52 protein-coding genes (2 of these 52 cut by a window edge) are annotated in these 55,067 nt (G+C 72.9%); 25 read left to right on the forward strand and 27 right to left on the reverse strand.

Features of this window, described 5'->3' with window-relative positions:
* Positions 1-1,048: the 5' portion of a UbiH/UbiF/VisC/COQ6 family ubiquinone biosynthesis hydroxylase gene (locus tag QSJ97_RS00470; protein WP_285669505.1), read on the reverse strand. 173 nt of this gene lie to the left of the window's left edge; the window shows 1,048 of its 1,221 coding nt (coding positions 1-1,048); the start codon lies at positions 1,046-1,048; its stop codon lies off the left edge, out of view.
* A 99-nt stretch (positions 1,049-1,147) separates the two neighbouring features.
* Here QSJ97_RS00470 and QSJ97_RS00475 point away from each other — a divergent pair, with 99 nt between their 5' ends.
* The 3 genes from QSJ97_RS00475 (at position 1,148) to QSJ97_RS00485 (ending at position 6,775) form a co-directional block, all read left to right on the forward strand.
* Positions 1,148-2,485 carry an amidase gene (locus QSJ97_RS00475; RefSeq protein ID WP_285669506.1) on the forward strand — a complete coding sequence of 446 codons (1,338 nt, stop codon included), beginning with the start codon at positions 1,148-1,150 and terminating at the stop codon, positions 2,483-2,485.
* A gap of 136 nt (positions 2,486-2,621) precedes the next feature.
* Positions 2,622-3,821 carry an aminotransferase class I/II-fold pyridoxal phosphate-dependent enzyme gene (locus QSJ97_RS00480; RefSeq protein ID WP_285669507.1) on the forward strand — a complete coding sequence of 400 codons (1,200 nt, stop codon included), beginning with the start codon at positions 2,622-2,624 and terminating at the stop codon, positions 3,819-3,821.
* 23 nt (positions 3,822-3,844) lie between these two features.
* Entirely contained in the window at positions 3,845-6,775 is a 2,931-nt protein-coding gene (locus QSJ97_RS00485; protein ID WP_285669508.1) for a DNA translocase FtsK, read from the forward strand.
* Between the two features lie 309 nt (positions 6,776-7,084).
* Here the strand turns inward: QSJ97_RS00485 and QSJ97_RS00490 are convergent, their stop codons facing one another.
* On the reverse strand, positions 7,085-7,654 hold the full coding sequence (locus QSJ97_RS00490) for a LysM peptidoglycan-binding domain-containing protein (protein ID WP_285669509.1): 570 nt from the start codon (positions 7,652-7,654) through the stop codon (positions 7,085-7,087).
* A 258-nt stretch (positions 7,655-7,912) separates the two neighbouring features.
* Here QSJ97_RS00490 and QSJ97_RS00495 point away from each other — a divergent pair, with 258 nt between their 5' ends.
* Positions 7,913-8,542: a LolA family protein gene (locus QSJ97_RS00495; protein WP_285669510.1), complete on the forward strand. Its 630-nt coding sequence runs from the start codon at positions 7,913-7,915 to the stop codon at positions 8,540-8,542.
* Between the two features lie 1,124 nt (positions 8,543-9,666).
* Here QSJ97_RS00495 and QSJ97_RS00500 read toward each other — a convergent pair.
* Both QSJ97_RS00500 and QSJ97_RS00505 read right to left on the reverse strand, forming a co-directional pair.
* Positions 9,667-10,578: an AEC family transporter gene (locus QSJ97_RS00500; RefSeq protein ID WP_285669511.1), complete on the reverse strand. Its 912-nt coding sequence runs from the start codon at positions 10,576-10,578 to the stop codon at positions 9,667-9,669.
* A gap of 10 nt (positions 10,579-10,588) precedes the next feature.
* Positions 10,589-11,380: an exodeoxyribonuclease III gene (locus QSJ97_RS00505; RefSeq protein WP_285669512.1), complete on the reverse strand. Its 792-nt coding sequence runs from the start codon at positions 11,378-11,380 to the stop codon at positions 10,589-10,591.
* A 211-nt stretch (positions 11,381-11,591) separates the two neighbouring features.
* On the opposite strand from QSJ97_RS00505, the gene QSJ97_RS00510 reads away from it, so the two are divergent.
* Entirely contained in the window at positions 11,592-12,470 is an 879-nt protein-coding gene (locus QSJ97_RS00510; protein ID WP_285669513.1) for an exonuclease domain-containing protein, read from the forward strand.
* A 159-nt stretch (positions 12,471-12,629) separates the two neighbouring features.
* Here the strand turns inward: QSJ97_RS00510 and QSJ97_RS00515 are convergent, their stop codons facing one another.
* On the reverse strand, positions 12,630-13,316 hold the full coding sequence (locus tag QSJ97_RS00515; protein ID WP_285669514.1) for a response regulator transcription factor: 687 nt from the start codon (positions 13,314-13,316) through the stop codon (positions 12,630-12,632).
* Positions 13,317-13,568: 252 nt separating this feature from the next.
* Between QSJ97_RS00515 and ribA the strand changes: the two genes are divergently transcribed.
* The 3 genes from ribA (at position 13,569) to QSJ97_RS00530 (ending at position 16,403) form a co-directional block, all read left to right on the forward strand.
* Positions 13,569-14,672 carry a GTP cyclohydrolase II gene (ribA, locus tag QSJ97_RS00520; protein WP_285669515.1) on the forward strand — a complete coding sequence of 368 codons (1,104 nt, stop codon included), beginning with the start codon at positions 13,569-13,571 and terminating at the stop codon, positions 14,670-14,672.
* A 583-nt stretch (positions 14,673-15,255) separates the two neighbouring features.
* Entirely contained in the window at positions 15,256-15,747 is a 492-nt protein-coding gene (infC, locus tag QSJ97_RS00525) for a translation initiation factor IF-3 (RefSeq protein WP_285669516.1), read from the forward strand.
* On the forward strand, positions 15,744-16,403 hold the full coding sequence (locus QSJ97_RS00530; protein WP_285669517.1) for a DUF938 domain-containing protein: 660 nt from the start codon (positions 15,744-15,746) through the stop codon (positions 16,401-16,403). Before infC ends, QSJ97_RS00530 begins: the two co-directional genes overlap by 4 nt.
* A 139-nt stretch (positions 16,404-16,542) precedes the next feature.
* Here QSJ97_RS00530 and QSJ97_RS00535 read toward each other — a convergent pair whose 3' ends face one another.
* A complete protein-coding gene (locus tag QSJ97_RS00535) occupies positions 16,543-16,989 on the reverse strand; it encodes a DUF4399 domain-containing protein (RefSeq protein WP_285669518.1) in 447 nt (148 codons plus the stop codon).
* Positions 16,990-17,112: 123 nt separating this feature from the next.
* Here QSJ97_RS00535 and QSJ97_RS00540 point away from each other — a divergent pair, with 123 nt between their 5' ends.
* The 7 genes from QSJ97_RS00540 to QSJ97_RS00570 are packed head-to-tail and all read left to right on the forward strand — an operon-like array spanning position 17,113 to position 22,377.
* Positions 17,113-17,469 carry an SH3-like domain-containing protein gene (locus tag QSJ97_RS00540; protein ID WP_285669519.1) on the forward strand — a complete coding sequence of 119 codons (357 nt, stop codon included), beginning with the start codon at positions 17,113-17,115 and terminating at the stop codon, positions 17,467-17,469.
* Positions 17,466-17,993 carry a cupin domain-containing protein gene (locus tag QSJ97_RS00545; protein WP_285669520.1) on the forward strand — a complete coding sequence of 176 codons (528 nt, stop codon included), beginning with the start codon at positions 17,466-17,468 and terminating at the stop codon, positions 17,991-17,993. Before QSJ97_RS00540 ends, QSJ97_RS00545 begins: the two co-directional genes overlap by 4 nt.
* Positions 17,990-18,343 (forward strand): SH3-like domain-containing protein, encoded by a 354-nt coding sequence (locus QSJ97_RS00550; RefSeq protein WP_285669521.1) that lies wholly within the window; start codon positions 17,990-17,992, stop codon positions 18,341-18,343. The genes QSJ97_RS00545 and QSJ97_RS00550 overlap by 4 nt, the downstream gene beginning before the upstream one ends.
* Positions 18,333-19,001: a nitrile hydratase subunit alpha gene (gene nthA, locus QSJ97_RS00555; RefSeq protein ID WP_285669522.1), complete on the forward strand. Its 669-nt coding sequence runs from the start codon at positions 18,333-18,335 to the stop codon at positions 18,999-19,001. The genes QSJ97_RS00550 and nthA overlap by 11 nt, the downstream gene beginning before the upstream one ends.
* The gene (locus QSJ97_RS00560) at positions 18,998-19,906 is read left to right on the forward strand and encodes a DMT family transporter (RefSeq protein ID WP_285669523.1); all 909 of its coding nucleotides are present in this window, start codon (positions 18,998-19,000) and stop codon (positions 19,904-19,906) included. Before nthA ends, QSJ97_RS00560 begins: the two co-directional genes overlap by 4 nt.
* Positions 19,907-19,939: 33 nt before the next feature.
* The gene (locus QSJ97_RS00565) at positions 19,940-21,337 is read left to right on the forward strand and encodes an MATE family efflux transporter (protein ID WP_285669524.1); all 1,398 of its coding nucleotides are present in this window, start codon (positions 19,940-19,942) and stop codon (positions 21,335-21,337) included.
* Positions 21,334-22,377 carry a lysophospholipid acyltransferase family protein gene (locus QSJ97_RS00570; protein WP_285669525.1) on the forward strand — a complete coding sequence of 348 codons (1,044 nt, stop codon included), beginning with the start codon at positions 21,334-21,336 and terminating at the stop codon, positions 22,375-22,377. The genes QSJ97_RS00565 and QSJ97_RS00570 overlap by 4 nt, the downstream gene beginning before the upstream one ends.
* Positions 22,378-22,385: 8 nt before the next feature.
* On the opposite strand, the gene QSJ97_RS00575 is transcribed toward QSJ97_RS00570, so the two are convergent.
* The 4 genes from QSJ97_RS00575 to QSJ97_RS00590 form a co-directional block, all read right to left on the reverse strand.
* Entirely contained in the window at positions 22,386-23,135 is a 750-nt protein-coding gene (locus QSJ97_RS00575; protein ID WP_285669526.1) for a DUF1223 domain-containing protein, read from the reverse strand.
* A 136-nt stretch (positions 23,136-23,271) separates the two neighbouring features.
* Positions 23,272-23,544: an usg protein gene (locus QSJ97_RS00580; RefSeq protein WP_285669527.1), complete on the reverse strand. Its 273-nt coding sequence runs from the start codon at positions 23,542-23,544 to the stop codon at positions 23,272-23,274.
* A 532-nt stretch (positions 23,545-24,076) separates the two neighbouring features.
* The gene (acnA, locus tag QSJ97_RS00585; protein WP_285669528.1) at positions 24,077-26,827 is read right to left on the reverse strand and encodes an aconitate hydratase AcnA; all 2,751 of its coding nucleotides are present in this window, start codon (positions 26,825-26,827) and stop codon (positions 24,077-24,079) included.
* 190 nt (positions 26,828-27,017) lie between these two features.
* Positions 27,018-27,497 (reverse strand): VPLPA-CTERM sorting domain-containing protein, encoded by a 480-nt coding sequence (locus QSJ97_RS00590; RefSeq protein WP_285669529.1) that lies wholly within the window; start codon positions 27,495-27,497, stop codon positions 27,018-27,020.
* 242 nt (positions 27,498-27,739) lie between these two features.
* Between QSJ97_RS00590 and QSJ97_RS00595 the strand changes: the two genes are divergently transcribed.
* From QSJ97_RS00595 to QSJ97_RS00625, 7 genes are all read left to right on the forward strand, one after another.
* A complete protein-coding gene (locus QSJ97_RS00595; protein WP_285669530.1) occupies positions 27,740-28,714 on the forward strand; it encodes a polysaccharide deacetylase family protein in 975 nt (324 codons plus the stop codon).
* Entirely contained in the window at positions 28,711-29,445 is a 735-nt protein-coding gene (ccmA, locus tag QSJ97_RS00600) for a heme ABC exporter ATP-binding protein CcmA (RefSeq protein WP_285669531.1), read from the forward strand. Before QSJ97_RS00595 ends, ccmA begins: the two co-directional genes overlap by 4 nt.
* On the forward strand, positions 29,442-30,113 hold the full coding sequence (gene ccmB, locus QSJ97_RS00605) for a heme exporter protein CcmB (protein ID WP_285669533.1): 672 nt from the start codon (positions 29,442-29,444) through the stop codon (positions 30,111-30,113). Before ccmA ends, ccmB begins: the two co-directional genes overlap by 4 nt.
* A gap of 78 nt (positions 30,114-30,191) precedes the next feature.
* Positions 30,192-30,917, forward strand: a complete 726-nt coding sequence (gene ccmC, locus QSJ97_RS00610; RefSeq protein WP_285669648.1) for a heme ABC transporter permease CcmC — start codon at positions 30,192-30,194, stop codon at positions 30,915-30,917.
* Positions 30,914-31,063, forward strand: coding sequence for a heme exporter protein CcmD (gene ccmD / locus QSJ97_RS00615; RefSeq protein WP_285669534.1), 150 nt, complete (start codon positions 30,914-30,916; stop codon positions 31,061-31,063). Before ccmC ends, ccmD begins: the two co-directional genes overlap by 4 nt.
* Positions 31,060-31,680 carry a DsbE family thiol:disulfide interchange protein gene (locus tag QSJ97_RS00620; RefSeq protein ID WP_352231041.1) on the forward strand — a complete coding sequence of 207 codons (621 nt, stop codon included), beginning with the start codon at positions 31,060-31,062 and terminating at the stop codon, positions 31,678-31,680. Before ccmD ends, QSJ97_RS00620 begins: the two co-directional genes overlap by 4 nt.
* A gap of 17 nt (positions 31,681-31,697) precedes the next feature.
* Entirely contained in the window at positions 31,698-32,945 is a 1,248-nt protein-coding gene (locus QSJ97_RS00625) for an FAD-dependent oxidoreductase (protein WP_285669535.1), read from the forward strand.
* 618 nt (positions 32,946-33,563) lie between these two features.
* Here QSJ97_RS00625 and QSJ97_RS00630 read toward each other — a convergent pair.
* The 4 genes from QSJ97_RS00630 to QSJ97_RS00645 all read right to left on the reverse strand — a co-directional run bounded on the left by QSJ97_RS00630 (position 33,564) and on the right by QSJ97_RS00645 (position 37,187).
* Positions 33,564-34,217, reverse strand: coding sequence for a septation protein A (locus tag QSJ97_RS00630; protein ID WP_285669536.1), 654 nt, complete (start codon positions 34,215-34,217; stop codon positions 33,564-33,566).
* An 86-nt stretch (positions 34,218-34,303) separates the two neighbouring features.
* Positions 34,304-34,978, reverse strand: coding sequence for a hypothetical protein (locus tag QSJ97_RS00635; protein WP_285669537.1), 675 nt, complete (start codon positions 34,976-34,978; stop codon positions 34,304-34,306).
* Positions 34,975-36,159: a ParA family protein gene (locus QSJ97_RS00640; protein ID WP_285669538.1), complete on the reverse strand. Its 1,185-nt coding sequence runs from the start codon at positions 36,157-36,159 to the stop codon at positions 34,975-34,977. The genes QSJ97_RS00635 and QSJ97_RS00640 overlap by 4 nt, the downstream gene beginning before the upstream one ends.
* Positions 36,160-36,284: 125 nt before the next feature.
* Positions 36,285-37,187, reverse strand: a complete 903-nt coding sequence (locus QSJ97_RS00645; RefSeq protein ID WP_285669651.1) for a DMT family transporter — start codon at positions 37,185-37,187, stop codon at positions 36,285-36,287.
* A 180-nt stretch (positions 37,188-37,367) separates the two neighbouring features.
* Here QSJ97_RS00645 and QSJ97_RS00650 point away from each other — a divergent pair, with 180 nt between their 5' ends.
* The gene (locus QSJ97_RS00650; RefSeq protein WP_285669539.1) at positions 37,368-37,949 is read left to right on the forward strand and encodes an MgtC/SapB family protein; all 582 of its coding nucleotides are present in this window, start codon (positions 37,368-37,370) and stop codon (positions 37,947-37,949) included.
* Between the two features lie 12 nt (positions 37,950-37,961).
* Here the strand turns inward: QSJ97_RS00650 and QSJ97_RS00655 are convergent, their stop codons facing one another.
* The 10 genes from QSJ97_RS00655 to nth all read right to left on the reverse strand — a co-directional run bounded on the left by QSJ97_RS00655 (position 37,962) and on the right by nth (position 48,928).
* A complete protein-coding gene (locus tag QSJ97_RS00655) occupies positions 37,962-38,822 on the reverse strand; it encodes a hypothetical protein (protein ID WP_285669540.1) in 861 nt (286 codons plus the stop codon).
* 4 nt (positions 38,823-38,826) lie between these two features.
* The gene (ftsY, locus tag QSJ97_RS00660; RefSeq protein WP_285669541.1) at positions 38,827-39,906 is read right to left on the reverse strand and encodes a signal recognition particle-docking protein FtsY; all 1,080 of its coding nucleotides are present in this window, start codon (positions 39,904-39,906) and stop codon (positions 38,827-38,829) included.
* 74 nt (positions 39,907-39,980) lie between these two features.
* Entirely contained in the window at positions 39,981-40,625 is a 645-nt protein-coding gene (locus QSJ97_RS00665; RefSeq protein ID WP_285669542.1) for an HdeD family acid-resistance protein, read from the reverse strand.
* A 44-nt stretch (positions 40,626-40,669) separates the two neighbouring features.
* Positions 40,670-41,983 (reverse strand): tRNA (N(6)-L-threonylcarbamoyladenosine(37)-C(2))-methylthiotransferase MtaB, encoded by a 1,314-nt coding sequence (gene mtaB, locus QSJ97_RS00670; protein ID WP_285669543.1) that lies wholly within the window; start codon positions 41,981-41,983, stop codon positions 40,670-40,672.
* Positions 41,980-42,846: a diaminopimelate epimerase gene (dapF, locus tag QSJ97_RS00675; RefSeq protein WP_285669544.1), complete on the reverse strand. Its 867-nt coding sequence runs from the start codon at positions 42,844-42,846 to the stop codon at positions 41,980-41,982. Before dapF ends, mtaB begins: the two co-directional genes overlap by 4 nt.
* Before the next feature lie 143 nt (positions 42,847-42,989).
* Positions 42,990-44,069, reverse strand: coding sequence for a lipocalin-like domain-containing protein (locus tag QSJ97_RS00680; RefSeq protein ID WP_285669545.1), 1,080 nt, complete (start codon positions 44,067-44,069; stop codon positions 42,990-42,992).
* Entirely contained in the window at positions 44,069-46,546 is a 2,478-nt protein-coding gene (locus QSJ97_RS00685; RefSeq protein WP_285669546.1) for an FtsX-like permease family protein, read from the reverse strand. The genes QSJ97_RS00680 and QSJ97_RS00685 overlap by 1 nt, the downstream gene beginning before the upstream one ends.
* Positions 46,543-47,196: an ABC transporter ATP-binding protein gene (locus tag QSJ97_RS00690; RefSeq protein ID WP_285669547.1), complete on the reverse strand. Its 654-nt coding sequence runs from the start codon at positions 47,194-47,196 to the stop codon at positions 46,543-46,545. Before QSJ97_RS00690 ends, QSJ97_RS00685 begins: the two co-directional genes overlap by 4 nt.
* Before the next feature lie 71 nt (positions 47,197-47,267).
* Positions 47,268-48,266, reverse strand: a complete 999-nt coding sequence (locus tag QSJ97_RS00695; RefSeq protein ID WP_285669548.1) for an adenosine kinase — start codon at positions 48,264-48,266, stop codon at positions 47,268-47,270.
* Positions 48,263-48,928 (reverse strand): endonuclease III, encoded by a 666-nt coding sequence (gene nth, locus QSJ97_RS00700; RefSeq protein ID WP_285669549.1) that lies wholly within the window; start codon positions 48,926-48,928, stop codon positions 48,263-48,265. Before nth ends, QSJ97_RS00695 begins: the two co-directional genes overlap by 4 nt.
* 260 nt (positions 48,929-49,188) lie before the next feature.
* Between nth and QSJ97_RS00705 the strand changes: the two genes are divergently transcribed.
* Together QSJ97_RS00705 and QSJ97_RS00710 are read left to right on the forward strand one after the other, a co-directional pair.
* Positions 49,189-50,832, forward strand: a complete 1,644-nt coding sequence (locus QSJ97_RS00705; protein WP_285669550.1) for a BCCT family transporter — start codon at positions 49,189-49,191, stop codon at positions 50,830-50,832.
* 129 nt (positions 50,833-50,961) lie between these two features.
* Complete coding sequence (locus QSJ97_RS00710) at positions 50,962-51,867, forward strand: bifunctional helix-turn-helix domain-containing protein/methylated-DNA--[protein]-cysteine S-methyltransferase (protein WP_285669551.1); 906 nt, start codon at positions 50,962-50,964, stop codon at positions 51,865-51,867.
* Positions 51,868-51,888: 21 nt separating this feature from the next.
* On the opposite strand, the gene QSJ97_RS00715 is transcribed toward QSJ97_RS00710, so the two are convergent.
* From QSJ97_RS00715 to QSJ97_RS00725, 3 genes are all read right to left on the reverse strand, one after another.
* Positions 51,889-53,118 carry a DUF4214 domain-containing protein gene (locus QSJ97_RS00715; protein WP_285669552.1) on the reverse strand — a complete coding sequence of 410 codons (1,230 nt, stop codon included), beginning with the start codon at positions 53,116-53,118 and terminating at the stop codon, positions 51,889-51,891.
* A 58-nt stretch (positions 53,119-53,176) separates the two neighbouring features.
* The gene (locus QSJ97_RS00720) at positions 53,177-54,130 is read right to left on the reverse strand and encodes a DUF4214 domain-containing protein (protein ID WP_285669553.1); all 954 of its coding nucleotides are present in this window, start codon (positions 54,128-54,130) and stop codon (positions 53,177-53,179) included.
* A 162-nt stretch (positions 54,131-54,292) separates the two neighbouring features.
* On the reverse strand, positions 54,293-55,067 hold the 3' portion of the coding sequence (locus tag QSJ97_RS00725) for a DUF4214 domain-containing protein (protein ID WP_285669554.1). The gene runs 335 nt beyond the window's last position; the window shows 775 of its 1,110 coding nt (coding positions 336-1,110); its start codon lies off the right edge, out of view — the gene reads right to left on this strand; its stop codon occupies positions 54,293-54,295.

The raw sequence follows: 55,067 nt of genomic DNA on the forward strand, positions 1-55,067 counted from the left end.
CGAGCGCCAGGCAGCCGGCGTCGAAGCGCCGCCAGGCCTCGTAGCGCCGCAGCACGTCGATGGCGCCGATATCCTCGCCGCGCCGCGCCGCCTCGACCAGCACCTCGGCCAGCGCCGCGACGTCGCGCAGCCCCATGTTCATCCCCTGCCCGGCGATCGGGTGCACGCCATGCGCCGCATCGCCGACCAGCGCCAGCCGCGGCGCGGCATAGCGCTCGGCCAGGGTGAGATCGAGCGGATAGGCCCAGCGCCGCCCGATCAGCGCGAGCCGGCCGAGCCGCGGCCCGATCCGCCGGCGAAGCTCCGCCAGATAGGCGTCCTCCCCGAGCCGCATCAGCGCCGCCGCCCGGCCCGCCTCCTCCGACCAGACGATGGCCGAGCGCCGCCCGGTGAGCGGCAGCACCGCGAAGGGCCCGCCGGGGAAGAAGCTCTGATGCGCCAGCCCGCCATGCTCGGCCTCGTGCGCCACCGCCGCCACCAGCCCGGTCTGCGCATAGCTCCAGCCGATGCGCCCGATCCCGGCCGCCGCGGCGAGCGCGGAGCGCCGCCCGTCCGCCGCCACGGCGAGCCGCGCGGTGATCGCACGCCCGTCCTCGAGCGCGATCCGCGCCGCGCCGGGGGCATAGTCCACCGAAGCCACCGCGGCGGGTGCCAGATGCGTCGCCCCGGCCTCCGGCGCCGCCAGCGCCTCGAGCAGCGCGAGGCGCAGGTGATGGTCCTCGACGATCCAGCCCACCGGCCGCTCGACCAGCCCGCGCGGGTCGAAATGCAGCAGCGCCGGCGAGCCCGCGCCCTCGCCCACCTCGATGTCGCGGATCTCCTGCGCCTGCGGTGCCAGCCGCGCCCAGAGCCCGGCCACGGCGAGCAGCCGCGACGAGCCGAGCGCCACCGCATAGGCGCGCCCGTCGAAATCCGGCGCGGCGCGGGTTTCCGCCGCCACCCGGTCGAGCAGCGCGACCGAGAGCCCGGCCCGCGCCAGCACCAGTGCGAGCGCCGAGCCGACGAGGCCGCCGCCGACGATCGCGATGTCGAAATCCCTGTCCGTCATGGGCTTTACTATCCGGGCGCGCTGCCCGAATGTCCAACCTCCCGGGGTGCGACCAAAGCGGGCGCGGGCGGGCCCCAACCACACGATGCGGAGGACAGGATGACGGACTGGAGAGGCGAGACCGCCGCGGCGCAGGGACGCGCCATCGCCGAGGGGCGGCTCGACCCGCGCGATCTGACCGAGAGCTATCTCGAGGCGATCGCCGCCGATCCCGAGCATCCTCTGATCTATGCCCGGCTCACCCCTGACCGCGCCCGCGACGAGGCCGCCGCCGCCGCCGCCCGCGTCGGCGAGGGCCGCCCCGCCGGCCCGCTCGACGGCGTGCCGGTGAGCTGGAAGGACAATATCGACACCGCCCATGTGGCGACCGAGGCCGGCACCCGGCTGCTGGCCGGCCGCGCGCCCGGGCGCGATGCCGAGGTGCTCACCCACGCCACCGCGGCCGGGCTGGTCTGCCTCGGCAAGACGCATCTCTCCGAGCTCGCCTTCTCCGGCCTCGGCGTCAACCCGATGACCGCGACGCCGCCGAATGCGCTGGCGCCCGAGCGCGCGCCGGGGGGCTCCTCCTCCGGCGCCGCGGTCTCCACGGTGCGGCGGCTGGCGAGCGCCGGGATCGGCTCGGACACCGGCGGCTCGGTGCGCATCCCGGCCGCCTGGAACGGGCTGGTCGGGCTGAAGACCACGGCGGGGCTGCTCTCCGGCGAGGGCGTGGTGCCGCTCGCCGCCAGCCTCGACACGGTGGGCCCGCTGGCGCGCACGGTGGAGGATGCCGGGCTGCTGCTCGCCGCGCTCTCGGGGGCGCCCTTCGCGCCGCTGCCGGAGCCGGCGCGGCCGGCCGGCCTGCAGGTCGCCGAGACCGTGGTGCTCGAGGGCTGCGACCCGGAGCCGCTGGCGGCCTTCGAGGCGGCGATCGAGCGGCTGGCGCAGGCCGGCATCGCGCCGCTGCGCGGCCCCTGCCCGGAATTCGCCGAGACCTTCGAGGTGGCCGGCCGGCTCAGCCCGATCGTCACCGCCGAGGCCTGGACGACCTGGGCCGAGACCATCGAGGCGGCGCCCGGCGTGATGTATCCGCCGATCGAGGCGCGCTTCCGCTCCGGCAAGGCGGTGGACCCGGCGAAGGATGCCGAGGCGCGGGCCGAGTTCGCCCGCATCGGCCGCGCGCTCGCCGCGCGCATCGCCAGCGCCGGGCCGATCGCGATGCCGAGCGTCGCCTGCCTGCCGCCGGAGGTCGCCCGCCTCGAGGCCGACGAGGCGTACTACACCGAGCGCAACCTGCTGGCGCTGCGCAACACCCGCATCGCCAACCTGCTCGGGCTCTCGGCGATCACCCTGCCGCTGCCGGAGACGCATTGCGGGCTGATGCTGTTCGAGGGGCCGCACCAGGAGCGCCGGCTGGTCGCCTGGGCGCGGGCGCTGGAGCCGCTGCTCGCCGCCTGACATAGGGGCAGAATCGGCGGCGGATCGGAGACCGGCGGGCTCGATTCGTTCGCACTTCTGGACTGTGCGGTCCCACTCGGCTATTGTCCGCCCACGCGGCGCGACAGACGTCGGACAGGTTCGAAAGCGGGCAGAGATGCAGTTTCCAGCGCGTTTCGAGAGCCTGCCGGAATATGCCTTTCCGAGGCTCCGGCGGCTTCTCGGCGACACGCCGCCTGGCGGCGATCCCATTGCGATGTCGATCGGGGAGCCGCAGCACCCGGTGCCGGATTTCGTCGGCCCGATCATGCTGGAGCACAGCGCCTCGCTCTCGCGATACCCGCCCAACGAGGGGCTGCCGGAGCTGCGCGGCGCGATCTCCGACTGGCTCGCCCGGCGCTATGGCGTGGCCGAGGCCTACCGCGACCCGGAGCACTCGATCCTGCCGCTCAACGGCACCCGCGAGGGGCTCTTCGCCGCCTGCATCGCGCTCTCGCCCGAGGCCAAGAACGGCCAGCGCCCGGCGGTGCTGATGCCGAACCCGTTCTACCAGTGCTATGCCGTGGCGGCGATCACCGCGGGCGCCGAGCCGGTCTATGTCCCGGCCACGGCCGCCACCGGGCACCTGCCGGATTTCGCCGCGCTGCCGGAAGACCTGCTGGCGCGGACCACGGTGGTCTACATATGCGCGCCGGCCAATCCGCAGGGCGCCTGCGCCGATGCCGGCTACTGGCGGCGGCTGTTCGCGCTGGCCGAGCGCCACGATTTCCGCATCTTCGCCGACGAGTGCTACTCGGAGATCTGGCGCGAGCGCCCGCCCGTCGGCGCGCTCGAGGTGCTGAGCGCCGATCGCGGCGACCCGGAGCGGCTGGTGGTGTTCCACTCGCTCTCCAAGCGGTCGAACCTCGCGGGGCTGCGCTCGGGCTTCGCCTGCACCGGGCCGGAGAACCGCGCGCGGATGCTGCAGCTGCGCGCCTATGCCGGGGCGCCGCTGCCGATCCCGGCGCAGCATGCCGCCGCCGCCACCTGGGCCGACGAGGCGCATGTCGGGGCCAACCGCGCGCTCTATCAGGAGAAGTTCGCCATCGCCGACGAGATCCTCGGCAATCTGCCGGGCTATGCGGCGCCGGAGGCGGGCTTCTTCCTCTGGCTCGAGCTCGGCGACGGCGAGGCGGCGGCGCTCCGGCTCTGGCGCGAGGCGGGGGTGCGCGCCCTGCCCGGCGCCTATCTCTCGCGGCCCGTTTCCGAGCGGCTGGGCGGCGGCGATCCGGGCGCGGCCTATCTGAGACTTGCGCTGGTGGCGCCGGCGGCGGATGTGCGCCGCGGGCTCGAGGCGGTCGCCCGGGTCTTGACCTGACGCGCCGAAGGGAGACAGGGAACATGGCGCTATTCGCAGGTGGCTTCGGTGGCGAGGGGGGAACCGCGCAGATGGCCGAGACCGGGACCCAACTGGCGGTGCGCCGCAGGCTGGCCGAGCTCTGGGGGCTCGCCTTCCTGACGCTGGGGCTGCTGCTCGGGCTGGCGCTGGCGAGCTACGACGCCGCCGATCCGAGCCAGTTCAGCGCCCCCGGCGCGGCGCCGGTCAACTGGCTCGGGCGCCCCGGCGCGGTGCTGGCCGATCCGCTGACGCGGGTGCTCGGCCGCAGCGCCTGGTTCCTGGTGATCTTCCCGGTGGTCTGGGGGCTGCGGCTCGTGCTGCACCGCGGCGACGAGCGGATCTGGGCGCGGCTGCTGCTGCTGCCGATCGCGGTGATCCTCGGCGCGCTCTTCGCCTCCACCCACACCCCGCCGGAGAGCTGGCCGCTGACGGTCGGCCTCGGCGGGCATCTCGGCGACAATGGCGCGCTGGCGCTGCTGCGGGTGCTGCCGCTGGCCGAGGATGCCGGCGTGCGCGCGCTCTCGGCGGTGCTGGGAGCGGCGGCGCTGGCGAGCTGGGCGGCGGCGCTCGGCATGACGCTCGCCGAGGCGCGGGCGCTCGGCGGCTGGATGCTGGGCTCGCTCGGCATGGTGGCGCGCCAGGGCATGGGCGCGGCCGCGACCGCCGGTGCCAGGCAGGTGCGCATGCGCCGGGCGCGGGAGGCGGCGCCGAAGATCGCCCCCCGGGCGCCTGTGCCGGACGCGCCGGAGACGGCGGAGGCGGCCGAGCCCCCGGCCCGGCCCGCCGGCCTCGGCGCCCGGATCGCCGGCATCGGCCTCGGCAGGACCCGCCGCCCGGAACCGGCGGCGGCGGACGACGCCCCCGCCGGCGCAGCCGATCGCCGCGAGCCGGCCATCGCCGGCCCCGGCTCGCCCCGGCGCAGCCGCATCGTCCCCGCCGCCGTGGAGGCCGCTCCGGCCGAGGCGAGCGCTGCCGACAGCGCCCTCGGCGCCGCGATCCGCAAGCTCAGCCGCTCGGCCGAGGCACTCAGCCAGGCCGACCGGGACGCCGCGCGCGAGGCCGATGCGCTCGGGCTCGACCGCGAGGCGGCGATGCGCGCGCTGATGCCGGAGGCCGCCGGCGCACCCCGCGCCATGCCGGCCGCCGGCGACGAGCGCCCGCCGGCGCCCGCCGACCCGCATGACGAGGCGTTCGGCGACGGGCGCGAGGCGGCCGGCGCCGCTGCCGGGCCCGAGATCCCGCGGGGGCCCCGCATCGCCCCCGCCGCCCCGCCCGCCCCGGCCCCCGCCGCGCCGGAGGACACGCTGATCGGCAGCACCTCGCGCCTGCTGAACCGCGCCACCGACGACGACGAGGACGACGACGACGAGACGCTCCGCCCCGCCGCCCCCGGCGAGGCCCCGGCCGACCCGGCGCCCGCGCCCTATGACGCGCCGCCGCTCGACCTGCTGCAGGAGCCCTATCCCGCCGGCAGCAACGAGCCGCTCTCCGAGCTCGCGCTCGAGGAGAATGCCCGCCAGCTCGAGACGGTGCTCGCCGATTACGGCGTGCGCGGCGAGATCGTCGCGGTGAAGCCCGGCCCGGTGGTCACGCTCTACGAGCTCGAGCCGGCGCCGGGGCTGAAGGCGGCCCGGGTGATCGGCCTCGCCGACGACATCGCGCGCTCGATGTCGGCGCTCTCGGCCCGCGTCTCCACCGTGCCCGGCCGCTCGGTGATCGGCATCGAGCTGCCCAACGTGAAGCGCGAGACGGTCTATCTGCGCGAGGTTCTGGAAGCCGAGGAATACGCCGAATCGCGCCATGCCCTGGCGCTCGCCCTCGGCAAGTCGATCGAGGGCACGCCCTGCATCGCCAACCTCGCCAAGATGCCCCACCTGCTGATCGCCGGCACCACCGGCTCGGGCAAGTCGGTGGCGATCAACACCATGATCCTCAGCCTGCTCTATCGCCTGAGCCCCGAGCAGTGCCGCCTGATCATGATCGACCCGAAGATGCTCGAGCTCTCGGTCTATGACCGCATCCCGCATCTGCTCGCCCCTGTCGTGACCGACCCCAAGAAGGCGCTGGTGGCGCTGAAATGGGTGGTCGGCGAGATGGAGGAGCGCTACCGCAAGATGTCGAAGATGGGGGTGCGCAACCTCGAGGGCTACAACGCCCGGGTGCGCGAGGCGCTGGCCCGCGGCGAGAACTTCTCGCGCACCGTGCAGACCGGCTTCGACGAGGACACCGGCGAGCCGGTCTTCGAGACCGAGACCATCGTGCCCGAGGCGATGCCGCTGATCGTGGTGATCGTCGACGAGATGGCGGACCTGATGATGGTCGCCGGCAAGGAGATCGAGGCCTGCATCCAGCGCCTCGCGCAGATGGCCCGCGCCTCCGGCATCCATCTCATCATGGCGACGCAGCGCCCCTCGGTGGATGTCATCACCGGCACCATCAAGGCCAACTTCCCGACGCGGATCTCCTTCCAGGTGACCTCGAAGATCGACAGCCGGACGATCCTCGGCGAGCAGGGCGCGGAGCAGCTGCTCGGCCAGGGCGACATGCTCTACATGGCGCCGGGCGGCCGGGTGCGCCGCGTGCACGGGCCCTTCGTCTCGGACGACGAGGTCGAGGAGGTGGTCAACCACCTGAAGTCGCTCGGCGCGCCGGACTATGTCTACGCGGTGATCGACGGCGGCGACGAGGAGACCCAGGCCATGGTCGAGGAGAAGCTCGGCCTCGCCAGCTCGGGGGACAGCGAGGACGAGCTCTACGACAAGGCGGTGGCGATCGTCGCGCGCGACCGGAAATGCTCGACGAGCTACATCCAGAGAAAGCTCCAGATCGGCTACAACAAGGCGGCGCGCCTGGTGGAGCAGATGGAGGACCAGGGCGTGGTCTCCCCGGCCAATGCCGTCGGCAAGCGCGAGATCCTGATCGAGGAACGCTGAGCGCCGGCCGCCGCGCGGATGCTCCGGCGCGCGCCCGAAGCGCCGCGTCGGGCCGAGCGGCCCGTGGCACGGCCAGCGCCCGCGGCGCGGTGCCAGCCTCTCGCCGGTGGCACCGGGGCGGGAAGGCAGACGTCCGGCGAGCGGTCCGGGCGGGGAGACGGTGCCGCCGGCGGTTCGCCCGCAGCCGCGCCGCGGGCCGGACATCGCCACCGGCGCCGAGGCCGGACGCGGCGCCCCCTCAGGCCGCCGGACAGGCGCAGGCGGGGCAGCCGGCGCCGCCCCGTCCCGACATTTCGGTGCAGGCCCGGATCAGTAGCCGTAGCCCTGATACTCGTTGTAGTTCACCACATGGCCGCCGTGGTAGCCGCCATACGACGAGCCGCCGCCCTGGTGGCCATAGGTGCCGCCGGAATGCGACCCACCCGAATACGAGCCGCCCGAATAGGACCCGCCCGAATACGAGCCGTGGCCGTAGCCACCGCGGGCGCCGTAGCCGGCATGGCTCCTGTAGGTGATCTTGTAGCCGCGGGCGCTGTAGCCGTAGCTGCCGCCCCTGTAGCTGTTGTACTGGTAGCCGTAGCCCTTCTTGTATTTCGGCGGCTGCTGGTAGCCGTAGCCGCCGCCCGAGCCATAGCCGCTCTGCGGGATGTTCAGCACCCAGCCGGCGACGATGTGGTGCGGGTTGCGGATGTAGGGATTGGCCTGCATCAGCGCGTAGACCGAGGTGCCGCAGCGGGCGGCGATGCCGGCGAGGGTGTCGCCATAGCCGACACGGTAGCTCGCGCCGCAGCCGCCCGCGGAGGCGGTGGTGGCGGCGCCGGCGAGGGTCAGGCCGATGGCGAGGGCGGCAGCGGCGGTCGCGAGACGGGAAATACGCATGATGTTCTCCTGGTCGTTCCGAGTTCACTGGTCGGTGATCCGGTCATCGAGACCGTCCAGTCCGGCGATGGCGGGGGCAGGAGGAAAATTCACGTCACCGCCGGGATGCGCCGCCAGATACGTGGAAACCGCGGTGCCGGGCCGGGCGCCGGAAGCGCCGGGGGCTTTTCTCGCCGCGCCAGCCGTGCGAAGCGGACCGGGACCAGAATAGCCGAGCCCTGCGCCTGACGCACGGGAAACCTGGAAAGGACGGAGCATATGTGGCAACAGAGCCTGAAGCGGACGCTCGGTGCGGCGCTTCTCCTCGCCGCGGGCCTCACCGCGACCCTCGGTGCGCCGGCGGGCGCCCAGGGCGTCGACCAGCGCGATCTCCTGCGCATCTCCAACTATCTCAACGGGCTGACCACGCTGGCCGGCGACTTCGTGCAGATCGACGCCGAGGGCGGGCTCTCGCGCGGCACCTTCACGATGCGCCGGCCCGGGCGGCTGCGCTTCGACTACCGCCCGCCGAACCCGGCGCTGATCGTCGCCGACGGCACCTGGGTCGGGGTCTGCGACCGCGAGCTGGAGAGCTTCGAGCGCTATCCGCTGGAGGAGACCCCGCTCGACCTGCTGCTGCGCGACCGGGTGGACTTCCGGACCGAGGGCGCGGTGCAGGCGATCACCCGCGGCGAGGGCCAGCTCAGGGTGCGCGCGATCGATCCGGACGCGCCGGACCAGGGCTCGATCACCATGATCTTCACCGAGGTGCCGCTGGCGCTGACGCAGTGGGTGGTGGTCGATGCGCAGGGGCTGACGACCACGGTGGCGCTCTCCGACACCCGCTCCAACGTCTCGGTCAACCCCGAGCTCTTCGTCATCGAGGAGGGCGACTGCACCGGCTTCTGAACCGCCCCCTCCGGCCGGATCGGTGGCGCCGGGGGGCGGACGGGAGCGAGACCAAGGCGCCGGTCGCATGACATGCGGCGGCACCGTCCCGGCCCCCGCTCCCCCGCGCCGACATGCCCGCGCGATCGGCGGCGGGGTGGCGTGATCGGGCGCGGCGGGTGGAGGCCGGTTGCCGTCGGGCTGGCCGGTGCCTTCCCTCCCGCCACGACCGGGCGCGCCCGCGGAAACGCTGAAACGCCCCTGCGGATGCAGGCGCGGCGGTGCCGGCAGTGTCGTGGCGGCTTCCGGCCGCGCCGTGCTGGCGCGTTCGTGCAGGCGCTGCCGCGGCGCGGCGGGCGGCGCCGGCACCCCGGACGAGGCGGGCAGCGCACTCGCCCCGATGTGGCGTGGCAGCGCCAGGTCACGCTCCCGGCATCCGGCGACCCTCGCCGCGACCGCGGGTCTCACCCGGGCCGGCAGGGCCGCTTCGGCCAGCGCCATGGCAGCACTGCCGGCACCGGTGACCGGCTCGCGCAGCGCATCCGGACGGGCGGCCGCGGCAGCGGCACGATCCGCAACGTCCTCGATTCGGGCGGTGCGGCCCCCTGCCGGGCCGGCGACCTGCACGGCGTGATCGACCGATCTCCTGCGCGATGCGGGGAAGGCGATCCCGTCCGGCTCGGGCGGCTGCGTTCGTTCCTGCCGGGGCGCCGCCCCGAACAGGCCGCCGCTCCAGGCCGGGTTCAGCGTGCCGGTCCCCGCCGGCCGGCGACGCAGCCGCGCAGGGGCAGTGCCCGGCGAGTTTCCCGCTTCGCTTCCGGGGCGCCCGCAGCCGGTTTGATCGCCTCGGGTGACTGTTTGCCATCCCGAATCGCCATCGCGCCGACCGGATGGTGGCCGGCGCGCGGGGCCGACGCCGCCCCCTAGCCCGCCGGCCTCGCCCCTAGGCCACCAGCGCGGTGCACCGCCACGAGCCGCCTCCGTGGGCCTGCCTTGCGTGACCCCCCGCCCCCGGGCGACATCCCGCGCCCTGGTCCGTGCCGCGAGCGATGACATGGCGCTGCCCGGAACTGCGAGCCGTCTCGCCGGCAGCGGCGGCGATCTCGCTGCCGTCACCCTTCCGCCCGCACCTGCGCCGACGGGCCTCAGGCCAGCAGCGCGAGGGTCGGCAGGGTGAGCAGGCTGGTCCAGACGATCACCTGCGCGATGGCATCGGTGCGCACGCCGTAGAGCAGCGCGAGGCTGAATGCCATCGCCCCCGCCGGCCCGGCGGCGCCGAGCAGCGTCAGCTCCTGCCCCGGCGCCGCGCCGGCGAAGAGCGCCAGCCCGACCGCCACCGCCGCGGGGAAGGCCACCAGCTTGACGCCGGCGAAGACCGCCACCGTCCGGTCGGCGCGGAACGGCGTCTGCGACAGCACCACGCCGAGCGCGAACAGCGCCACCGGCGCCGCCGCCGCGCCGTTGAAGTCGAGGAAGGTCTTCACCGGCCCGGGCAGCGCGACCCCGGCCAGCGCCACCGCGAAGCCGGCGAGGATCGCCTGCAGCAGCGGCGTCCCCGCCAGCCGCGCCGCCACCATCCCCAGCGAGACCTGGCCGAGCGAGAGCACCTGCAGCGCCACGATCGCGGCGGCGAAGGTGACGGTGGCGTCGAGGGTCACGATGGCGGTCACCGGCAGCGCGCCGGCATCGCCGTGCAGCAGCCGCGCGATCGGCAGCACGTAGAACGCGTTGTTGGCGAAGATGCCGCCGAAGGCGAGCAGCAGCGCCTCCGGCGCCGGGCGGGCGAGCCAGACCCGCGCGAGCCAGAACCCGGCGGCGAAGACCAGCGCTTCCGCCCCGGCATAGACCGCCAGCGGCACGACGGAGAAGCTGCGCACCGGCGCCGTCGCGATCAGCCCGAAGATCATGATCGGCAGCAGCACCGACATCGCGAAGCGGTTGATCAGCCGCGCCTCCTCGACGCTGATCCGCCCGGACCGCCCCATGGCGAAGCCGAAGGCCAGGATCGCGAAGACCGGCAGGATCGGGTCGACGAGGACGGCGAGGACGGAGCCCAAGGCCGGCGCCTCAGCCGAGCTCGAAGGCGGCGATCACCGGCACGTGGTCCGAGGGTTTCTCGACGCCGCGCCAGGGCTTCAGCACGCGCGAGGAGCCCGGCACCGCCGCCGCCCCGCCGCGCGCCCAGATATGGTCGAGCCGGCGGCCGCGATCGGCCAGCGCCCAGTCCTTCGCGCGGTAGGACCACCAGGAATAGAGCTTCTCCTCCGGGGAGATGTCGGCGCGGGTCACGTCGCCCCAGCCGCCGGCGGCGCGGGCGGCCTCGAAGGCCTCGACCTCGACGGGGGTGTGGCTGACCACCTTGAGCATCTGCCTGTGCGACCAGACATCGTGCTCGAGCGGCGCGATGTTGAGATCGCCCACCGCGATCGCCGGGCCGTCGAGGCCGCGGCCCCAGTCCGCCATCTCGGCGACGAAATCGAGCTTGTGGGCGAATTTCGGGTTGGTGTCGCGGTTCGCCTCGTCGCCGCCGGCGGGCACGTAGAAATTGTGCAGCGCCACGCCGCCGGGCAGCCGCGCCGCGACGTGCCGGGCATCGCCCTTGCCGCAGAAATCCTCGTGCCCGAGCGGCTCGAGCGGGATCCGGGAGATGATCGCGACGCCGTTGTAGCCCTTCTCCCCGCGCGCGGCCATGTGGCTGTAGCCCAGCTCGGCGAAGCGCTCGGCGGGGATCTTGTCCACCGGCGACTTGGTCTCCTGCAGGCAGAGCACGTCGGGCGCCTCCTGCTCGAGGAAGGCCGCCACCAGCTCGACGCGGAGCCGGACCGAGTTGATGTTCCACGTGGCGATGGTGGCGCGCATGGGCTCTCCCCCTGTTCTGTCGGGCCTGGTCTGCCGGGATGCCGGCCCGGGGGCCGGAGAGGGGGCAAAGTGACCGCCCGCGCGCGCCGGGGCAAGAGCGGATGCGCGCCGCCCGTTGGCCGCGCGCCAAATCCGGTTGCGCAAGAATATTTGGAACGCTTAGTGTACCCAGAGTAATTCAGGAACACATTGCGCGCCTCGAGAGTACTTCATGCGTGATCTAAATTTTACCGCCATTGATGTCGAAACCGCGAACTCTGATCCCGGAAGCATCTGTCAGATCGGCCTCGCTGTCGTAAGGCAGGGAAAACTTGCCAATACCTTTGTATCGCTGGTCGATCCGGGAACAGATTTCAATCCCAGGAACACGATGATTCACAAGATCACGGTGGATCATGTTGCTGGAGAACCAAGATTTGCCGAGGTTTTCCCGAGAGCCCTCGAGATATTCGGAGAGCATGCGATTGCGTCTCACACGCTATTTGACAGGAACGCACTCGGCATCGCTTGTGAACAGGCCGATCTCAAGATGGTGGAGGCAGATTGGGTCGACACTGCCGCTGTCGCACGCGCCAGATGGCCCCAGCGTTTTGGCCGGAGTGGCTATGGCCTCAAGGCAGTGGCAAAGGCGTTTGGCATAGAGTTCCGCCACCACGATGCCGGGGAGGACGCGCGCGTATGTGCCGAGATCCTGATAAGGGCATGCAAGGAGACGGGACTGACGCTGGAGGACTGGTTCTCCCGGCCGAAACCGCCGCGAAAGCGCCCCGAGTTCGCTGGAAAGAAGGTCAGGAGAGACGGTGATCCCGCCGGCCCCCTCTTCGGGATGGCTGTGGTCTTTACCGGCGATCTCTCGGTGCCCCGCGAAGAGGCGGCCGATATCGCCCATGGTCTGGGGCTCTGCGTGAAGGGCAGCGTCTCGCGAAAGGTCTCGTTGCTCGTTGTGGGTTCGTCGGGAGGGAGACGCCCCGAGTGGCCGGAGAAATCCTCGAAACAGCTGCGCGCCGAAACGCTCATCTCCGAAGGTCACGACATGATCGTGATGTCGGAAACCGATTTCTTCCGCTTGGTTCGCGAATATTCAGCCTGACGGAAAAAAGGGGGGGGGTGCGGACGGGGTGAGGGGGAACCCGTCCGCAGGGAGGCAAGCGATCGGGGGGGGATCATTGCCTCCTTGACAAACAATATGGTTCCGGTTCCGGGGGCCTTCAAGGGAGATGCAATCACATTCCGGGCCGCCCCCGCCGGCTCAGAGACCGAGCCGGTAGCCGCCGGTTTCGGTCACCAGGATGCGCGCATTCGCCGGTTCCGGCTCGATCTTCTGGCGCAGGCGATAGATATGCGTCTCCAGCGTGTGGGTCGTCACCTCGGCATTGTAGCCCCAGACCTCGCGCAGCAGCGTGTCGCGCTCCACCATCCGGCCGCCGGCGCGGTAGAGGAACTTGAGGATGTTGGTCTCCTTCTCGGTCAGGCGGATCTTCTTCTCCGCCTCGTCGACCAGCAGCTTCTGGCTCGGGTGGAAGGCGTAGGGGCCGATCTGGAACACCGCGTCCTCCGACTGCTCGTGCTGGCGCAGCTGCGCCCGGATCCGCGCCAGCAGCACCGGGAACTTGAACGGCTTGGCCATGTAGTCGTTGGCGCCGCTGTCGAGCCCGAGGATGGTGTCGCTGTCGGAGGTATGGCCGGTGAGCATGATCACCGGGCATTTCACGCCCTGCCGGCGCATCAGGCGGCAGACCTCGCGGCCGTCCATGTCCGGCAGGCCGACATCGAGGATCACGAGATCGTGCATCTCGCCCCTGGCGCGGTCGAGCCCCGCCTGGCCGGTCTCGGCCTCGAAGACGTCGAATTCCTCCATGAGCATGAGTTGCTCGGCAAGCGCCTCGCGCAGATCGGCGTCGTCGTCCACCAGGAGTATCTTTCGCGTGACCGGCATTCGGGTCCTCCCTTGCTGTCGCGGGTCGTCTTTCGTTGCTCCGGCGTGGCCGGGGCGGCGCCCGGAGCACTGCCACGAGATGGGCGCGCGCCGCCTGACGTGAAGGCAATGTGTCAGCCGCTCACCGGCTCGTGTAGCGGGCGGCGTCTCGCCGCGGCCAGATGTAATATTGTAACATTGGCGCCGGCCGCGGCGGGCGTCTATATGGCAGGAGAAGCGGGACAGGGACCGGCAGCGGTCGAGGAGGCGGTGATGGCGCTGGGCCTGAGCGTCGAGGAAATCGTGAGCCGCGCGCGCGCGGATCTGCGGATCGGGGCGCCGATCGCGCTGACCGGGGCGTCCGGCGGCGCGCTGGTGCTGGCGGCCGAGACCGTGACCGACCGGCGGCTGGCCGAGCTGCGCGCGCTGGCGCCCGATGCGCTCGACCTCGCGATCTCGCATCGCCGCGCCGAGACGCTGCGCGCGCGCGCCTATGACGGGGCGCTGGCGCGGGTGGCGCTCGGCCCGCTCGACGACGCCCGGTTCATCCGCGCCACCGCCGATCCGAGCCTCGACCTCGCCACCCCGCTGAAGGGCCCCTACCGCACCCGGCGCGAGGGCACCGCGGAGCTGCATGCGCTGGCGCTGCTGCTCGCCAAGCAGGCGCGGATCCTGCCGGCGGCGGTGGTCGCCACATGGTCCGACCCGGCGCGCCCGGCGGCGATCGCGGCCGAGGCGGGGCTGACCCGGCTCTCCGAGCTGGTCGTGCACCGGGCGGCGGATGCCGCCATCGCCATGCGGCCGGTCTCCGCCGCAAGGGTGCCGACGCGCTTTGCCGAGGCCGGGCGCTGCCACGTGTTCCGCCCGGACGACGGCGCCGAGGAGCACTATGCCATCGAGGTCGGCACGCCGAAGCGCTCCGGGCCGGTGCTGGCGCGGCTGCATTCGGCCTGCTTCACCGGCGACGTGATGGGCTCGCTGAAATGCGACTGCGGCCCGCAGCTGCACGCGGCGATGGAGCAGATCGCGGCGGAGGGCGCCGGGGTGCTGCTCTACATGAACCAGGAGGGCCGTGGCATCGGGCTCGCCAACAAGATGCGCGCCTACCAGTTGCAGGACGAGGGCTTCGACACGGTGGAGGCGAATCACCGCCTCGGCTTCGAGGACGACGAGCGCGACTTCCGCCTCGGCGCCGAGATCCTGAAGGCGATGGGCTTCTCCGGCGTGCGGCTGATGACCAACAACCCCGCCAAGGTGGCGATGATGGAGGCCAGCGGCGTGCATGTGGCCGAGCGGGTGCCGCTGAAGGTCGGCGAGGGCGAGCACAACCGCGCCTATCTGGCGACCAAGGCGGCGAAATCCGGCCATCTGCTCTGAGCGGGCGGCCCGCTCTCCGGCACGGCGGCGGCGGCCCGGGCGCCGTGCCGGCCGCGAGGCCCGCGCGCTGCCGCCCGGTCCCGCCGCGGCCCGCTCGCGCGGCGGCAAGGGCCGGAGCCGCCGTGTCAGCCGCGCAGCCGCACCGAACGCCGAGCGGTGCCGACATCAGCCCCGGCCGCGCGGTGCCAGGCGGGTCGTGGCAGCGCAGCATGCCGGCGCCGCCTCCCCAGCTCCGGGCGCCGTGCCGGCTGTCGCGGACGGCCGGCGCGGCTGTCGGGCGCGGCGGGCGCGCGCCGCCATCCGCAGCGCGGCGCCGCGCCCCGCGGAGCATGCCGGAGACCGCCTCGCCGCGACCGCGCCGCGGGGCCGGGGCGACCGGCGCGGCACGATCCCGCGCCGAAGCCGCCGCTTGGCACCTTTCCGCCGCGCCATGTTTTCGCTATATTGGGGTTGCTGATCGGATCGGGGGGCGCCCTGATACCGATCATTTTGCATATTGCCGCGCAAGCGGTGCCACAGAAGGAGGTTACCCATAGCCAGACGTCCGCACAATGCCCCGCCGACGCGCGATACCGGTCCTCGTGTGAACCGGGCGGTTCGCGCGCAGCAGATCCGCCTGATCGACGAGAACGGCGACAATGTCGGGGTCGTGACCCCGCTCGAGGCCATGGACATGGCAGCGGAGGCCGGGCTTGATCTCGTGGAGATCTCGCCGAACGCCAACCCGCCCGTCTGCAAGATCATGGATTTCGGCAAGTTCAAGTACGAAACGCAAAAGAAGGCTGCCGAGGCCAAGAAGAAACAGAAGGTCACCGAGATCAAGGAGGTCAAGTTCCGGCCCAACATCGACACGCACGACTATGACGTGAAGATGCGCTCGGTGTCCAAGTTCCTCGGCGAGGGCGACAAGGTGAAGGTGACGCTGCGGTTCCGCGGGCGCGAGATGGCGCACCAGGAACTCGGGCGGACGCTGCTGCAGCGGGTCGCCGGCGACATCGAGGAGATGGGCAAGGTCGAATCGGTGCCCAAGATGGAGGGCCGGCAGATGACCATGGTCATCGCCCCCGCCAAATGACCGCATCGCCGCCCGTCGGGCCGCCCCGCTCCAATCCGCGGAGCGTCGAGGCGGGCGAGGGGCGGCTCTCCGCCCCGGCGGCGGAGCGCAACATGGCCCCGGTCCGCGCCGCGCTGGCCCCGCTGCTGGCGGGGCTTTCGGGTACCGTGCTCGAGGTCGGCTCCGGCACCGGCCAGCACGCGGCCGACTGGGCCGCCGCCTTCCCCGGGCTCGACTGGCAGCCCTCCGATCCCGATCCGCTGCATCTGGCGAGCATCGCGGCCTGGCGCGCGGGCGCCGGGCTGGCCAATCTGCGCGCGCCGCTGGCCCTCGACGTCACCGCCGGCTGGCCGGAGACCGGGCCGCTCGCCGGCGTGATCTGCCTCAACGTGATCCATATCGCGCCCTGGCCGGTGGCCGAGGCGCTGGTCGCCGGCGCCGGTGCCCGGGTGGTGCCCGGCGGGCGGCTGATCCTCTACGGCCCGTTCCGCGAGGCCGGCCGGCACACCGCCCCCTCGAACGAGAGCTTCGACGCCTCGCTGCGCGCCCGCGACCCGCGCTGGGGCGTGCGCGACCTCGAGGCGGTGGCGGCGCTCGCCGCGGCGGCGGGCTTCGGAGCGCCGGACATCACCCGGATGCCGGCCAACAACCTGATCGCCGCGTTCCGCCGCGGCTGAGCCCGCGCCCCGGCCCGGCCGCGCACGAGACGCGCCGCCGCCCTGCTCCGGGCCGTCCCGACGCCGGAGCGGCGCGGGGTGGGCGGGCGGGAACGCGCCGCTGCGGCGTCGGGACGGCCCGGAGCCCGGAACCCGGAGCCTATTCCACCGTCACCGTGATCCGCTCCGACATCACCGGCGGGTCGTGCGGGATATGGCTCCAGTCGCCGAGCACGAGCTGCAGCGTGTGGCTGCCCGGCGGCAGTTCCAGCGTCACCTCGGTTTGCCCGCCGCCGAAATGGCGGTGATTCTCGTCCGACGGGATCGGCTCGTCGAGCTCCTCGCCCTCGATCGCCTCGTCGATGATGAGGTGGTGGTGCCCGGTATGCTCCTTCTCGGTGCCGGCGGGGGCCACGCCCATGCCGGAGAGCCCGAAGCGGATGGTGACCGGGTTCTGCACGGTATCGCCATCGGCGAGGCCGATGAAATAGAGCGACGCGCCCTCGGGAGCAGGCGTCTCGCCGGCCGCGGCGGGCCCGGAGGCGAACGGGACGGCCAGCGCGGCGGCGGCGAGAACGGCGGCGGTGATGCGGGAAAGTCTCAGCATGATCGGAACCTCCCTGTTGGCGCCTTCTGGCGCGGCTCCGCAACGAACATAGCGGCTATGCGCCCGCGTTCAAACGGGCTTTGGCCGCTTGCGGGGCGGCGGCCGCGCCGCTAGCGTCGGGTCATGTCACATGACCACGACGAGACCGGCCGGCGCTGGCACGACATGGGCGGCGCGGCGGCCGCAGGCCCGGCACCCGGGCCGGAGCACGACTACGCGCTCTGGGAGAAGCGGGTCGATGCGCTGATGGTGCTCGCCTCGGCGAAGGGCCATTTCACGGTGGACGGGCTGCGCCGGGCGCTCGAGGACATGGGTCCCGACGCCTTCGAGCGCCTGAGCTACTACGAGCGCTGGATCGCGGCGATCACGCAGAACCTCGTGGAGGCCGGCGTCTTCACCGTCGAGGAGCTGAACGCCCGCATGGCCGAGGTCGCGGCGCGCGGCGAGACCTATGGCGCGGCACAGGGAGACGGCGCATGAGCGCCCCGGCGACGCAGCGCCATGTCTGGCCGGCCGCGGAGCTGGAGACCCGCGGCTTCCGCTTCGGCCACCCGCTCGACGCGGAGGCGGAGGCGGAGATCGTCAGCCTCGCCCGCCTGACCGGGCTTGCCCGCACCGGGGTCAACCTGGTGCGCGTGGCGCCCGGGCGCCGGGCCTTCCCGACCCATCGCCACCACCGCGAGGAGGAATGGGTCTACGTGCTCTCCGGCACCGCGGAGATCCGCATCGGCGCGGCGCTGCACCGGCTCGGACCGGGCGGCTTCGCGGCCTTTCCCGCCGGCGGCGAGGCGCATTCGGTGCGCAACCCGGGCGATGCCGAGCCGCTGCTCTGCCTGATGGGCGGCGAGACCACCGAGACGGAGGCGGTCGACTTCCCGGACCAGGGCAAGCGGGTGATCCGCAGCGCCGGCGGCGCGCGCATCATGCCGCTCGAGGACGCGCCCTTCGACTTCTTCTCGCGCACCCCGCTGCCGGCAGGCGCCGCCGGGGAGGCGGGAGAATGACGCTGCCCGAGGTCACGCCGCCGGGTTTCCCGCCGCCCTATCCGGCGGGTGCGGCGCGCTTTGCCCCCGGCGCCGCGGTCCGCGTGCGGCCGGGCGACGCGCCGGGGCATCTGCGCACGCCCTGGTATCTGCGCGGGCGCGCCGGCCGCATCGAGCGGATCTGCGGCGCCTTCGCCAACCCCGAGGAACTGGCCTATCACCGCGACGGGCAGCCGCCGCGGGTGCTCTACCGGGTGCGCTTCACCATGGCCGAGCTCTGGGGGCCGGGCGCCGAGCAGCCCGCCGACACCCTCGATGCCGAGATCTTCGAACACTGGCTCGAGCCCATGGAGACCGGCGATGCCGCATGACCACCACGATCATGACCACGGGCACGGGCACGGGCCGCTGAGCCCCTCGGGCCATCCCTATCGCAGGGACGACGACGTGCCGCTGACCTACTGGCAGCGCATGGAGATCGCGGTGCGCGAGCTGCTGATCGAGAAGGGCGTCGCGACGGCAGAGGAGATCGCCGCGCAGATCGAGCGGATGGATGCCCGCAGCCCGGCCCTCGGCGCCCGCGTGGTGGCCCGCGCCTGGGCCGATCCCGGCTTCCGCGCCCGGCTGCTGGCCGACGGCTCCGCCGCCTGCCGCGAGATGGGCATCGAGGTGGATGCGCTGAAGCTGGTGGTGGTCGAGAACACCGCCGAGGCCCACAACATGGTGGTCTGCACGCTCTGCTCCTGCTACCCGCGCAACCTGCTCGGCCTGCCGCCGGACTGGTACAAGTCGCGCGCCTACCGCGCGCGCACGGTGAAGGAGCCGCGGGCGGTGCTGGCCGAGTTCGGCGTCACCCTGCCCGAGGGCATGGCGGTGCGCGTGCATGATTCGACCGCCGACATGCGCTATCTCGTGCTGCCGGCCCGCCCCGCCGGCACCGAGGGGCTCGACGAGGCGGCGCTGGCGGCGCTCGTCACCCGCGACGCGATGATCGGCACCGGCCTGCCCAAGACCCCGGACGCCCCATGATCGCACGGCTGCGCGCCGGGGCGGACGCCCTGGCCCCCGAGACCCGCGGCGCGCTCGGCATCGTCACCGCGATGTTCCTGTTCATCTGCATGGACACCATGGCGAAGTACCTGTCCGGGCACATGCCGCCGATGCAGGTGGTCTGGGCGCGCTATACCGGGCAGACGCTGCTGCTGGTGGCGATCTTCCTGCCGCGGCTCGGCCAGGTTCTGCGCACCTCCAACATCCGGATCCAGCTGCTGCGCTCGGTGCTGCTCTTCGCCGCCACCTCGCTGTTCTTCACCGGGCTCAGCGTGCTGCCGCTGGCGGAGGCCAACGCGCTGATGGAGATGGCGCCGCTGCTGATCACCATCCTCGCGGCGCTGGTGCTGCGCGAGCAGGTCGGGCCGCGGCGCTGGGCCGGCGTGGTGGTCGGGCTGATCGGCGCGCTGATCATCCTGCGCCCGGGGCTCGGGGTGTTCCAGCCGGCGTCGCTCCTGGTGGTGATGGCGGCCTGCTGCCTCGCCGGCTTCCAGGTGGCGACGCGGGCGATGTCGGGCAGCGACAGCATCTGGACGACGATGCTCTACACCACCCTGATCGGCAGCATCGCGGCGAGCCTGGCCATGCCGTTCGTCTGGGAGACCCCGGAGACCCGCTTCCTGCCCTTCCTGCTGGTGATCGGCTGCATCGGCTTCGTCGGCCATCTCTGCCTGGTCTGGGCGCTGTCGCAGGCGCCGGCCTCGCTGCTGGCGCCGTTCAGCTACACGCAGATGGTCTGGGCGATCGCGCTCGGCTGGATCGTGTTCGGCGAGTTCCCGGACACCGCGACGCTGGTCGGCGCCGGCGTGATCATTTGCGCCGGGCTCTATGTCTGGCATAGGGAGAGGATCCGCAAGGTGCCCAGCGCGCGCCCCGCCCGCTGAGCCCTCCCCCGCAGCCTGCCGCCGAGCCCTTCCATGCCACCGCCCACGACCCCCCGGGATGTCAGCGCCGAGACCCCCTTCGCCGCCCGCCTGGCCTGGCATCTGGGCGACCTGATGCGGCTGGCCTGGCCGGTGATGCTGTCGCGCGCCGGGATCCTGGTGATGGCCTTCGCCGACATCGCCATGCTCGGGCGCTATGCCCCCGGCGCGGTCGGCATCGCCAATCTCGGGCTCGCGGTGTTCATCCCGATGCTGGTGATGGCGATCGGGCTCTGCACCGGGCTGGTGGCGGTGGTGGCGCGGGCGCATGGCGCCGGCGACATGCGCGAGGCCGGCCATGCCTGGTGCCGCGCGATGGTCTGGGGCGGGGTGATCTCGCTGCTGGCGGCCTGGGTGGTCTGGCACAGCGAGACGATCCTGTCCGCCTTCGGGCAGGAGCCGCGGCTGGCGGCGGAGGGCGGCGCGGTGGCGCGCGCGCTGGCGCCGGGGCTCTGCGCGCAGGTCGTCTTCGCGATCTCGGCCTTCTATCTCGAGGGCACGCGGCGGCCGCATTTCGCGCTCGGCGTGATGGTCGGGGCGAACCTGATCAACGCCTTCCTCAACTGGGTGCTGATCTGGGGCCATCTCGGCATGCCGGAGCTCGGCCCGGTGGGCGCGGCCTGGGCCTCCACCGCGGCGCGCGTCGCCGCCGCCGGCGCGATGGTCGGCTTCATCCTGCTGCAGCGCCACGCCCATGCCCGCGGCGTGCGCGGGCCGTGGGACACCGTCTGGGGCCCGGGCGGCTGGCGCGCCGGCGCGACGATGCGCAAGCTCGGGCTCTCCGCCGGCATCGGCAACGGGCTCGAGACCATGGGCTTCGCGGCGATGACCTTCCTCGCCGGGCAGATCTCGCTCGCCGCGCTCGACGCCTATTCGATCTCGCACAACCTGGTCTCGATGCTGTTCATGGTCGGGCTCGGGCTCAGCATCGCCACCGGGGTGCGGGTCGGCCACGAGGTCGGCCGCGGGCGCCTGGCGGAGGCGGCCTTCGCCGGCTGGGCCGGCTTCGGCGCCACCGTGGCGGTGATGGGCACGCTCGGCCTCGCGGTCTGGTTCTGGCGGCACGAGATCGCCCCGGTCTATACCGACGATCCGGCCCTGCAGGCGCGCGCGGCGGGGCTGTTCGTGTTCTCCGCCCTGGTCTTCGTGCCGGATGCCTGCCAGGTGGTGCTCGGCCAGGCGGTGCGGGCGCTCGGCGATGCCTGGGTGGCGATCGCGGTCTACGGGCTCGCCTTCGTGGTGGTGCTGATGCCGCTCGGCTGGGCGATGGTTGAGATCTTCGGCACCGACGAGCGCGGCCTCGTGCAGGCGATCATCCTGAGCTGCCTGGTGGCCACGGTGCTGCTGGCGGCGCGGTTCCGCGCGCTCACCAGGGGCTGGCGGCGGACATGAGCGGCAACGGCAAGCAGGGCGGCAAGCACAGCAGCAAGCGGGGCGGCAACGGCAACGGCAATGGCGGGCCGACGCGGCGCGGCCCCGGCGGCCGGCGCCCGCGGCGCGCCTCGCAGACGGCGGCGGGGGAGACCGGGCGGGTCGCCTATGTGCATGCCCGCGACCGCTTCTCGGTGCGTGCCGGGGAGTGGGTGCTGTTCTCCCTGGCGCTGGGGCTGCGCTGGGTCACCTGGCCGATCGGCACCTGGACGCTGTCCAACCTGCTCGCCCCGCTCGGCGGCTGGGTGGCGCTGCTGGTGCCGGGCTTCCGGCGCCGCGCCGAGGACAACCTCGCCCATGTCTGGCCGGAGCGCAGCGCCGCCGAGCGCCGCGCGATCCTGCGCGATGCCGGGCGCAGCTTCATGCGCCTGATGCTGGAATACGGGCGGCTCGACCGGCTGGTCGGCACCGCCGAGATCGAGGTCGAGGGGATCGCGCATCTGCGCGAGACGCTGGCATCCGGGCGCGGCGCGGTGCTGGTGACCGCGCATTACGGCAACTGGGAGGCGGTGCGCATCGCCGCCCGCCGCGCCGGGCACGACTGCGGCATCATCTACCGCGCCTTCAACAACCGCTATCTCGACCGGTTCACCATGGGGCTGATCCCGCTCGCCGGGGAGCCGGTGCTGCAGAAGGGCCCGGCCGGGCTGCGCGAGCTGATCGCGCATCTGAAGCGCGGCGGCGCGGTGATGATCCTCGTCGACCAGCGCAATTCCGGGGCGCCCTTCATCGACTTCCTCGGCCAGCCGGCGGAGACCATGACCACGGCCGCCGAGCTGGCGCGGCGCACCGGCGCGGCGCTGATCCCGGCGGTGGGGCGGCGCGAGGTGGCGGCGCGGCGCTTCCGGGCGGTGTTCGAGCCGCCGGTGGCGGCGGCCCGCCCGCAGGACGCGATGGCCGAGGTCAACCGCCGCATCGGCGCCTGGGTCGAGGCCGAGCCGGGGCAGTGGTTCTGGTTCCACCGGCGCTGGCGCTCGACCCGGCGCTCGCGGCGCGACTGAGACCCGGCTCAGCTCTCGTATTTCGCGACGCAGAGGATCGCCCCCGGCCCCGCGCGCTGCAGCCAGACCGCGACGCCCTGCCCCGCCGGCGGCATCGGCACCGTCACCTCCTCGGCGCTGGCGCCGTCCCAGTCGAGCAGGGCGCGCAGCTCGCGGACGATGTTGTGATAGGTGATCCGCTTGCCGCCGTTCTCGCCCCGGCCGATATCGACCTCGCGCGAGCGGTCGTAGACCGCGAGCCAGAGCCGCGCCGGGCCGGCATTGCCGCCGCCCGGGGCGGGTTCGAGCCGGGCGGTGAGCCCGCCCCCGGCCCGGCCCGGCTCGAGCGCCAGCTCGGCCGGCATCGCCGCCGCCTGCGCTGCCTGCGCCGCCTCGATCAGCCCGGCGACCTCCGCCTCGTGGCTGCCCACGGCATGGCTGCGGCCCTGCACGATCACCTGCGGCGTGTAGACCATGCGCGCCCTGAGCGCCGTGCGATAGGCAAACTGGCGCTCGGTGTGGTCGGGCCGGGCGAAGGTGTCGCGCCAGCCGAGATAGTCCCAGTAGTCGACATGGAAGGCGAGCGCGACGAGATCCTCGCGCGCCGCCATCCGGCCGAGCGCGGCATCGGCCGGTGGGCAGGAATTGCAGCCCTGGCTGGTATAGAGCTCGACCATCACGGGCGGGCGCTCGCCGGCAGCAGCGGGGGCGGCAACGGCGGCGGCACCGAGAAGGGCGGCGACGAGGAGCGCCGCGATGCGGGAGGGCAACTGGATCATGGCGCCGAGAGTGCCGTGCCTCGGCCCGCGGCACAACTCAAAGCCCCGTGACGTGGAAAGCCCCGCGACGTGGCCGGCACAGCCGTGCACGGAACGGTGTCCGTTGCGCGGATGTGCCGGCGGGGGGTGCTCCGGTCTAGTTGAGCCTCAGTTCATGGCCGCCATAGCGGAATTCCTGCGGCCGCACGAGGGAGGAATGGCAGAGCGTCACGGTGTGGATCGGCCCTTCCAGCTCGCGGTCCCAGAATGCGAGGAATGCCTTCAGGCGCGGAAATTTCGGGGCGAGATCGTAGTCCTGCCAGACATAGGTCTGGAGCAGCTCGCGTGCATCCGGCATGCGGTAGAGGATCTCGGCGGTGGCCAGCGAGTAGCCCCGCAGCTTCAGCTCAAGCTCTGTCGGTCCTTTCATGGTCTCGATTGCCTCAGTGGTCGTCCTTCGCGCCCCGGCCGCGGCGTGCGTTGCGGCACGGCCCCGCGGGAAGCGGTCCGATGAGTGTGACAGAAATCCGTCAAGGATGTGTAGACTGGAAAATTCGTCGCATATGAGTACACTTCGCGCCGCAGCATCCGCCGGCCACGGTGTGGCGGGGGCGCGGCGGGGGCCTGGCTGGCGCGGCCGGCCGCTGCCGCAGGAAAGTTCGGGCGGGAGGTTCGGAGCGGCCCTGCGCCGCGAACCTCCGCAACGGCGCGGGCCCGGCGGAACTTCCCGGCGGCAGGTTCGGACCGAACCTCCGGGCGCGGGGTTCGGGCGGAACAAGGGTTCCGAGCGGCCGGAAACCGCCCGCCAGACCTGCGCCGCCAGGCCGGCGCTTCGCGCCGCGACCGGCGGCGGGCGCTGCCTCCGGCGACCGGGGCGCAGCGGTTTCAGGAAGGAGACAGGGCCCACAAACGCGAACGGCCCCGCAATGCGGGGCCGCTGCGTTTCGGTGGCGGGCCTGCGATCAGGCGGCGCGGGCGAGGTTGCGCAGCACGTAGTGCAGCACGCCGCCGTTCTCGACATAGGTCTTCTCGACCTCGGTATCGATCCGGCAGAGCAGCTCGATCTCCTTCGAGGTGCCGTCGGCATAGCCGATCGTGCAGCGCACCTTCTGGCGCGGGGTGAGATCGCCCGAGAGGCCCTCGACGCTGATCGTCTCGTCGCCGGTGAGGCCGAGCGAGGCGCGCGTCTCGCCGCCGGTGAACTCGAGCGGGATCACCCCCATGCCCACCAGGTTGGAGCGGTGGATGCGCTCGAAGCTCTCGGCGATCACCGCGCGGATGCCGAGCAGCGCGGTGCCCTTGGCGGCCCAGTCGCGCGAGGAGCCGGTGCCGTATTCGCGGCCCGCCACCACCACCAGCGGCACGCCCTGCGCCTTGTAGGCCATGGCGGCGTCGTAGATCGCCATCTCCGAGCCGTCCGGCCCCTTGGTGTAGCCGCCCTCGACGCCGTCGAGCATCTCGTTGCGGATGCGGATGTTGGCGAAGGTGCCGCGCATCATCACCTGGTGGTTGCCGCGGCGCGAGCCGTAGGAGTTGAACTCCCGCGCCGGCACCTGGTGCTCCACGAGGTAGCGCCCGGCCGGGGTGCTGTCCTTGAACGAGCCGGCCGGCGAGATGTGGTCGGTGGTCACCGAATCGCCGAGGATCGCGAGGATGCGGGCGCCGGTCACGTCGTCGATGGTGCCGGGCTCGTGGCCCATGCCCTCGAAATAGGGCGGGTTCTGCACATAGGTGCTGGTGCCCGGCCAGTCATAGGTGAGGCTCTCGGTGGTCTCGATCGCCGCCCAGCGCTCGTCGCCCTTGAAGACATCGGCATACTTCGAGCGGAAGGCCTCGCGGGTCACGGTCTGCTCGACCAGCTCGGCGACCTCTTTGGCGGTCGGCCAGATGTCCTTCAGGTAGACGTCGTTGCCGTCCTTGTCCTTGGCGATCGGCTCGCGCGTGAGATCGACGCTCATGTCGCCGGCGATGGCATAGGCGACGCAGAGCGGCGGCGAGGCGAGGTAGTTCGCCCGCACGTCGGGGTTCACCCGGCCCTCGAAGTTGCGGTTGCCCGAGAGCACCGAGCAGGCCACCAGGTCGCCGGTGTTCACCGCCTTGGAGATCTCCTCCGGCAGCGGGCCCGAGTTGCCGATGCAGGTGGTGCAGCCATAGCCCACCAGGTTGAAGCCGAGGGCGTCGAGATCGTCCTGCAGCCCGGCCTTCTCGAGATAGTCCGAGACCACCTGCGAGCCCGGCGCCAGCGAGGTCTTGACCCAGGGCTTGCGCTTCAGGCCGAGGGCGTTGGCCTTCTTGGCGACGAGGCCGGCGGCCATCATCACATAGGGGTTCGAGGTGTTGGTGCAGGAGGTGATCGCGGCGATCACCACCGAGCCGTCGCGGACCTCGTAATCCGCGCCCTCGACCAGGGCCGACTTGCGCGGGTCCACGGCGCCGCCCGGCGCCGGGCCCTCGGCCGCCATGTCCTGCGCGTCGCGCGAGATGTCGATGCCGCGATAGTCCGCCACCACGTTGCGGAACTTGGCCGCCGCCTCGGAGAGCCGCACCCGGTCCTGTGGCCGCTTCGGCCCGGCCAGCGAGGGCTCGACCTCGCCCATGTCGAGGCTCAGCGTATCGGTGTAGATCGGCGCGTAATCGGCCCCGCGCCAGAAGCCGTTGGCCTTGGCATAGGCCTCGACGAGGGCGATCCGGTCCTCCTCGCGGCCGGAGACGCGCAGATAGCGCAGCGTCTCGTCATCGACCGGGAAGAAGCCGCAGGTCGCGCCGTATTCCGGCGCCATGTTGCCGATCGTCGCGCGGTCGGCCAGCGGCAGGTGGTCGAGCCCCGAGCCGTAGAACTCGACGAACTTGCCGACCACGCCCTTGGCGCGCAGCATCTGGGTGACGGTGAGCACGAGATCGGTCGCGGTCACGCCTTCCTTCAGCGCGCCGGTCAGCTCGAAGCCGATCACCTCGGGGATCAGCATCGAGACCGGCTGGCCGAGCATCGCCGCCTCGGCCTCGATGCCGCCGACGCCCCAGCCCAGCACGCCCATGCCGTTGACCATGGTGGTGTGGCTGTCGGTGCCGACGAGGGTGTCGGGATAGGCCACCTGCTTGCCGTCCTGGTCCTTGTCGGTCCAGACCGTCTGGGAAAGGTATTCGAGGTTGACCTGGTGGCAGATGCCGGTGCCCGGCGGCACCACGCGGAAGTTCTCGAAGGCCTTCTGGCCCCATTTCAGGAACTCGTAGCGCTCCTGGTTGCGCTGGTACTCGCGCTCGACATTGAGCTGGAAGGCGCGCGGGTTGCCGAACTCGTCGACCATCACCGAGTGGTCGATCACCAGGTCGACCGGGTTCAGCGGGTTGATCTTCTCCGGGTCGCCGCCGAGGGCGATGATCGCGTCGCGCATCGCGGCGAGGTCGACCACCGCCGGCACGCCGGTGAAGTCCTGCAGCAGCACGCGGGCCGGGCGATAGGCGATCTCGCGGGTGTTCCTGCCGCCGGCCCTGCCCCACTCGCCGAAGGCGCGGATGTCGTCCTGCGTGACCGTGAGCCCGTCCTCGAAGCGCAGCATGTTCTCCAGCAGCACCTTCAGCACCGCCGGCAGGCGGGAGAATTCGCCGAGCCCGGCCTCCTCGGCCGCGGCGATCGAGTAGTAGGCGACGGTGGCGCCACCGGCGGAGAGCTCACGGCGGGTCTGGCTGCTGTCGTGTCCGACGGTTATGGTCATGGCGGCGTCTCCTGAGTAGCGTGGGGTTGCGCGAAGGCTAGGCCAAATCTCTCCATGCCACGAGCGCACGAAGCGTCGCGGAAAGATTTTCTAAAGGGGTATTAAGTTTTTCTTCCCGCGCCGTGCAAGGGACGCGTGGTCGCATGGGATGGGGCCGGGCGGGGGCCCCGTGCGGGAGCCTGCGCGGCGCTCAGACCCGCGGTGCGGTGCGACGGAGGAACGCCAGCGCGCCGAGGCCGGTCAGCAGGAGCAGGGCGGGGGCCGGCAGCGGCACATCCGCGTCTCCGGCACCGGAATAGGTGAGCGTGAAATTACCCGAAGCGGATCCGAAGCCATGCACGAGGATCCAGTATTCCTTGCCGGCCGCCGATGAAAAATCGACGCTGGACTGCAGCCCGCAGTGATCATCGTTGCCACCCTCCGCGGTCAGGCCGGAGAGACTCCCCATATAGTCGGAATAGACGCTGATCTTCGAATCGTAGGTCGTGCCCGTGCAGGTATCCAGCGTGATGACATCGCCGGTGCCAAACAGGCCGTACCAGACGCCGGGGGCTGTGACCGAGGTCCCGGAGAGCGGCGCACCGCTGTCGACTGTCGCGCCGCTCGTGGTGCCAGCGATCGAGCCGGGGCCGGGGCCGACGAAGATCGCGTCAACGATCAGATCGTTCACTGGCATGGCCCATGCGCCGGTCGACAGACCGAGCCCCACAGCCGCCGCCACAAGCATCCTTCGAGACATCGCAACGCCATCCAGACCTGAACACAACTCCCGCGGAGAGTATCAGGGCTCAACCGATCCGCAAACCGAACTTTCCTCCCCGCGCGAAATCGGCGATCCCGGCGCTGCCTGCCGGGTTGCGCTCGCATGTGGTTGCGCTATGGCAGGGCGATGTGTGGCAAGCGGGAGCGCCCATGGCTGACCAGACCGCCCGCGGGGGTTTCGTCCTCAGCCTCGATTTCGAGCTGATGTGGGGCGTGCGCGACAGCCGCAGCCTCGCGGATTACGGCCCCAACCTGCTCGGCGCGCGGGCCGCCATCCCGCGGCTCCTGGAGCGCTTTGCCGCCAGCGGCATCCGCTGCACCTGGGCCACCGTCGGCATGCTGTTCTTCGCGCGCCGCGACGACCTGATGGACGCCCTGCCCACGCTGCGCCCCGGCTATGCCGATCCGCGGCTCTCGCCCTATGGCGATCTCGACCGGGTCGGCGCCAGCGAGGCGGCGGACCCCTATCACTTCGGCCTGTCGCTGATCCGCGAGATCGCCGCCGCGCCGGGGCAGGAGATCGCGACGCACAGCTTCTCGCATTTCTACTGCCTCGAGCCCGGGGCGACGCGCGCGGCCTTCGCGGCGGATCTCGCGGCGGCGCGGGCGGCGGCGGCGGCCGAGGGCATCCGGCTGCGCAGCATCGTGTTCCCGCGCAACCAGGTCTGCGCCGAGGGGCTGGCGGCCTGCCGCGAGGCCGGCATCGGGATCTTCCGCGGCAACGAGGATCACCGCTTCTACCGCGCCGAGGCGGCCAGCACCGAGAGCCTCGCCAAGCGCGCCGGGCGGCTGGCGGATTCCTACGTGAACATCAGCGGGCGGCACGGGCACCGGCCGCGGCGGGTGGCCGGGCTGGTCGACATCCCTGCGAGCCGCTTCCTGCGGCCCTGGTCGCGGCGCCTCGCGCCGCTGGAGGGGCTGCGCATGGGGCGCATCCTCGGCGCCATGCGGGCGGCGGCGACGGCCGGCGAGATCTTCCACCTCTGGTTCCACCCGCATAATTTCGGCGCCAATGCGGAGGCCAATTTCGCGGTGCTCGACCGCATCCTCGCCGAGGCGGTCCGGCTCCGCGCGGCGCATGGCTGGCCGGCGCTGACCATGGCCGAAGCGGCGGAGGCGGCGTGAGCGCGCCGCGGGGCGAAGGCGGGGGCGAAGGCCGGAACGCGGGCGGGGGCCGGGGCGAAGGCTGGGGCGATGCGCTCGCGGTCGAGGGGCTCGGCTGCGACCGCGCCGGGCGGCGGGTGCTCTCCGGGCTCTCGTTCCGGCTGGCGCCCGGCGAGGCGCTGGCGCTGAAGGGGCCGAACGGGGTCGGCAAGTCGACCCTGCTGCGGCTGCTCGCGGGCTTCCTGCCGATGGCCGAGGGCACCGCCATGCACGGGCCGGTCTCGCTGGCGGCGGACCGCGCCGCGTTCCAGGAGCGCATCGCCTTCGCCGGCCATCTCGACGCGGTGAAGCCGGCGCTGACGGTGGCGGACAATCTCGGGCTCTGGGCCGGGCTGCACGGCACCGGGGCGGCGCGCGCGGCGGCGGCGCTCGCCCGCTTCGGGCTCGAGCGGATCGCCGGACGCCCGGCGGCGGAGTGCTCGGCCGGGCAGCGCCGGCGCCTCGGGCTGGCCCGGCTGCTGGTGATCGACCGGCCGCTCTGGCTGCTCGACGAGCCCACCGTCTCGCTCGACACCGCCTCGGCCCGGCTGGTGGCGGAGCTGATCGGCGCGCATATCGCCCGCGGCGGCGCGGCGCTGGTGGCGACCCATATCGAGCTCGGCCTGCCCGGGCTCGGCACGCTGACCCTGGCGCCGCCGGCGGAGGCCGCCCCGGCGCGCTCGGCCGACCCCTTCCTGGAGGGCCGCTGGTGAGCCGTCCCGCCCTCTCGGCGCTGCTGGCGCGCGACATCCGGCTGGCGCTCCGCCTCGGCGGCGGCGGCGCCATCGCGGTCGCCTTCTTCGTGCTGGCGGTGGTGCTGATCCCGCTCGGCGTCGGCCGCGAGCCGCAGACGCTGGCGCGGATCGCGGCCGGGGTGATCTGGATCTCGGCGCTGCTGGCGGTGCTGCTGAGCCTCGACCGGCTGTTCCAGGCCGACCACGAGGACGGCACGCTGGAGCAGCTGATGCTGGCGCCCGTGGCGCTCGAGCAGGTGGTGCTGGCCAAGGCGCTGGCGCACTGGCTGACCACCGGCCTGCCGATGACGGTGGTGGCGCCGCTGCTCGGGCTGATGCTGCAGCTTCCCGCCGCCGCGCTGCCGGCGCTGACCGCGGCGCTGGCGCTCGGCACCCCGGCGCTCTCGCTGCTCGGCGCGGTCGGCGCGGCGGTGACGGTGGGGGTGCGCCGCGGCGGGCTGCTGCTCTCGATCCTGGTGCTGCCGCTCTACATCCCGACGCTGATCTTCGGGGCCCGCGCGGCGGAGAACGCGGTGCTGGCGCTCGACCCCTGGCCGGCGCTCGGGCTGACCGCGGCGCTCACCCTCTTCGCCGCCGCCTTCGCGCCCTTCGCCGCCGCCTTCGCGCTGCGCATCAACGCAAGGTGATCGCGCCGGCCAAGGGGCCGCACCCCGCCGGCCGCGGGAATGCTTGCCTCGCGCGCGGGGCTGGCCTATCTGCCCGACATGTCGATCTGGCGCTATGCGAACCCGGCGGAGTTCATGCGGCTCACGAGCCATCTGCTCGCGCCCCTCTGGGTGGCGGCGGGGGCGCTGATGGCCGTCGCCCTCGGCTGGGGGCTGTTCGCCACGCCCGACGACTACCAGCAGGGCTCGACGGTCAAGATCCTGTTCATCCACGTGCCGGCGGCGATGCTCGCGATCAACACCTATGCGGTGATGGCGCTGGCCTCGGTGATCGGGCTGATCCGGCGGCACCATGTCTCCTTCCTGGTGGCCAAGGCGGCGGCGCCGGTCGGCGCGGCCTTCACCGCGGTGGCGCTGATCACCGGGGCGGTCTGGGGCCAGCCGATGTGGGGCACCTGGTGGGTCTGGGATGCGCGGCTCACCGCGGTGCTGGTGATGTTCTTCTTCTATCTCGGCTACATCGCGCTCTGGGAGACGGTGGAGGACACCGAGAAGGCCTATGACCTCTCGGCGGTGGTCTGCCTCGTCGGCGTGGTCTTCGCCTTCCTGTCGCGCTATGCGGTGAACTTCTGGGCGACGCTGCACCAGGGCGCCTCGCTGTCGCTGGCCGAGGGGCAGCGCATGGACGACGCCTTCCGCCTGCCGCTCTATCTCTCGATGGCCGCCTTCTACGCGCTGTTCGCCGCGCTGCTGGTGATGCGCGCGCGCACCGAGATCCGCCGGCGGCGGGCCCGGGCGCTGCGCCTCGAGGCGGTGCCGGCATGAGCGGCGCCGACCCCTATGCGCTCTATGTGCTCGCCGCCTATGGCGCGAGCGCGGCAATCCTCGGCTGGCTGATCTGGTCGAGCTGGCGGGCCAATGCGCGGGCGCGCGCCGAGCTCGAAACCGCGGAGAAGGACCGGCACCGATGAGCGAGACCGAGACCACACGGGCGGCCGGCCCGGCGACGACCGGCAGCGAGGCGCCCGGCGGGGCGGCCAAGGGCGGCTTCCGCCCCTGGATGCTGGTGCCGCTGCTCGGCGCCTTCGCGGTGCTCTCCACCTTCCTGCTCGGTCTCGGGCGCGAGGATGCCGACGTGCTGCCCTCGGCGCTGATCGACAAGCCGGCACCGGAGTTCGACCTGCCCGGCCTCGATGGCGGCCCGGGGCTGGCCAGGGCCGATCTCGTCGGCGGCGGGGTCAAGCTGGTGAACATCTGGGCGAGCTGGTGCGTGCCCTGCCGCGCCGAGCATCCCTGGATCGAGGCGCTCGCCGCGGAGGGTCACACCGTCCACGGCATCAACTACAAGGACCAGCCGGAGAACGCCGCCGGCTTCCTCGCCGAGCTCGGCAATCCCTATACCCGGATCGGCGTCGACGAGAGCGGCCGCGTCGGCATCGACTGGGGCGTCTACGGCGTGCCCGAGACCTATGTGGTGGATGCCGGGGGCAACATCGTCTACCGCCATGTCGGCCCGATCCAGGCCGGCGATGTCAGCAAGCGGATCCTGCCGGCGATCGAGGCCGCGGCCGCCGCCGGCGCCGACTAGGCCGCGGGCGCCGGGTCATGGCGCGCGGCCCGGACCGGCGGCTCAGGATCGGCATCGCGGGGGCCGGCATCGCCGGCCTCTCGGCCGGCGCCTTCCTCGCCCGCGCCGGCCATCACGTCACCCTCTACGACCGGTTCGACGCCCCGGCCCCGGTGGGCTCCGGGCTCATGGTGCAGCCCGTCGGCATGGCGGTGCTCGACGCCCTCGGCGCCGGCGCCGCGCTGCGCGACCACGCCGCACGGGTGACACGGCTGCTCGGGCGGCGCACCGGCGACGGGCGCATGGTGCTCGATGTCCGCTATGCCTCGCTGCGCCGGGGCCTCGCCGGCCATGCCTGCCAGCGCGCGGCGCTGTTCGCGGTGCTGCTCGCGGCGGCCGAGGCGGCGGGGGTGCGGCTCGCACCCGGCCACGAGATCACCGGGGCGGAGCCCGGCCCCGAGCCGGTGCTGCTGGCCGGGGCGGAGCGGCTCGGGCCGTTCGACCTGGTGCTCGACTGCCTCGGCGCCAACTCGCCGCTCTGCCCGCGGCCCGGGCGGCTGCTGCCCTTCGGCGCGCTCTGGTGCCTGGTGCCGGCGGCGGGCTCGGTGCTGCCGCCCGACCGGCTGGAGCAGCGCTACCACGCCGCGCGGCGCATGGCCGGGGTGCTCCCGGTGGGCACGCGGCCGGGCGACCCGGAGCCGCGGATCACGCTGTTCTGGAGCCTCCGGGCCGCCGATCACGCCGCCTGGTGCGCCGCCCCGCTGGCGGCCTGGCGCGACGCCTTCCGCGCCGATTTCCCCGAGGCCGCGCCGCTGCTCGAGGCGGTCGAGAGCCATGCCGACATCACCTTCGCGCGCTATCGCCACCGCACGCTCGGGCGCCCGGTGAGCGGGCGCATCGCCCATCTCGGCGACAGCCACCACGCGGCGAGCCCGCAGCTCGGCCAGGGCGCCAACATGGCGCTGCTCGACGCGGCAGCGCTGGCAGCGGCGGTGGCGGGCACCGCCGGCCCCGACGCGGCGCTGGCGGCCTATGCCCGCTGGCGGCGGCTCCATGTCGGGCTCTACACCGCGGCAAGCTGGGCCTTCACCCCGGCCTACCAGTCCGAGAGCCGGGTGCTGCCCTGGCTGCGCGACCGGCTGCTGGCGCCGCTCTCGCAGGTCTGGCCGATGCCGACGGTGCTGGCAGCGCTGGTGGCCGGCGAGATCGGCGGCCCGCGGCGGGGCATCGGCCCGCTGCTCGCCGCGGCGCCGGGCGAGACCGCCGCCCCCCTGCCCCCCGCCTGAAACCACCGGCGCGCCGGCCTTGCCCGCCGGGGCCGGGCCGATGCGCCGGCTCGATGCGGAGGCGTGATGCGTTCGGGGCGTTCGGGACGGCGGGGCCGGCGCCGGCAGGGTGCCGTCCCGCCAGCCGCCGGCATCCGGTCATTCCGGCGGGGGCAGCACGCTCAGCGATTCGCCACCGCTCCAGGCCGCGGCCTCGTGGCAGACCCGTGCCCCAGCGCACCTACTGTCATCGCGGGCGATCAGCAGGATCGGCCGGCCGTCCCGCCGGTGCGCCGCCGGCCCTCGGCCTGCCGGGTGCGGGCAGGTCTCCCAACCACGCATGCAGCCCGCAGCCGCTCTCGGCAGACCAGCATCCCGGCGCACCTGCCGACGGAGACCACCTCGGCGACCCATTCGTCGCCTCGCCCACCGGCGCCGCCGGGAGCCCTGTGCCGGTGAGATTGCGCTCGATGACCGCTGCCGCCGCAGAGACGCCGGCGCCCCCCGTTCGCGGCAGCCGCGCCCGGCCTCGGCCAGCGGCGGCGGCACCCACAGGCGGTTGGGCCAGAGCGGCGCCGGCGGGGCAGCACATGGCGGGCCGGCGAATCGGCGCGGCATCGGCGGCCGCATCCGAAACGATCAGGCCCGGTCGGTGCCCTCCTCCTCGATCATGTGCCGCTTCAGCAGCGGGAACTGCAGCGCCATGAAGAGGATCGTGAGCGGCAGGTTGCCGAAGGTCTTGAAGCTCACCCAGAAGGCGTCGGACTGCGTGCGCCAGATCACCTCGTTGAGCACCGCGAGGAGCACGAAGAACCCGGCCCAGCGCCAGGTGAAGATCATCCAGCCGCGGTCGTCGAGCGGCATGGTCTCCCCGAGCAGGTATTTCAGATAGGACCGCCCCTGCAGCAGCCCGAAGCCGAGGATCAGGGCGAAGAGCCCGTTCACCACGGTCGGCTTCATCTTGATGAAGGTCTCGTCCTGCAGCACCAGCGTCAGCGTGCCGAACACCGCGACGACGATGCCGGTCACCACCGCCATCCGCGGCAGCCGGCGGGTCGCCACCCAGGACACCGTGAGCGACACCGCGATCGCCACCATGAAGGTCGCGGTGGCGACGAAGAGCGGCCCGGTCTGCCCGGCCAGCACCTTGGGCCCGGTGATCACCGCAAGCGCCTCGGCGACCCCGGGCATGGCCAGGATCTCCGCACCATAGCGGAACGACAGGAAGAAGACGGCGAGCGGCCCGATCTCGAGCGCGAGCTTGAGCCAGGGATTGATGGTCTGTGAACTCATGCAGCCGGGATACTCCGTTTGCGCGGCGCTGTCAGCCCGTCGCCATGCAACCCCTGCGGTCTTCGTGCCGCGGCCGGCGGCGGGGCTCAGCCGGCCGAGCGGCCGCTGCGCGCGGCGACCCGGGCGCGGGCCTCGCGGCGGTCGTCATGCGCCTTGCGGAGCGCCGCGAGCGCCTCGGCCCGTCCCCTGCCCGCCGGGCGGCCGAGCACCGCCGCGGCGATGGCCGCGAGATCGGCCGCCTTCAGCCCGCCGCCCCGGCCCGACGCGGCCTCGAGCGCGGCGAGCGCCGGCGGGAAGGCCGCCGGATCGCCGAGCGCCGCGGTGAGCGCGGCGACGTGATCGGCGGCGCCCTGCGCCTCGCCGGGCGCCGCCGCAGGGGCTGCCCCGCCGGCCGCGGCGGGCCTGCCCGCGGCGCCGGAACCTGCGGCGCCGGAAAAGGCCGCGGCCAGCGCCGCCGCATCTGCCGCGCCATGGCCGGCGAGCGCCTGCGCAAGCGCCTGGAGATCGGCCCGCACCGCCGGTTTCAGATGCGGCCCGAGCGCCGCCGCGAGCCCGCCGATCCCGGCGCCCAGCGCCGCCGCGCCCGCGCCTCCGCCGGCCGGCGCGGGAAGCCGGGCAAGCTCGGCGCAGGCCTCCTTCGCCGCCGCCGGGCCGCGCGCCTCCAGCCCCTCGGCCAGCGGCGCGAGCGCCGCCCAGGGCCCCGCGCTTCCGATCGCCGCGCCGAGATCGCGCAGCAGCGCCGCCAGCTCCGCCGCCGTCATCCGAGCTCCATCCTCTCGATCACATGGGCGCCGAGCGCCTCCACCGGGCCCCAGGCCTTCTCGGTCTGCGGCGTGTAGGGCTGGGTCGCATAGGCGATGTTCTCGCTCTTGAACCACACCAGATCGCGCAGGAAGCACTCCTGCGGCAGCACCTCGAGCCGGCCGCCGAGCCCGCCCTCGATCTGCGGGCGGCGCAGCCGGTCCTGCACCTCGAGATACATGTTGCGCTCGGTAAGGTTGCGGTCGCCGTTCCAGACCGAGCCGACCACCCCGAGATAGGCCAGGTGCGGGCAGATCCGGCGCCGCAGGTTCTCCACCTCGAAGGCATAGGCCACCACCGCCTCGGCCGACATCTTGTCGAAGATCGTCGGGATCAGCAGGTGGCTCGCCGCCGCCAGCGCCTGGATATGCGCCACCGTCAGCCGGGGCGGACAGTCGAGCAGCACGGCGCCGTAATGCTCGGTCACGGCCGGGTCGTGCAGCACCCGGGCCAGCGTGTAGCGGACATCGTTCCCCGGCAGCGTGCGGTCGGAGAGCAGCCATTCGACGGTGATCCGGTTCTCCGCCTGGGCGAGCTCGTAATAGGCCGGCACCACGCGCAGCCCGGCCAGCTCGGCCTCGCTCCGCCCGGCGGCGGGCAGGGTCTGGCCGATCAGCCTGGCGCCGGCCACGTCGCCGCTGATGAGCCGCGTGGCGAGGCTGTCGCGCCCCGGTGTCGGCAGCCAGCCCGCCCCGCGCACCGCCAGCGAGGAGAGCGAGCCCTGGAAATCGAGATCCACCACCAGCACCGGCTTCTCGAGCCAGCCGGCGAGATAGGCGGCAAGGTTGGCGGTGACGGTGGTCTTGCCGACGCCGCCCTTGAGATTGCCGACCGCCAGCACCCTGGCGCCGCGCACCCGGCTCTCGTAGCGCTCCGGCCGGTGCACCGGCCCGCTGATCCAGAGCCCGGTGCCCTCGACCAGCTCGCCCGAGGGCGTCGGCTGGCGGGCGACCACGGCACGGGCGATCTCGTCCGGCCGGTCCGGGCCGGTGACGCGGGCCCGCAGCCATTCGAACACCGCCTCGAACTGGCGATAGGAGACGAAGCGCATCGCGATGCCGACCACCAGCGCCAGCATGGCGAGGTTGCCCATCGCGCGGACCAGATCGGTCGCCAGCCAGTTGCCGAGCCCCTCGAGCACCTGCCTCTCCCTGCGCCTGGCCGGTCATGTCCTCCGGCGCGGAGAGGCTAACCCCTGCGGCGCGGGTTGTCAGCCTATCTCTCGGCGTGCCGCGCCCTGCGCTGCCGGGCCCGCCGGCGCGCCGGTCAGCCGGTCTCGACCAGCACCGCGCCGAGGGCGATGGCGCCCATCAGCCCGGCCCGCGCCCAGCCGATGCGCTCGCCGAGCAGCGCCCAGCCGATCACCGCGGCGAAGATCACCGAGGTCTCGCGCAGCGCCGCCGCCTCGCCCACCTTGTCGAGCCGCGTGGCCAGCATCACCCCGCCGAAGCTGACGAAACCGATCAGCCCGCCGATCATGCCGCGCAGCGCCAGCGGCCGCAGCGGCGGCGGCTCGGGCATCCGCGCATACCACCGGATCGCCAGCAGCGGGAACAGCAGCCCGTCGATCACGAAGAACCAGGCGAGGAAGGTGAAGGGGTCGGGCGCGAGGCGGATGCCGAAGGCGTCATAGGCGGTATAGGCCGAGACCGTGAGCCCGGAGGCGAAGGCGATCAGCAGCGCCGCGCGCAGCGTGCGCCGGCCGATATGCTCCATCGCCGCGATGTTGACCAGCGCCAGCCCCATGATCCCGCCGGAGAGCAGCAGCACCCCGGCCCATTGCAGCGGCCGGAAGCTCTCGTGGAAGAAGAGCCAGGCCAGCACCACCGTGCCAAGCGGCCCGGTGCCGCGCACCACGGGGTAGACCGCGGTATAGGCGCCGCGCGAATAGGCCATCGCCATCAGCCACTTGTAGAGCGCGTGGATGAAGAACACGCCGCCGAGCACGAGCCAGAGCCGGCCCTCGGGCAGCGGGAACACGAAGAGCGCGAAGGGCAGCGCCATCAGGCAATAGGAGAGGTCGATGGCGGCGCGTGCCAGCCAGGGATCGTGCCGGCCCTTCTGCAGCGCGCCGAAGGCGGCATGGGCGGCGGCCGAGATCAGCGCCAGAATCGTCGCGGCGGTGGCACCGGCGGGGGTGCCCTGGATGCTGAGGATGAGGTCGGTCAGGGTTCGCGCTCCGGCAGGTGGGAGACAAGGCGTAGCGCCGGCGGGGGCCGGAGCACAAGGGGGCCCGGCCGCCGCCCGATCCGGGCGCGGCGCTGGCCGCGGCGCCGGCGCGCCATATCTCGTGCGGAACCGCTCCCAAAGATGCGGGCGGCGACGGCAGCGAACCGAGAGGAGGACGGCGTGCAGATCATCGCGGCGATGGCCGAGGGCGGAATCACCATGGGCACGAGTTGGGACTGGCTCGGCAATGTCGCGGGCTCGGACCTGCGCGCGCACGGGATGATGGAGGTCGCGCTCCGGCTCTTTGCCGCCATGGCCTGCGGCGCGGCGATCGGTTTCGAGCGCGAGCGGGCGGCCCGCCCGGCCGGGCTGCGCACGCATATCCTGGTGGCGCTGGCGGCGGCGCTCTTCACCGTGCTGACCGGCGAGATCATGGTGATGCCGGGCGACGACGACCGGGTCACCGCCGATCCGCTCCGGGTGATCGAGGCGGTGACCAGCGGCGTCGCCTTTCTCGCGGCGGGCTCGATCGTGTTCAGCCGCGGCGCGGTGCGCGGCATCACCACCGGGGCGGGGATGTGGCTCGCCGGTGCCATCGGGCTGGCCTGCGGCATGGGGCTGCTGCAGATCGCGGCACTGGCCACCGCCCTTGCGCTGGTGGTGCTGGCGCTGCTGGCCCGGCTGGCGCCGGTGATCGCGCCGCAGGAAAAGGCGCCGCAGGAGCAGGCGCCGCAGGAAAAGGCACCGAAGGACGGCGACTGAGGGCGCTCGGGGCTACTCGCCCGGCGCCGGCAGCCCCAGCCGCGCGCGCAGCCAGGCCTCGGTCTTGGCGGCCACCGCCGCCACCGCGCAGCCCTGATAGGCGCCGCCATGGCCGGCACCGCAGCCGGGGACGAAGAGGCTCAGGCTCTCGGGATGCGCCTCCGCCAGGAAGGCAAGATGCTCGGGCCCGTTCCATTCGTCGGCCTCGAAGGCGACGAGGAGGGCCGGGAAGCGCTCCGGCGCCGCCAGCGCCGCCCGCACCCAGCCGTCATGCGCGCTGCCGCGGCGCAGCCGGCGGCGCAGGCCCTCGCCCCGGCCCTGCCAGGCCATGGCATAGAGCATCGCCCCGCCATAGCCCTCGGGCTCCGCCGCCAGCGCCAGCGCCGCCGCGGTTGCCCCGCCCGACTGCCCGGCGAGGAAGATCCGCTCCGGCGCCACCCCGGCGGCGCGGAGCCGGGCCGCCAGCGCCGCGATCTCCGCCGCCCGCGCCTCGAAATGGGCGCGCGGCCCCGCCGACTGGTCCGCCCCGGTGCAGAGATACCAGACCCGCACCCCCGCTATCCGCTCGAGCCGGATCACCGCCGGCGGCGGGAAATAGGCGGTGCCCATGCAGGAGGGCGCGTCCTCCATCGCCTGGGTGCCGTGGTTCCAGATCACGACGGTCGTTTCCGCCGGCCGGTCGATGCGCAGCGCGAGCAGATCGCTCCAGTACCAGGTGGAGGGCGCGACGTCGGGCCAGTCGTTCACGAAGCCCGAGCCCATCATCGAGCGCGGCGCTTCCGAGACCCGCCCGCCCGGCATCACCGCCAGCACGCCGATCGCGAGCAGCGCCGCGCCGAGGGCCAGCACCGCGAGCGCGAGGCGCCGGCCCACGGGATCAGGCCTCGCCGGCCGAGCCGGTCAGCGCCGCGGCGAACTCGCCCGGATCGAAGGGGGCAAGGTCGTCGATCCCCTCGCCCACCCCGATGGCATGGATCGGCAGGCGGTTCCGGTCGGCCAGCGCCACCAGCACGCCGCCCTTGGCGGTGCCGTCGAGCTTGGTCATCACGAGGCCGCTCACATCGGCGATCTTGCGGAAGATCTCGACCTGGGAGAGCGCGTTCTGCCCGGTGGTGGCATCGAGCACCAGCAGCGTGTTGTGCGGCGCCGTCGGGTCCTTCTTGCGCAGCACGCGGACGATCTTGGCCAGCTCCTCCATCAGGTCGGCGCGGTTCTGCAGCCGGCCCGCGGTGTCGATCATCAGGATGTCGGCCGCCTCGGCCTGCGCCCTGCCGAGCGCGTCGAAGGCGAGGCTCGCCGGGTCGGAGCCCTGCGGCGCGGTCAGCACCGGCACGCCGGCGCGCTCGCCCCAGATCTGGAGCTGCTCGACGGCGGCGGCGCGGAAGGTGTCGCCGGCCGCGATCACCACCGACTTGCCGGCGGCGCGAAACTGGCTCGCCAGCTTGCCGATGGTGGTGGTCTTGCCGGAGCCGTTGACGCCGACCACCAGCACCACCTGCGGGCGCTGTCCGCCGAGCGGCATCGGGCGCGCCACCGGCTCGAGCACCGCGGCGATCTCCGCCGCCAGCGCGGCGCGCAGCTCCTCCGAGGAGAGCCGCTGGCCGAAGCGCTCCTCGGCCAGCCGCGCGGAGATCTTCAGCGCGGTATCGACCCCCATGTCGGAGGCGATCAGCACCTCCTCGAGGCTTTCGAGCATGGCATCGTCGAGCACCCGGCGCGTGACCTGGGCGCCGCCGAAGACCCGGCCGAGCAGCCCGCGCCGCGGCGCCTCGGGGGCGGGTGCCGGAGCGGGCTCTGGTGCAGGCGCCGGAGCGGGTTTCGCGGTGGCGGGTGCTGCGGCCGGCTCGGCAGCGGCCGCCTCGGGCTCGGCGCCCTCCTCGACCAGCGCATCGAGCCCTTCGCCGAGCTTCGAGGAACTCCGTGTCAGCCGCTCGCGCAGCTTCTTGAAAAACGACATCTGCCTCTCCGACCGGTTCGCCCCTCTCTATCGCGCCGGCGGAGCCGTGAAAAGGCACCGCCGGCGGCAGGGGCTCAGGCCTCGCCGGCCTCGCCCTGCCCGGCGCGGCGCGCGGCGAGGGCGATGAAGACGAAGCCCCAGCCCTCGAAGATCAGCGAGATCGCGATCAGCACGCCGAGCAGGGTCAGCGAGCTTCCCGGCAGGCCGAGCACGATGATCGCGCCGAGCAGGACCGAGCCGACGCCGCCGGCGGTGATCCAGCCCCAGCCGCGCTCGGGCCGCAGCTTCAGCCCCATCGCGAGGCGCAGCCCGCCGTCGAACAGGAACACCACCGCCATCACCACCGTGAGCGCCATCAGCCCGGCCAGCGGGTTGAGCAGCAGCAGCGCCGCGCCCACGAGATAGGCCAGCGCCGAGATCAGGCACCAGGCGCTGGCCGACCAGCCGCCGGTGCGCAGCGCCTGGACGAGCTGGCAGACGCCGGCCACGGCGAACACCACGCCCACGGTCAGCTCGGCGGCCACCGAGGCGAGCATCGGCATCGCCGCCGCCGCGGTTCCGCCGAGGATCAGCGCGATGCCGACCGCCATGAGCCAGCCCCAGTTGCGCCGCACCGCCTCGGGCGGGTCGCGCAGGTCGATCACCGCCACGGGGGTGATGCCGGGGGGCGGATTGCCCGCTGCCGGCGTCTCGTTCGTCTCGGTATCGGTATGTGCCATTGAAACGTCCTTTTTCCGATGATCTGGAGCCGGAGGCCCGGGTCTCAGGCCTCCGGACGGGCTGCCGCAGCCGCAGCCGCAGGGAGCGGCGCCGCCCGGAGCCGCCCTCCGTCATGGCCGGTGATGCGCGCCGGCACGATCCCGCCCACCGGACGGTCCTCGGCGAAGACCACCTCGGCGAACTGCGCGGTGCGGCCGCGGCGCGCGCTCTCCATCAGCACCGCGTGCTCGCGGCCGGCCTGCGCCGCGAGATGCGCCGCCGCCGCGCGCGCGCCCGCCGCGCGCAGCCGTGCCGCCCGGGCCTTGCGCTCGGCCACCGGCACCTGCGGCATCCGCGCCGCCGGGGTGCCCTTGCGCGCCGAATAGGGAAAGACGTGCAGCCAGGTCAGCCCGCAGTCCTCGACCAGCGCGAGGGTCCGCTCGAAGGCCGCCTCGGTCTCGGTGGGAAAGCCCGCGATCAGGTCGGCGCCGAACACCACCTCGGGCCGCGCCGCGCGGATCTCGGCGCAGAAGCGGATCGCGTCGTCCCGCAGGTGCCGGCGCTTCATGCGCTTCAGGATCAGGTCGTCGCCAGCCTGCAGCGAGAGATGCAGATGCGGCATCAGCCGGGGCTCGCCGGCGATCGCCTCGACCAGCGCCGGGTCCGCCTCGATCGAATCGATCGAGGAGATGCGCAGCCGCGGCAGCTCCGGCACCAGCCTGAGGATCCGCTGCACGAGGTTGCCGAGCGGCGGCCGGCCCGGCAGGTCGTCGCCCCAGGAGGTGAGATCGACCCCGGTCAGCACCACCTCGTTGTAGCCGCGCCCGACGAGCCGGCGGATCTGCTCCACCACCACGCCGGCGGGCACCGAACGCGAGGGCCCGCGGCCATAGGGGATGATGCAGAAGGTGCAGCGGTGGTCGCAGCCGTTCTGCACCTGCACATAGGCGCGCGCGCGGGTGCCGAAGCCGTCGATCAGGTGGCCCGCGGTCTCGCGCACCGCCTGGATGTCGGCGACCGCGACCCGCTCGGCCGCACCCCCGGCCAGCCGCGCCCAGGAGGCCGGCGCCATCTTCTCGGCATTGCCGAGCACATGGGCGACCTCGGGCATCGCGGCGAAGGTCTCGGGCTCGGTCTGCGCCGCGCAGCCGGTGACGATGACCGGCCGGCCCGGGTTTTCCCGGGCGAGCTTGCGGATCTGCTGGCGCGCCTGGCGCACCGCCTCGGCCGTCACCGCGCAGGTGTTCACCACCACCGCATCGGTCAGCCCGGCGGCCGCGGCCATCTCGGCCATCGCCTCCGACTCGTAGGCGTTGAGCCGGCAGCCGAAGGTGGCGAATTCCGGCACGCCGGGGGCGCTCTCCGGGAGCGCGCTCACGGCGCGGCCTCCGCCGCCGCGGCCGCCGCCAGCCAGGCCGCGGAGAGCCGGCCCTCGAAGACATGCGCCACCGGGCCCGAGAGCAGGCAGTGCCCGTCCTCGCCATAGACGATCTCGAGCCGGCCGCCGGGAAGGTCCACCGCGAGCCGCCGGTCGGTCAGCCCGCGGCGGTGGCCGGCCACCGCGATGGCGCAGGCCGAGGAGCCGGAGGCCAGCGTCTCGCCGACGCCCCGTTCCCAGACCCGCGCGCGCACATGGCCGCGGTCCAGCACCTCGACGAACTGCACGTTGGTGCGCTCCGGGAACAGCGGATCGGTCTCCACCGCCGGGCCCCAGCTCTTCAGCGCCACCGCGGGAAGGCTCTCGACGAAATGCACCGCATGCGGGTTGCCCATGCTCACCGCCACCGGCGCGCCGGGCAGCGGCAGCGCCAGCGTGTCGGCATCGCGGGCGAGCGGGATCGCCCGCCAGTCGGTGGCCGCGGTGCCCATGTCCACCTCGACCGCGCCGTCGCCCCGGCGCCGCGCGGCCAGCGGCTCGCCGCGGCCCGCGACATGCAGCACCAGCTCCGGCCCCCGCCCCTCGCCGAGCAGCAGGTCGGCGACGCAGCGGGTGGCGTTGCCGCAGGCCGCGGCGCGCGAGCCGTCGGCATTCCAGAAGATCAGCCCGGCATCGGCGCCCTCCGCCTCCACCAGCACCGCGAGCTGGTCGAAGCCGACACCCCGGTGCCGGTCGCCGAGCGCACGCGCCAGCGCCGGCGTCACCGGATCGGCCCGGCCGCGCGCGTCGATCACCACGAAATCGTTGCCGGCCCCGTGCATCTTGCGAAACGCAAGGCCGGGGCCCTCGGTCATCCTGTCCATCGCCGCGATATAGCGCCAGACCGGGCCAGAAACCAGCCCGGCCGCGCGCCCTCGCCGGCGCCGGGGCAGCGCGAAGGCCGAGCCGGGGCGCGCGGGGTGGGCGGGCGGGAGCGCGCCCCGGCTCGGCCGCCCCTGCCGCCCGCTCACTCGCCGGTCATCTCGAGATAGCCCTCGCCGGCATGGCTGCCCTCGACGAAGACCGGCCCCTCCCAGTAGGCGGTGCTGAGCCCGTTCCAGGCGCGCGGGTTGAGCGGCCGCGTCTCCACCGCCAGCCCGCGTGCGGGGATCTCGATGCGCCAGCGCACCGTCATCTCGCGCCCCTCGGCGACCTCGGCGCGGGCGAGCGGGGCGAGCCGCACCGCCCCGGGCGCCAGCCGCGTGCTGGTGCCGTCCGGCGCGATCCAGTTGCCGGTGACATAGTCGCCGCGGGCGCTGTCGCGCAGCCGGTACACCATCAGCTTCTCGCCGCCGGAGAGATGCAGCGAGAACCAGTCCCAGCCGCTCTGGCTCCCGGCGAGCGGGCGGCTCGACCATTCCCGGTCCATCCAGGCGCGGCCGGTGACCTGCCGGCGCGTGCCCGCGACCTCGACCCAGCCTTCCACGGCGAAGAAGGGCTGGCTGGCGTAGTGGCTCGCCTGGCCGACCGCGGATTTCACCGAGTAGCCCGCCTCGCCCTGCAGCACCATCGGCCCCTCGGCGGCGAGCGTCACGTCATAGGCGAAACCCTCGCCCCGCGCCGCCAGCCGCAGCGGCGAGAACGCCCCGGCGCCGCCCGCGCCGGCATGGGCGAAGACCCAGTCGTCGATCCAGGCGGCGAAGGGGTCGGTGGCAACGCCGGCCTGGCCGATGCCGCCGCGGGCGAGGCGCTCGGCGGCGCGGTGCGCCTCGGCCGTGGTCACCGCAGCATGGCCCATCCAGATCTGCGGCGTCGCCCAGCCCGCATCCGCCGCGCCGCCGGGCCGGGTGGCGAAGCGGAAGAGGGTCCATTGCAGGCCGAGCGGGGCGCCCTCCGCGTCCCGCAGGTTGGCGGTGACATACCACCACTCGATGCGGAAGCCGGGATGGGCGCCATGGTCCTCCGGGAAGCGGAGCGCCGTCTCCGGCAGCACCTCGGCGAAACCCGCCCCGCCCGAGCGCATCCGGTCGAAGGCGCGCTCGGCCTCCTGCGCCGCCGCCGGGAGCGCCAGCAAGAGGCCGAGAACAAGGGCCAGCACGCCCGCCATCACCGCTCCTCCGCGAAGATCTTGGCGAGCCGCGCCGCCGGCAGCCGGGCCAGCCGCAGCATCGGCAGCGCCGCCGCCGCCAGCGCCGTCACCGCGGTCAGCCCGATCAGCCAGAGCCACTGGCCGGGGAAGAGATGCAGCGGCAGACGCCAGCCGAAGGCCTCGACATTGATTACCGCCACCAGCAGCCAGGCGAGGCCGAGCCCGAGCGGGATCGCCAGCACCGCCGTCAGCAGCGCCAGCGCCAGCGTCTTGCCGAGCTCCAGCGCCGCCAGCCGCCGCCGCGGCACCCCCGCCGCCCAGACCGGCGCGAGGCTTGCCAGCCTGAGATCGGAGAGCGTCAGCAGGCTCGCGAACAGCGCCACCCCGGCCACTCCGAGGGTGAAGAGGTTGAGCATCGCCGTCACCGCGAAGGTGCGCTCGAAGACCCGCAGCGAGAAGCGGCGCACGCCGGCATTGTCGACAAGCTCGTCCGGGCCGAGGCCGAACGCCGCCTCGATCGCCGCCATCACCGGGCCGGTGTCGGTGCCGGGCACGAGCCGGACGCCGTAGCCGTCGAAGCGGGCGCCGGGCCAGCGCGCCTCCATCGCCGCGAGCCCGACCGTCGCCTCGCCGCGCGGGTTGCCATAATCGGCATAGATCCCGACCACCGCCACCGGCCACGCCCCCCCGGGCGCGGGCAGCACCACGGCGTCGCCGAGGCCGAGTCCCATGCGCCGCGAGAGCTGCTCGCTGACGAGGAGCCCGGTGCCCTCGGCCAGCCGGTCCCAGGCGCCGGGGGCGGCCTCGAGCAGCGGCCAGCCCTCGCGATAGGCCGGCGCGGCGGGGCGGCCCATCAGCTCGAGGCGCTCGGCGCCGAGGCGGATCTCGGTGCGGCGCAGGCCGAGCAGTTCCGCCGTCTCGGGCCGTGCCGCCAGCCAGGCGCCGAGCGGGGCTTCCTGCTCCGCCCGCGCCGGAGAGACGTAGATATCGGCGACCAGCCGGCGCTCGAGCCAGTCGACGAAGGTGGTGCGGAAGCTCTCGACCATGGTGCCGACGCCGATATTCGCCGCCAGCGCCAGCAGCAGCGCCATCAGCGCGAGGCTCAGCCCGGGGATCTGCTGGCGGCTGTCCGCCACCGCCCATTCCGCCACCGGCCCGCGCGCCAGCCGCGCCGCCCGTGCCAGCAGCCAGGCGAGCAGCGCCGGCAGCAGCAGCACCGCCGCCAGCATCATCGCCGCCATCAGCGCAAAGCCCGCGACCAGCCCGGAGCCGAAGCCCCAGACCGCGGCGCCGGCGGCCAGCGCGGCGAGCCCCAGCGCCGCCTCGAGCCGCCGGGTGCGCCGCCCGCTCGCCGCCCAGTCCTGCCGCCGGGCCGAGGCGAGCGGCGGCAGCGCATAGGCCCGGGCCAGCGTGTGCCCGGCCGCGATGGCGGCGCCGGCAAGGCTCATCGCCAGCCCCTGCACCCACCAGCCGGGCGCGAGGCTGAGCCCGCCCGAGACCGGCGCACCGAAGAGCCCGGAGAGCGTTGCCGAGACGCCGGGCATCAGCAGCCCCGCCACCAGCCATCCGCCGACCAGCCCCAGCGCGCCGGCGAGCGCTGCGCCGAGGGCCAGCTCCGCCAGCAGCAGCCCCGCAACCTCCCGCGCCGAGACCCCGCAGGCCCGGAGCGTGCGGATCAGCCCGAGGCGCTGCTCGAAGGCCAGCCCCACCGCGGCATGGGTGATCAGCAGCCCCACGGCAAAGGCCAGGAAGCCGAAGGCGGTGAGGTTGAGATGGAAGCTCCCGGTCAACCCGTCGAGCCCGCTTTCGCCCGCTGCCGGCACCAGCACCAGCCGGTCGCCCGCGATCTCCTGCCAGGGAACCGGCGAGGCCGGCGCCTCCGGGTCGATCAGCAGCGCCGTGAGCCCGGGGCCGAGCAGCGCCGCGGCGGCGCCGATGTCGGTGAGCAGCAGATCCGGCGCGAGACGGTCCGCGGCCACCGCCGGCGGCAGGGCGCGGCCGTCATCGGCGCGGCCGCGGCTGCCGGGGGCGATGCCGAGCCGATCGAGCGTTTCGGCGCTTGCCAGCATCGCCCAGGGCGGGCCGGTAAAGGCGGCGATGTCCGGCCCGTCCGCCTGCAGCGCCTCGCCGAGCGCCGAGCGCGGCAGCGTCAGCGGCTCGACGCCGACCAGCCGCAGCCGGCGTCCGCCGACCCCGAGGCTGCCCTCGATCACCGGGCTCACCGCCAAGCCGGCCCGGCGCAGCGCCGCATAGGTCGCGACATCGAGCCGGCCCTCGGCCACCGGCTCCAGCCGGTCGATGCGGTCGCCCTCGAGCACCGCCGCCGCCTCGGCATAGGCCCGCTTGGCCTCGCCGTTCAGCGCCTGCACGCCGGACCAGAGCGCGGTCGCCAGCGCCAGCCCGAGCAGCGCCGCCGCCGCCTGCAGCGGCCGCCGGCGCCAGTGCGAGGCCAGCGCCCCGAGCGCCGCCGCCCAGCGCGCCGCGGCCCGGCTCACGCGACGCGCCCCTCGGCCAGCGTCAGCCGCCGCCCGAGCCGCGCGCCGAGCCGTTCGCTGTGCGTCACCATGAGGAAGGCCGCGCCGGTCTCGGCGACCAGCTCGAGCGCCAGGTCGAGCACCCGGTCGCCGGTCTCCGGATCGAGATTGCCGGTCGGCTCGTCGGCCAGCAGGAGCTCCGGGCGCACCGCCAGCGCCCGGCCGATCGCGACCCGCTGCTGCTGCCCGCCGGAGAGCGCCTCGGGCATCCGCTCGAGCAGCCCGGCGAGGCCGAGCCGCTCCGCCAGCATCGCCTGCCAGTCCGGGTCGTGCCGCCCGGCCAGCCGCGCCTGGAAGGCGAGATTGCCCGCCACCGTCAGGCTCGGGATCAGGTTGAACTGCTGGAAGACGAGGCCGATCCGGTCGCGCCGCAGCGCCGCGCGGGCGGCATCGGAGGCCACGGTGATCTCGGCGCCGCCGAGCCGCACATGGCCCGCATCGGCCGGCTCGAGCCCCGCGAGGATGTGCATCAGCGTGCTCTTGCCGGAGCCCGATTCGCCCATCAGCGCGAGGCTCTCCCCGGCGCCGAGCGCCAGCGACACGCCGGACAGCACCGGCACCGGCCCCTGCGGCCCGGCATAGGCCTTGGCGATCTCACGGACCTCCAGCATCAGCCTCCCTCCGCCTTGCCTGCGCGGCGATACGGGGCGGCGGGCCCGCCTGTCGGCGCCGGCTGCCGCGCTCAGAGCCCGGCCGCTGCCATCAGCTCGCGCAGATCCGCCTCCGGCCGCGCGCCGATATGCGCGATCACCTCCGCCGCCGCCTGGCAGCCCATGCGCGCGCAGTCCCGCGGGCTCCGCCCCCGCACGAGGCCGGCGAGAAAGCCCGCCGCGAAGAGATCGCCCGCGCCGGTGGTGTCGACCAGCGTCGTCGGCGCCGCGGGCACGGCGGTCCGCGCATCGCCGGCCACCACCAGCGCACCCTCGCCCGAAAGCGTGATCACCGCCATCTCCACGTCGCGCGCCGCGGCCACCGCCGCCGCGTCGAGATCCTCGGTCTCGTAGAGCGCCAGGATCTCGGCCTTGTTGGCGAAGAGCAGGTCCACATCCGCCGCGATCATCGCCCGCATGTCGTCGCGGTGCCGCGCGACGCAGAACGGGTCCGACACCGTGAAGGCGACGCGCCCGCCGCCGGACTTTGCCGCCGCGATGGCGCGGGCATAGGCCGCCTTGGCCGCCGGCAGGTCGAAGAGATAGCCCTCGAGATAGAGCCAGTCGGCCCGCGCCATCAGCGCCGCGTCGATCTCCTCCGGCTGCAGCGCCGCGGAGACGCCGAGATAGGTGCTCATCGAGCGCTCGCCGTCCGGCGTGACCAGCACCATGCAGCGCCCGGTCTCGGCGCCGTTCGCCGCCGCCTCCGGCACCAGCGGCCCCTCGTAGACCACCCCCTGGGCGCGGATGTCATGGGCGAAGATGCGCCCGAGCTGGTCGTCGCGCACCCGGCCGACATAGCCGACCTTCGCCCCCAGCGCCGCGAGCCCGGCGATGGTGTTGGCCGCCGAGCCGCCGGAGATCTCCCGGCTCGGCGGCATCGCGGCATAGAGCGCCCGCGCCGCGGCATCGTCGATCAGGGTCATCGCCCCCTTGGTCACCTCGTGGCGGGCCAGGAAGCCCTCCTCCACCCGCGCCAGCACATCGACGATCGCGTTGCCGATGCCCACCACCTCGAGCCGTTCGCTCATGCCGCCTGCTCCTCCGCTCCGGGGGTCTTCTCGTCGTATTGGCAGAGATCCCGGATCACGCAGGCGCCGCAATCGGGCTTGCGCGCCTTGCAGACATAGCGTCCGTGCAGGATCAGCCAGTGATGCGCATGCAGCGCGTATTCCGCCGGCAGCACGTCCTCGAGCATGCGCTCGACCGCCAGCACGTCCTTGCCCGGCGCGAGGCCGGTGCGATTCGCCACCCGGAAGACATGCGTGTCGACCGCCTGCGCCGGCAAGCGCCACCACATGTTGAGCACGACATTCGCCGTCTTGCGCCCCACCCCCGGCAACGCCGCCAGCGCGGCGCGCGAGGAGGGTACCTCGCCGCCATGCTCCTCGACGAGGATGCGCGAGAGCCTGATCACGTTCTTCGCCTTGTTGCGGTAGAGCCCGATGGTGCGGATGTGCTCGATCAGCCCGGCCTCGCCGAGCGCCAGCATCTTCTCCGGCGTGTCGGCCACGGGGAAGAGCCCGGCGGTGGCCTTGTTGACGCCCTTGTCGGTGGCCTGCGCCGAGAGCGCCACCGCCACCAGCAGCGTATAGGCATTGGTGTGCACGAGCTCGCCCTCCGGCTCGGGCCGGACCTCCGCGAACCGGCGGAACGCCTCCTTGATCTCGGCATGGCTGAGCGTGCGCGACATGGCCGCCCGAGTGGCACAGCGGGACCCGATTGACAAGCCGCACCGCGGTCGCCCCCCGCGCCGGACCGGCAGCCGCAGCCGGAAAACATGCGGACGGCGCTTGCCGCCACCGGCTGAGCCGTTAGGGTGCGAGGATCGTCCGTGCCCCTGACCTCCGCGTCAGTCGCGCCAAGCGCCGTCCGGCCGGGACCCCGCGCCATATCGCGGACCGCCCCCGATCCGCCCGGCCACCGATCCACACGAGCCATCAGGAGAGGGAGATGACCGAAGAAACCGCTGATCCCCAAGGCATACCCGAGCCCGAGGGGCCGGCCAATCTCATCGAGACCGACTACGAGATCGGCCAGGACAACATCCAGGGCCAGATCGGGCCTCTCGGCCTCGATGTGCACAACCCCGTCTTCGCCATCTCGGGCCTCAGCATCATCGCCTTCGTGTTCTTCGCGCTGGCGCTGCCGGGTCAGGCCGAGGCGATCTTCGGCGCCCTGCGCCCCTGGCTGACCAGCACCTTCGACTGGTTCTTCCTCGGCGCGGGCAACATCTTCGTCATCTTCTGCCTGATGCTGATCGTCAGCCCCTGGGGCAGCGTCCGCCTCGGCGGGCAGGACGCGACGCCGGACTATTCCTATCCCGGCTGGTTCGCGATGCTGTTCGCCGCCGGCATGGGCATCGGGCTGATGTTCTACGGCGTCTCCGAGCCGATGAGCCATTTCTCCAGCGCGCTCGGCGGCACCACCGTCGCCGACGGCGTGCGCACCGACTGGGCGCCGCTCGGTGCCGCGGCCGGCGATCAGGAGGCGGCGATACGGCTCGGCATGGCGGCCACGATCTATCACTGGGGCCTGCATCCCTGGGCGATCTATGCCGTGGTGGCGCTGGCGCTGGCGCTGTTCACCTTCAACAAGGGCCTGCCGCTCACCATCCGCTCGGCCTTCTACCCGATCTTCGGCGACCGGGTCTGGGGCTGGACCGGCCACATCATCGACACGCTGGCGGTGTTCGCCACGCTGTTCGGCCTCGCCACCTCGCTGGGCTATGGCGCGACGCAGGCCAATGCCGGGCTCAACCTGCTGTTCGGCGTGCCGGTCGGCACCACCACCGAGGTGCTGCTGATCACCGGGATCACCGCGATCGCGCTGATCTCGGTGGTGCGCGGGCTCGACGGCGGCGTGAAGGTGCTCTCCGAGATCAACATGGGGATGGCCTTCGTGCTGCTGATCTTCGTGCTGATCGCCGGCCCCACGGCGGCGATCTTCGCGATCTTCGGCGACAGCATCGTCGCCTATCTCACCAACCTGCCGGCGCTCTCGATGCCCTTCGGCCGCGAGGACACCAACTACAGCCAGGGCTGGACCGCCTTCTACTGGGCCTGGTGGATCTCCTGGTCGCCCTTCGTCGGCATGTTCATCGCGCGGGTCTCGCGCGGGCGCACGGTGCGCGAGTTCGTGATCTGCGTGCTGCTGATCCCCTCCTTCGTCTGCGTGCTCTGGATGAGCGTGTTCGGCGGCACCGCGCTGACGCAGTTCGTCGCCGACGGCTATACCGCGGTGCAGGACGCCCCGCTCGAGCTCAAGCTCTTCGAGATGCTGAAGGAACTGCCGCTGGCCTCGATCACCTCCTTCATCGGCATCCTGCTGGTGGTGGTGTTCTTCGTCACCTCCTCCGATTCGGGCTCGCTGGTGATCGACACCATCACCGCCGGCGGTAAGGTCGATGCGCCGATGCCGCAGCGGGTGTTCTGGTGCTGCTTCGAGGGTGCGGTGGCGATCGCGCTGCTGATCGGCGGCGGGCTGGCCTCGCTGCAGGCGGCGGTGATCTCCACCGGCCTGCCCTTCACCATCGTGCTGCTGCTGCTCTGCTGGGCGATCCTGAAGGGGCTGATGGACGAGCCGCGGCGGCGCTGAGGCCGCGGCACCCCGGGGGGCCGGCCGCCGGCCCCCTGCGCAGCCCCGGAAGCCGGGCCGCAGGAAACGGGTGGGAGGCGGCCCCTCGCACCCCTATCCTCGGGGCAAGAGATCCCGAGGAGACATCCGATGACCGCCGAGACCCAGCTCCGCCCCGAAACCGCCGCCCAGACCGGGACCGCCCCAGAGATCCCGGGCGGAGACCCCTTCGCCCACGAACTCATCGCCGCGGCGCTGGCCTATCTCGAGGCGCACCGCACCCGGCAGCCGGGGCTCGAGGAGGTCGCCGCCGCGATCGGCCTCAGCCCGGCGCATTTCCAGCGCATGTTCAGCCGCTGGGTCGGCGTCAGCCCCAAGCGCTACCTGCAGTATCTCACCCTCGACCATGCCAAGCGGCTGCTGGCCGAGCGCTTCACCCTGCTCGACGCGGCCTACGAGACCGGGCTCTCCGGCCCCTCGCGGCTGCACGACCTGTTCCTGCGCTGGGAGGCGATGACGCCCGGCACCTATGCCCGCCGCGGCGCCGGGCTGGAGATCGCCCATGGCAGCTTCGCCAGCCCGTTCGGCCCGGCGCTGGCCTTCGGCACAGAGCACGGGCTCTGCGGCCTGGCCTTCACCGCCGAGACCGGCGCCGAGGCGAGCTTTGCCGACATGGCCGCGCGCTGGCCCGAGGCGCGGCTCCGCGAGGCGCCGGAGCTGCTCCGCCCCTGGGTCGAGGCGGCCTTCTCCGGCCGCGGCGAGATCGCGCTGGCGCCGATGGGCGGGCCGTTCCAGATCAAGGTGTGGGAGGCGCTGATGGCGATCCCCTCGGGGCAGGTCACCACCTATTCCGAGATCGCCCGCGTGATCGGGCACCCCCGCGCGGTGCGGGCGGTGGGCACCGCCGTGGGGCGGAACCCGATCTCCTTCCTGATCCCCTGCCACCGCGCCATGCGCCGCGACGGCGGGCTCGGCGGCTATCACTGGGGGCTCGGCGTCAAGCGCTCGATGCTGGCCTGGGAGGCGGCGCGGGCCGATGCCGCCTCCGCCGCCTGACCTTGGCAACGGGTGGTCGGCTCAGACCACCCACTCGAAGCTGCCGTCGCTGTCGGCATCGGTGTAGACGATCTCCGCCACCTCCGGCGAGCCGATCAGGTTCTCGCCGCTGTCGGTGAAGCCGAGCAGCAGCAGCCCGCGGTCGCCGTTGAAGATCTCCGGGTCCTGGAAGGCGTTGAACCAGAAGTCGAAGCCCTCCTGGTCGGCCTCGCGGTTCAGCACGTTCTCGTAGAGCGTGCGCACGAAGTCCTCGTCGGAGAGGGTGTCCGGGTCACCGAAGCTGGCCGCGAACTCGTCGCTCTCGATGAAGAAGTTGGCGATCTGCACCAGGGTGAAGGTCTGATTGGCATCGATCCAGAAGTTGAGCCCCTCGGTGTCGATGTTGCCGTTGCGGTTCAGCCCGGCCTCGTAGAGATAGGCGATGCGCTGCGCCTCGGAGCGGGTCGCCTCGCCCTCGGCCACCGGCAGCCCCTCGGAGACCTCGATCACCACGACGCCGGTATCGGTGCCGCCATTGCCGTCGCTCACGGTGTAGCCGAAGGTGGTGGAGCCGGTGAAGCTGCCCGGGCTGCGATAGATGATCTCGCCGTCGACCACCGCGGCGAAGCCCTGGATCGGGATCGTCTCTTCGGAATCGGCGAAGCTGCGCTCGAAGATCTCGATCACCTCGAGCTGGTCGCCATCCTCGTCGAAATCCGTCGAGAGCACCGGCAGCACCGAGGCCACGAAGCGCTCGGTGGCGATCACGTCGTCCACCACCACCGGCGCGATGTTGCCGGTGTCCTCGTCGAGCTCGCCGAAATTGCCGAGCGCCGCGATGCCGTAGTCGCCGGTGTTCTCCGGGTTGTCGAAGGCGATGCTGAGATAGTAGGTGCCGGTATAGCCGGGGCGGAACTGCCAGATTGTGTCGGTGCCGTCCTGCTCCACCGCGAGATCGTTGCCGTCGATCGCGACCAGCGGATAGCCCTCGTCGTCGATGATGAAGATCTGCGTCTCGGCCACGCCCTCGGTGGTGCGCCCGAGCGACAGGAAGGTGTAGGCGGCGTTCTCGTCGAGCTCGAGCTCGATGAAGTCGATGAGGTCGCTGCCTGCGGTCAGCACGCCCTCGGGGCCGGGCTCGGCCAGGGTCAGGTCGCGTGCGCCCTCCCCGGTCGGCACGAAGACCAGCGGGGTGATCGGGCCTTCGTCCGCCGCGATCTCCGCCAGCACCTGCTCGGCAAGCTCGGCGCTCCAGTTCGGGTCTCTCTGCATCTCCGTCTCCTCATGTCTGCGGCCAGGGCGCGCCGGGCGCCGGCTGTCTCGTCCCGGGTCAGAGGAACGCCCAGAGCCCGGGTTCTGTCTCCACCAGCAGCTCCACCTGCGGAGAGCCGGCACGGTTTTCCTCGCTGGTCGCGAAGGCGATCAGCAGCTCGGCCGGGCCGATGCCCGGCTGCGCCGCCGCCTCGCGCCAGAAGTCCTGGCCCGGACCGTCGGCCGCGCGGTCCAGCACGTTCTCGTAGAGCCGGTCGACCAGCTCGGTCTCCGAAAGGCCGTCGGCGGCGCCGAAGCTCTCGGTGAACTCGGGCGCGGCGAGAAAGGCCTCGGCCAGCTCGGTGCGGGTCAGTCCGGCCTCGGCCGCGTCGATCCAGAAATTGAGCCCCTCGGCATCGATCGCGCCGTCGCGGTCCAGCGCCGCCTCGTAGAGATAGGCGACGAAGCGCGCCTCCGCCTCCGCGAGCCCGGCCCCGATCTCGCCCTCCGAGATCGCGAAGGCCTCGGTCTCCGCCCGCAGCGGCGCCGCCGCCACGCTCTCGGCGAAGAAGGCGGTGCCGAAGGCCTGGGTCTTGGTGAAGGCGGGCAGGCTCTCGGGCAGCGCGTTGCCAGTCAGCGTCGAGAGCGTCTGGTGCCCGTAGCCGACGCGGATCTCGTAGGCCCCGGCCGCGGTCTCGCCCGAGGCGATCACCGCCACGGTATCGACCACGAGGCTGATGCTGCCGAGGCTGAAGACGAAATCGTTGCCGACGACGATGGCGATCTCGCCGGGCGTCACCTCCACCCCGTCGATCACCAGCCGGGCATCCTCCGGCGCGACCGGATAGACCGCCTCGCGGGTCTCCGGGTCGATCTCCGCCGGCGCGGCGCCGGGGTCGAAGGCGAGATGGCCATAGACCGCTGGCATGCCGTCGAAATCCTGGTCCGACACCCTGGCGGCAAAGCTCAGCGTCAGCTCGTCCATCGCGCCCCGCTCCTCCCGGTCCAGCCCGCCGCGCGTCGTATCACGCATGGCCGAACTTGGCCATGCGCATCCCCGTGCAGCCGCCGGGTGTAGCGTGAACCTACTACCCTCTGCAGGGCATGGGAAGCCCCCTGTTGGAGGTGAAGCCGCAGATGGAACCGGCAGCGCCCCGGGCATGGCGGAAGCCCGGCCCGCCGCCCCGGCGCGCCGCTATCCGAGGAAATCCCAGACCCCCGGCGCGACCTCGGCGAGATCCTCCACGAAGGCCGAGCCGTCGAGGTTTTCCGGGCTCTTGGCGAAGGCGAGCAGCAGGTCGTCGCGCCCGAAGCCCGGCTGGGCAAGCACGCCGGTCCAGAAATCGATGCCGCCGGTTTCGCCGTCGCGGTTCAGCACGTTGCGATAGAGCACCTCGACCAGCCCCCGGTCCGAGAGCGTGTCCGGATCGCCGAAGGCGGCGGCGAATTCCGGACTGTCGAGGAAACGCTGCGCCAGCGCCGCCTCCGAAAGCCCGTTCTCGCGCGCGTCGATCCAGAAGTTGAGCCCATCGGCGTCGATGTTCCCGTCACGGTTCAACCCGGCCTCGTAGAGATAGGCGACGCTGTGGGCTTCATTGATGGACAACCCAAGCCCAAACGCTGACTCCGGGTAGATCTCAATAATTGCTGTGCCGATCGAATAGGCTCCATCGACATCTTCGACGCCATAGACAAAAAAATCACTTGTCAGGCCACCGGAAGGCGCCTCGTAGACCACCTTCCCGTTCTCTACCGATAGATCCTCATGTGAAGAGCCTAGGGCGTTGATCAAGAAGAGCGCACTGCCATCCGGATCGTAGTCGTTGCCAAGAACATCGAGCGCGACTTCCCGCCCAGCTCGGACATAAAAAACATCATCCACGGCAACTGGCGGCTCATTGGTGTCCGGGAACACGCTTATATAAAAAACCACATTCGAGGACCTGACCTCATCAAAATAAGGTGTGTAG

Origin of the sequence: Paralimibaculum aggregatum (assembly GCF_030270585.1) — a bacterium.
Lineage (GTDB): Bacteria > Pseudomonadota > Alphaproteobacteria > Rhodobacterales > Rhodobacteraceae > Thermohalobaculum > Thermohalobaculum aggregatum.

Excerpts from the sequence above, each read along its gene's own strand:
- ccmC (WP_285669648.1), top strand. The coding sequence starts at position 30,192 with ATGTCGATCTGGCGCTATGCGAACCCGGCGGAGTTCATGCGGCTCACG.
- QSJ97_RS00530 (WP_285669517.1), top strand. The coding sequence starts at position 15,744 with ATGACCGCATCGCCGCCCGTCGGGCCGCCCCGCTCCAATCCGCGGAGC.
- dapF (WP_285669544.1), bottom strand. The coding sequence starts at position 42,846 with ATGGACAGGATGACCGAGGGCCCCGGCCTTGCGTTTCGCAAGATGCAC.
- ftsY (WP_285669541.1), bottom strand. The coding sequence starts at position 39,906 with ATGTCGTTTTTCAAGAAGCTGCGCGAGCGGCTGACACGGAGTTCCTCG.
- QSJ97_RS00630 (WP_285669536.1), bottom strand. The coding sequence starts at position 34,217 with ATGAGTTCACAGACCATCAATCCCTGGCTCAAGCTCGCGCTCGAGATC.
- nth (WP_285669549.1), bottom strand. The coding sequence starts at position 48,928 with ATGTCGCGCACGCTCAGCCATGCCGAGATCAAGGAGGCGTTCCGCCGG.
- QSJ97_RS00595 (WP_285669530.1), top strand. The coding sequence starts at position 27,740 with ATGGCTGACCAGACCGCCCGCGGGGGTTTCGTCCTCAGCCTCGATTTC.
- QSJ97_RS00495 (WP_285669510.1), top strand. The coding sequence starts at position 7,913 with ATGTGGCAACAGAGCCTGAAGCGGACGCTCGGTGCGGCGCTTCTCCTC.
- QSJ97_RS00620 (WP_352231041.1), top strand. The coding sequence starts at position 31,060 with ATGAGCGAGACCGAGACCACACGGGCGGCCGGCCCGGCGACGACCGGC.
- QSJ97_RS00505 (WP_285669512.1), bottom strand. The coding sequence starts at position 11,380 with ATGCGCGCCACCATCGCCACGTGGAACATCAACTCGGTCCGGCTCCGC.
- QSJ97_RS00575 (WP_285669526.1), bottom strand. The coding sequence starts at position 23,135 with ATGATCCAGTTGCCCTCCCGCATCGCGGCGCTCCTCGTCGCCGCCCTT.
- QSJ97_RS00540 (WP_285669519.1), top strand. The coding sequence starts at position 17,113 with ATGTCACATGACCACGACGAGACCGGCCGGCGCTGGCACGACATGGGC.
- acnA (WP_285669528.1), bottom strand. The coding sequence starts at position 26,827 with ATGACCATAACCGTCGGACACGACAGCAGCCAGACCCGCCGTGAGCTC.
- QSJ97_RS00705 (WP_285669550.1), top strand. The coding sequence starts at position 49,189 with ATGACCGAAGAAACCGCTGATCCCCAAGGCATACCCGAGCCCGAGGGG.
- QSJ97_RS00490 (WP_285669509.1), bottom strand. The coding sequence starts at position 7,654 with ATGCGTATTTCCCGTCTCGCGACCGCCGCTGCCGCCCTCGCCATCGGC.
- QSJ97_RS00625 (WP_285669535.1), top strand. The coding sequence starts at position 31,698 with ATGGCGCGCGGCCCGGACCGGCGGCTCAGGATCGGCATCGCGGGGGCC.
- QSJ97_RS00680 (WP_285669545.1), bottom strand. The coding sequence starts at position 44,069 with ATGGCGGGCGTGCTGGCCCTTGTTCTCGGCCTCTTGCTGGCGCTCCCG.
- QSJ97_RS00710 (WP_285669551.1), top strand. The coding sequence starts at position 50,962 with ATGACCGCCGAGACCCAGCTCCGCCCCGAAACCGCCGCCCAGACCGGG.
- QSJ97_RS00580 (WP_285669527.1), bottom strand. The coding sequence starts at position 23,544 with ATGAAAGGACCGACAGAGCTTGAGCTGAAGCTGCGGGGCTACTCGCTG.
- nthA (WP_285669522.1), top strand. The coding sequence starts at position 18,333 with ATGCCGCATGACCACCACGATCATGACCACGGGCACGGGCACGGGCCG.
- QSJ97_RS00475 (WP_285669506.1), top strand. The coding sequence starts at position 1,148 with ATGACGGACTGGAGAGGCGAGACCGCCGCGGCGCAGGGACGCGCCATC.
- QSJ97_RS00480 (WP_285669507.1), top strand. The coding sequence starts at position 2,622 with ATGCAGTTTCCAGCGCGTTTCGAGAGCCTGCCGGAATATGCCTTTCCG.
- QSJ97_RS00565 (WP_285669524.1), top strand. The coding sequence starts at position 19,940 with ATGCCACCGCCCACGACCCCCCGGGATGTCAGCGCCGAGACCCCCTTC.
- ccmD (WP_285669534.1), top strand. The coding sequence starts at position 30,914 with ATGAGCGGCGCCGACCCCTATGCGCTCTATGTGCTCGCCGCCTATGGC.
- ribA (WP_285669515.1), top strand. The coding sequence starts at position 13,569 with ATGGCGCTGGGCCTGAGCGTCGAGGAAATCGTGAGCCGCGCGCGCGCG.
- QSJ97_RS00485 (WP_285669508.1), top strand. The coding sequence starts at position 3,845 with ATGGCGCTATTCGCAGGTGGCTTCGGTGGCGAGGGGGGAACCGCGCAG.
- QSJ97_RS00510 (WP_285669513.1), top strand. The coding sequence starts at position 11,592 with ATGCGTGATCTAAATTTTACCGCCATTGATGTCGAAACCGCGAACTCT.
- QSJ97_RS00535 (WP_285669518.1), bottom strand. The coding sequence starts at position 16,989 with ATGCTGAGACTTTCCCGCATCACCGCCGCCGTTCTCGCCGCCGCCGCG.
- QSJ97_RS00715 (WP_285669552.1), bottom strand. The coding sequence starts at position 53,118 with ATGCAGAGAGACCCGAACTGGAGCGCCGAGCTTGCCGAGCAGGTGCTG.
- QSJ97_RS00545 (WP_285669520.1), top strand. The coding sequence starts at position 17,466 with ATGAGCGCCCCGGCGACGCAGCGCCATGTCTGGCCGGCCGCGGAGCTG.
- QSJ97_RS00695 (WP_285669548.1), bottom strand. The coding sequence starts at position 48,266 with ATGAGCGAACGGCTCGAGGTGGTGGGCATCGGCAACGCGATCGTCGAT.
- QSJ97_RS00635 (WP_285669537.1), bottom strand. The coding sequence starts at position 34,978 with ATGACGGCGGCGGAGCTGGCGGCGCTGCTGCGCGATCTCGGCGCGGCG.
- QSJ97_RS00550 (WP_285669521.1), top strand. The coding sequence starts at position 17,990 with ATGACGCTGCCCGAGGTCACGCCGCCGGGTTTCCCGCCGCCCTATCCG.
- QSJ97_RS00560 (WP_285669523.1), top strand. The coding sequence starts at position 18,998 with ATGATCGCACGGCTGCGCGCCGGGGCGGACGCCCTGGCCCCCGAGACC.
- QSJ97_RS00515 (WP_285669514.1), bottom strand. The coding sequence starts at position 13,316 with ATGCCGGTCACGCGAAAGATACTCCTGGTGGACGACGACGCCGATCTG.
- QSJ97_RS00570 (WP_285669525.1), top strand. The coding sequence starts at position 21,334 with ATGAGCGGCAACGGCAAGCAGGGCGGCAAGCACAGCAGCAAGCGGGGC.
- QSJ97_RS00720 (WP_285669553.1), bottom strand. The coding sequence starts at position 54,130 with ATGCGTGATACGACGCGCGGCGGGCTGGACCGGGAGGAGCGGGGCGCG.
- QSJ97_RS00690 (WP_285669547.1), bottom strand. The coding sequence starts at position 47,196 with ATGCTGGAGGTCCGTGAGATCGCCAAGGCCTATGCCGGGCCGCAGGGG.
- QSJ97_RS00665 (WP_285669542.1), bottom strand. The coding sequence starts at position 40,625 with ATGGCACATACCGATACCGAGACGAACGAGACGCCGGCAGCGGGCAAT.